General features: G+C 66.1%; 60 protein-coding genes, 1 tRNA gene and 1 pseudogene (2 of these 62 cut by a window edge). 23 read left to right on the forward strand and 39 right to left on the reverse strand.

From position 1 onward, the window contains the following. Both argC and M9945_RS19855 read left to right on the forward strand, forming a co-directional pair. Positions 1-234 carry the end of an N-acetyl-gamma-glutamyl-phosphate reductase gene (gene argC, locus M9945_RS19850; RefSeq protein ID WP_367945926.1) on the forward strand. The gene continues 705 nt to the left of window position 1, outside the view, so the window shows 234 of its 939 coding nt (coding positions 706-939); its start codon lies beyond the left edge, outside the window; it ends in the stop codon at positions 232-234. A gap of 5 nt (positions 235-239) precedes the next feature. Further along, positions 240-1079 carry an aminoglycoside phosphotransferase family protein gene (locus tag M9945_RS19855; RefSeq protein WP_367945927.1) on the forward strand — a complete coding sequence of 280 codons (840 nt, stop codon included), beginning with the start codon at positions 240-242 and terminating at the stop codon, positions 1077-1079. On the opposite strand, the gene M9945_RS19860 is transcribed toward M9945_RS19855, so the two are convergent. After that, positions 1069-2166, reverse strand: coding sequence for a COX15/CtaA family protein (locus tag M9945_RS19860; protein WP_367945928.1), 1098 nt, complete (start codon positions 2164-2166; stop codon positions 1069-1071). The genes M9945_RS19855 and M9945_RS19860 overlap by 11 nt on opposite strands. Before the next feature lie 201 nt (positions 2167-2367). Here M9945_RS19860 and M9945_RS19865 point away from each other — a divergent pair, with 201 nt between their 5' ends. Genes M9945_RS19865 through M9945_RS19875 form a run of 3 tightly spaced genes read left to right on the forward strand, consistent with a single transcriptional unit; the run spans position 2368 to position 3628 of the window. Then, positions 2368-2586: a DUF2842 domain-containing protein gene (locus M9945_RS19865; RefSeq protein WP_367929035.1), complete on the forward strand. Its 219-nt coding sequence runs from the start codon at positions 2368-2370 to the stop codon at positions 2584-2586. Between the two features lie 59 nt (positions 2587-2645). Next, on the forward strand, positions 2646-2870 hold the full coding sequence (locus tag M9945_RS19870; RefSeq protein ID WP_367929036.1) for a hypothetical protein: 225 nt from the start codon (positions 2646-2648) through the stop codon (positions 2868-2870). A 47-nt stretch (positions 2871-2917) separates the two neighbouring features. Then, positions 2918-3628: a glutathione S-transferase family protein gene (locus tag M9945_RS19875; protein WP_367929037.1), complete on the forward strand. Its 711-nt coding sequence runs from the start codon at positions 2918-2920 to the stop codon at positions 3626-3628. Between the two features lie 14 nt (positions 3629-3642). Here the strand turns inward: M9945_RS19875 and M9945_RS19880 are convergent, their stop codons facing one another. Next, positions 3643-4674 carry a polysaccharide deacetylase family protein gene (locus M9945_RS19880; protein ID WP_367945929.1) on the reverse strand — a complete coding sequence of 344 codons (1032 nt, stop codon included), beginning with the start codon at positions 4672-4674 and terminating at the stop codon, positions 3643-3645. Between the two features lie 97 nt (positions 4675-4771). On the opposite strand from M9945_RS19880, the gene M9945_RS19885 reads away from it, so the two are divergent. Continuing rightward, entirely contained in the window at positions 4772-5971 is a 1200-nt protein-coding gene (locus M9945_RS19885; protein ID WP_367945930.1) for a GNAT family N-acetyltransferase, read from the forward strand. 13 nt (positions 5972-5984) lie between these two features. Here the strand turns inward: M9945_RS19885 and M9945_RS19890 are convergent, their stop codons facing one another. Further along, positions 5985-8246, reverse strand: coding sequence for a GumC family protein (locus tag M9945_RS19890; RefSeq protein ID WP_367945931.1), 2262 nt, complete (start codon positions 8244-8246; stop codon positions 5985-5987). A gap of 217 nt (positions 8247-8463) precedes the next feature. Here M9945_RS19890 and M9945_RS19895 point away from each other — a divergent pair, with 217 nt between their 5' ends. From M9945_RS19895 to M9945_RS19910, 4 genes are all read left to right on the forward strand, one after another. Next, the gene (locus M9945_RS19895) at positions 8464-9027 is read left to right on the forward strand and encodes a polysaccharide biosynthesis/export family protein (protein WP_367929041.1); all 564 of its coding nucleotides are present in this window, start codon (positions 8464-8466) and stop codon (positions 9025-9027) included. 17 nt (positions 9028-9044) lie between these two features. Beyond that, complete coding sequence (locus tag M9945_RS19900) at positions 9045-10172, forward strand: glycosyltransferase family 4 protein (RefSeq protein ID WP_367945932.1); 1128 nt, start codon at positions 9045-9047, stop codon at positions 10170-10172. A gap of 77 nt (positions 10173-10249) precedes the next feature. After that, positions 10250-11791 carry an undecaprenyl-phosphate glucose phosphotransferase gene (locus M9945_RS19905; protein ID WP_367946026.1) on the forward strand — a complete coding sequence of 514 codons (1542 nt, stop codon included), beginning with the start codon at positions 10250-10252 and terminating at the stop codon, positions 11789-11791. Then, entirely contained in the window at positions 11788-13050 is a 1263-nt protein-coding gene (locus tag M9945_RS19910) for an O-antigen ligase family protein (protein ID WP_367945933.1), read from the forward strand. Before M9945_RS19905 ends, M9945_RS19910 begins: the two co-directional genes overlap by 4 nt. 7 nt (positions 13051-13057) lie before the next feature. Here M9945_RS19910 and M9945_RS19915 read toward each other — a convergent pair whose 3' ends face one another. Continuing rightward, positions 13058-13438, reverse strand: coding sequence for a hypothetical protein (locus tag M9945_RS19915; RefSeq protein ID WP_367929044.1), 381 nt, complete (start codon positions 13436-13438; stop codon positions 13058-13060). A gap of 185 nt (positions 13439-13623) precedes the next feature. Between M9945_RS19915 and M9945_RS19920 the strand changes: the two genes are divergently transcribed. Further along, positions 13624-13700, forward strand: a tRNA-Pro gene (locus M9945_RS19920). Positions 13701-13829: 129 nt separating this feature from the next. On the opposite strand, the gene M9945_RS19925 is transcribed toward M9945_RS19920, so the two are convergent. Continuing rightward, positions 13830-14000, reverse strand: a complete 171-nt coding sequence (locus M9945_RS19925) for a hypothetical protein (protein WP_367929045.1) — start codon at positions 13998-14000, stop codon at positions 13830-13832. Continuing rightward, a complete protein-coding gene (locus M9945_RS19930) occupies positions 13997-14263 on the reverse strand; it encodes a hypothetical protein (RefSeq protein ID WP_367929046.1) in 267 nt (88 codons plus the stop codon). The genes M9945_RS19925 and M9945_RS19930 overlap by 4 nt, the downstream gene beginning before the upstream one ends. 124 nt (positions 14264-14387) lie before the next feature. On the opposite strand from M9945_RS19930, the gene M9945_RS19935 reads away from it, so the two are divergent. Continuing rightward, positions 14388-14609, forward strand: a complete 222-nt coding sequence (locus M9945_RS19935) for a transcriptional regulator (protein ID WP_367929047.1) — start codon at positions 14388-14390, stop codon at positions 14607-14609. Here M9945_RS19935 and M9945_RS19940 read toward each other — a convergent pair. From M9945_RS19940 to M9945_RS20045, 22 genes are all read right to left on the reverse strand, one after another. After that, positions 14606-15148 (reverse strand): GTA-gp10 family protein, encoded by a 543-nt coding sequence (locus M9945_RS19940; protein WP_367929048.1) that lies wholly within the window; start codon positions 15146-15148, stop codon positions 14606-14608. The genes M9945_RS19935 and M9945_RS19940 overlap by 4 nt on opposite strands. A 3-nt stretch (positions 15149-15151) precedes the next feature. Continuing rightward, positions 15152-15847: a hypothetical protein gene (locus M9945_RS19945; RefSeq protein WP_367929049.1), complete on the reverse strand. Its 696-nt coding sequence runs from the start codon at positions 15845-15847 to the stop codon at positions 15152-15154. Then, positions 15844-17415: a hypothetical protein gene (locus tag M9945_RS19950; protein WP_367929050.1), complete on the reverse strand. Its 1572-nt coding sequence runs from the start codon at positions 17413-17415 to the stop codon at positions 15844-15846. The genes M9945_RS19945 and M9945_RS19950 overlap by 4 nt, the downstream gene beginning before the upstream one ends. 9 nt (positions 17416-17424) lie before the next feature. Next, positions 17425-19032, reverse strand: coding sequence for a terminase large subunit (locus tag M9945_RS19955; RefSeq protein WP_367929051.1), 1608 nt, complete (start codon positions 19030-19032; stop codon positions 17425-17427). Continuing rightward, positions 18989-19396: a phage terminase small subunit P27 family gene (locus M9945_RS19960; protein ID WP_367929052.1), complete on the reverse strand. Its 408-nt coding sequence runs from the start codon at positions 19394-19396 to the stop codon at positions 18989-18991. The genes M9945_RS19955 and M9945_RS19960 overlap by 44 nt, the downstream gene beginning before the upstream one ends. After that, positions 19383-19700: a phage head closure protein gene (locus M9945_RS19965; protein WP_367929053.1), complete on the reverse strand. Its 318-nt coding sequence runs from the start codon at positions 19698-19700 to the stop codon at positions 19383-19385. The genes M9945_RS19960 and M9945_RS19965 overlap by 14 nt, the downstream gene beginning before the upstream one ends. Next, positions 19697-20113: a DUF3168 domain-containing protein gene (locus tag M9945_RS19970; RefSeq protein WP_367929054.1), complete on the reverse strand. Its 417-nt coding sequence runs from the start codon at positions 20111-20113 to the stop codon at positions 19697-19699. Before M9945_RS19970 ends, M9945_RS19965 begins: the two co-directional genes overlap by 4 nt. Beyond that, positions 20106-20381 (reverse strand): hypothetical protein, encoded by a 276-nt coding sequence (locus M9945_RS19975; protein WP_367929055.1) that lies wholly within the window; start codon positions 20379-20381, stop codon positions 20106-20108. Before M9945_RS19975 ends, M9945_RS19970 begins: the two co-directional genes overlap by 8 nt. Next, positions 20378-20773, reverse strand: a complete 396-nt coding sequence (locus M9945_RS19980) for an HK97-gp10 family putative phage morphogenesis protein (RefSeq protein WP_367929056.1) — start codon at positions 20771-20773, stop codon at positions 20378-20380. Before M9945_RS19980 ends, M9945_RS19975 begins: the two co-directional genes overlap by 4 nt. Then, positions 20760-21086: a head-tail connector protein gene (locus M9945_RS19985; protein ID WP_367929057.1), complete on the reverse strand. Its 327-nt coding sequence runs from the start codon at positions 21084-21086 to the stop codon at positions 20760-20762. Before M9945_RS19985 ends, M9945_RS19980 begins: the two co-directional genes overlap by 14 nt. Positions 21087-21243: 157 nt before the next feature. After that, positions 21244-21597, reverse strand: a complete 354-nt coding sequence (locus tag M9945_RS19990; protein WP_367929058.1) for an HNH endonuclease — start codon at positions 21595-21597, stop codon at positions 21244-21246. Between the two features lie 36 nt (positions 21598-21633). Continuing rightward, positions 21634-23196 (reverse strand): phage major capsid protein, encoded by a 1563-nt coding sequence (locus tag M9945_RS19995; protein ID WP_367929059.1) that lies wholly within the window; start codon positions 23194-23196, stop codon positions 21634-21636. Beyond that, the gene (locus M9945_RS20000) at positions 23183-23557 is read right to left on the reverse strand and encodes a hypothetical protein (RefSeq protein ID WP_367929060.1); all 375 of its coding nucleotides are present in this window, start codon (positions 23555-23557) and stop codon (positions 23183-23185) included. The genes M9945_RS19995 and M9945_RS20000 overlap by 14 nt, the downstream gene beginning before the upstream one ends. Continuing rightward, positions 23535-24743 carry a phage portal protein gene (locus tag M9945_RS20005; RefSeq protein ID WP_367929061.1) on the reverse strand — a complete coding sequence of 403 codons (1209 nt, stop codon included), beginning with the start codon at positions 24741-24743 and terminating at the stop codon, positions 23535-23537. Before M9945_RS20005 ends, M9945_RS20000 begins: the two co-directional genes overlap by 23 nt. Further along, a complete protein-coding gene (locus M9945_RS20010; protein ID WP_367929062.1) occupies positions 24730-25146 on the reverse strand; it encodes a hypothetical protein in 417 nt (138 codons plus the stop codon). Before M9945_RS20010 ends, M9945_RS20005 begins: the two co-directional genes overlap by 14 nt. 453 nt (positions 25147-25599) lie before the next feature. Beyond that, entirely contained in the window at positions 25600-26343 is a 744-nt protein-coding gene (locus tag M9945_RS20015) for a hypothetical protein (RefSeq protein WP_367929063.1), read from the reverse strand. Beyond that, positions 26340-27782, reverse strand: a complete 1443-nt coding sequence (locus M9945_RS20020) for an AAA family ATPase (RefSeq protein ID WP_367929064.1) — start codon at positions 27780-27782, stop codon at positions 26340-26342. The genes M9945_RS20015 and M9945_RS20020 overlap by 4 nt, the downstream gene beginning before the upstream one ends. Next, a complete protein-coding gene (locus M9945_RS20025) occupies positions 27763-28020 on the reverse strand; it encodes a hypothetical protein (protein ID WP_367929065.1) in 258 nt (85 codons plus the stop codon). The genes M9945_RS20020 and M9945_RS20025 overlap by 20 nt, the downstream gene beginning before the upstream one ends. Positions 28021-28068: 48 nt before the next feature. Continuing rightward, positions 28069-28260 carry a hypothetical protein gene (locus M9945_RS20030; RefSeq protein ID WP_367929066.1) on the reverse strand — a complete coding sequence of 64 codons (192 nt, stop codon included), beginning with the start codon at positions 28258-28260 and terminating at the stop codon, positions 28069-28071. Then, positions 28257-28466 carry a helix-turn-helix transcriptional regulator gene (locus M9945_RS20035; RefSeq protein ID WP_367929067.1) on the reverse strand — a complete coding sequence of 70 codons (210 nt, stop codon included), beginning with the start codon at positions 28464-28466 and terminating at the stop codon, positions 28257-28259. The genes M9945_RS20030 and M9945_RS20035 overlap by 4 nt, the downstream gene beginning before the upstream one ends. A gap of 65 nt (positions 28467-28531) precedes the next feature. Further along, entirely contained in the window at positions 28532-28915 is a 384-nt protein-coding gene (locus M9945_RS20040; RefSeq protein ID WP_367929068.1) for a hypothetical protein, read from the reverse strand. A gap of 2 nt (positions 28916-28917) precedes the next feature. Further along, positions 28918-30144, reverse strand: coding sequence for a tyrosine-type recombinase/integrase (locus tag M9945_RS20045; RefSeq protein WP_367929069.1), 1227 nt, complete (start codon positions 30142-30144; stop codon positions 28918-28920). A 369-nt stretch (positions 30145-30513) separates the two neighbouring features. Between M9945_RS20045 and gstA the strand changes: the two genes are divergently transcribed. After that, positions 30514-31119 (forward strand): glutathione transferase GstA, encoded by a 606-nt coding sequence (gene gstA / locus M9945_RS20050; RefSeq protein WP_367945934.1) that lies wholly within the window; start codon positions 30514-30516, stop codon positions 31117-31119. A gap of 67 nt (positions 31120-31186) precedes the next feature. Here the strand turns inward: gstA and M9945_RS20055 are convergent, their stop codons facing one another. Beyond that, on the reverse strand, positions 31187-32599 hold the full coding sequence (locus M9945_RS20055) for a short-chain fatty acyl-CoA regulator family protein (RefSeq protein ID WP_367945935.1): 1413 nt from the start codon (positions 32597-32599) through the stop codon (positions 31187-31189). 182 nt (positions 32600-32781) lie between these two features. Between M9945_RS20055 and M9945_RS20060 the strand changes: the two genes are divergently transcribed. From M9945_RS20060 to M9945_RS20080, 5 genes are all read left to right on the forward strand, one after another. Beyond that, positions 32782-34314 (forward strand): acyl-CoA carboxylase subunit beta, encoded by a 1533-nt coding sequence (locus M9945_RS20060; RefSeq protein WP_367945936.1) that lies wholly within the window; start codon positions 32782-32784, stop codon positions 34312-34314. A gap of 39 nt (positions 34315-34353) precedes the next feature. Beyond that, the gene (locus M9945_RS20065) at positions 34354-34644 is read left to right on the forward strand and encodes a hypothetical protein (RefSeq protein ID WP_367945937.1); all 291 of its coding nucleotides are present in this window, start codon (positions 34354-34356) and stop codon (positions 34642-34644) included. Positions 34645-34669: 25 nt separating this feature from the next. After that, positions 34670-36685: an acetyl-CoA carboxylase biotin carboxylase subunit gene (locus M9945_RS20070; RefSeq protein WP_367945938.1), complete on the forward strand. Its 2016-nt coding sequence runs from the start codon at positions 34670-34672 to the stop codon at positions 36683-36685. A 13-nt stretch (positions 36686-36698) separates the two neighbouring features. Further along, positions 36699-38837, forward strand: coding sequence for a methylmalonyl-CoA mutase (gene scpA / locus M9945_RS20075; protein ID WP_367945939.1), 2139 nt, complete (start codon positions 36699-36701; stop codon positions 38835-38837). 227 nt (positions 38838-39064) lie between these two features. Further along, the gene (locus tag M9945_RS20080; RefSeq protein WP_367945940.1) at positions 39065-39832 is read left to right on the forward strand and encodes a DeoR/GlpR family DNA-binding transcription regulator; all 768 of its coding nucleotides are present in this window, start codon (positions 39065-39067) and stop codon (positions 39830-39832) included. Between the two features lie 15 nt (positions 39833-39847). Here the strand turns inward: M9945_RS20080 and M9945_RS20085 are convergent, their stop codons facing one another. Next, positions 39848-40480, reverse strand: a complete 633-nt coding sequence (locus tag M9945_RS20085) for a DNA-3-methyladenine glycosylase I (protein ID WP_367945941.1) — start codon at positions 40478-40480, stop codon at positions 39848-39850. A 159-nt stretch (positions 40481-40639) separates the two neighbouring features. Between M9945_RS20085 and M9945_RS20090 the strand changes: the two are divergent. Beyond that, positions 40640-41430 (forward strand): annotated as a pseudogene (locus M9945_RS20090) (L,D-transpeptidase). Positions 41431-41548: 118 nt separating this feature from the next. Here M9945_RS20090 and glcF read toward each other — a convergent pair. From glcF to M9945_RS20115, 5 genes are all read right to left on the reverse strand, one after another. After that, entirely contained in the window at positions 41549-42862 is a 1314-nt protein-coding gene (gene glcF, locus M9945_RS20095) for a glycolate oxidase subunit GlcF (RefSeq protein WP_367945942.1), read from the reverse strand. Between the two features lie 6 nt (positions 42863-42868). Next, positions 42869-43246 (reverse strand): DUF4870 family protein, encoded by a 378-nt coding sequence (locus M9945_RS20100; RefSeq protein WP_367945943.1) that lies wholly within the window; start codon positions 43244-43246, stop codon positions 42869-42871. A gap of 45 nt (positions 43247-43291) precedes the next feature. Next, positions 43292-44500, reverse strand: a complete 1209-nt coding sequence (locus M9945_RS20105; RefSeq protein ID WP_367945944.1) for an FAD-binding protein — start codon at positions 44498-44500, stop codon at positions 43292-43294. Between the two features lie 155 nt (positions 44501-44655). After that, a complete protein-coding gene (locus M9945_RS20110) occupies positions 44656-45078 on the reverse strand; it encodes an endonuclease domain-containing protein (RefSeq protein ID WP_367945945.1) in 423 nt (140 codons plus the stop codon). Further along, positions 45078-46574 carry an FAD-linked oxidase C-terminal domain-containing protein gene (locus M9945_RS20115; protein ID WP_367945946.1) on the reverse strand — a complete coding sequence of 499 codons (1497 nt, stop codon included), beginning with the start codon at positions 46572-46574 and terminating at the stop codon, positions 45078-45080. Before M9945_RS20115 ends, M9945_RS20110 begins: the two co-directional genes overlap by 1 nt. A gap of 205 nt (positions 46575-46779) precedes the next feature. Here M9945_RS20115 and M9945_RS20120 point away from each other — a divergent pair, with 205 nt between their 5' ends. Further along, positions 46780-47946, forward strand: a complete 1167-nt coding sequence (locus M9945_RS20120; RefSeq protein ID WP_367945947.1) for an L-lactate dehydrogenase — start codon at positions 46780-46782, stop codon at positions 47944-47946. A gap of 34 nt (positions 47947-47980) precedes the next feature. Here the strand turns inward: M9945_RS20120 and M9945_RS20125 are convergent, their stop codons facing one another. Beyond that, on the reverse strand, positions 47981-48118 hold the full coding sequence (locus tag M9945_RS20125) for a hypothetical protein (RefSeq protein ID WP_367928744.1): 138 nt from the start codon (positions 48116-48118) through the stop codon (positions 47981-47983). A 275-nt stretch (positions 48119-48393) separates the two neighbouring features. Between M9945_RS20125 and hisS the strand changes: the two genes are divergently transcribed. Genes hisS through hisG form a run of 3 tightly spaced genes read left to right on the forward strand, consistent with a single transcriptional unit; the run spans position 48394 to position 51655 of the window. Beyond that, positions 48394-49851, forward strand: coding sequence for a histidine--tRNA ligase (gene hisS / locus M9945_RS20130; protein ID WP_367945948.1), 1458 nt, complete (start codon positions 48394-48396; stop codon positions 49849-49851). After that, positions 49848-50963: an ATP phosphoribosyltransferase regulatory subunit gene (locus M9945_RS20135; RefSeq protein ID WP_367945949.1), complete on the forward strand. Its 1116-nt coding sequence runs from the start codon at positions 49848-49850 to the stop codon at positions 50961-50963. The genes hisS and M9945_RS20135 overlap by 4 nt, the downstream gene beginning before the upstream one ends. Further along, positions 50960-51655, forward strand: a complete 696-nt coding sequence (gene hisG / locus M9945_RS20140; RefSeq protein ID WP_367945950.1) for an ATP phosphoribosyltransferase — start codon at positions 50960-50962, stop codon at positions 51653-51655. Before M9945_RS20135 ends, hisG begins: the two co-directional genes overlap by 4 nt. Before the next feature lie 55 nt (positions 51656-51710). Here hisG and M9945_RS20145 read toward each other — a convergent pair whose 3' ends face one another. From M9945_RS20145 to M9945_RS20155, 3 genes are all read right to left on the reverse strand, one after another. Next, positions 51711-52085 (reverse strand): DoxX family protein, encoded by a 375-nt coding sequence (locus M9945_RS20145; RefSeq protein ID WP_367945951.1) that lies wholly within the window; start codon positions 52083-52085, stop codon positions 51711-51713. A gap of 123 nt (positions 52086-52208) precedes the next feature. Then, positions 52209-53600, reverse strand: a complete 1392-nt coding sequence (gene fumC, locus M9945_RS20150; RefSeq protein ID WP_367945952.1) for a class II fumarate hydratase — start codon at positions 53598-53600, stop codon at positions 52209-52211. Between the two features lie 79 nt (positions 53601-53679). After that, a protein-coding gene (locus M9945_RS20155) for a nucleoside deaminase (protein ID WP_367945953.1) crosses the window boundary here: on the reverse strand, positions 53680-53983 show its 3' portion. Its footprint extends 143 nt past the window's final position; only the last 304 of its 447 coding nucleotides appear in the window; its start codon lies off the right edge, out of view — the gene reads right to left on this strand; it ends in the stop codon at positions 53680-53682.

Consider the following 53983-nt stretch of genomic DNA (forward strand, 5'->3'; position numbering starts at 1 on the left):
GAAAGCCACTATGCCGGCCAGACCGTCATCGAGGTCGTTCCGCTCGCCGAATCGGCACAGCTCACCCGCATCGACCCGACCGAGCTCAACGACACCGACCGCATGAAGATCTACGTCTTCGGCACCGAGGGCAAGGGACAGGCGAACCTCGTCGCCGTGCTCGACAATCTCGGCAAGGGCGCGTCGGGCGCCGCGGTGCAGAACATGGACCTGATGCTGGGCAAGACGGCATAGGCCGGGTGGAGCCGCCGCCCTGCCCCGCGCATTGGCGCATCGCCGGGGCGGTGCTTGTCAGCGACGGCATCGGCGGCAAGGTCTGGCGCGCCGAGCGCGCGGATGGCGGCCCGGTCGCGCTCAAGCAGGCGAGCCCGGCGGCGCTCAGCGAGATCGACGGCGCGGCCGGTTTCCTGCGCTGGGCCAATGGCGACGGCGCGGTGCGCCTGCTCGAACGGGCGGACGACCTCCTGCTGCTCGAATGGGCGGGAGACTTTAGCCTCGCTGACCACCTCGAACGCCATGGCGACGACAGCGCCACCGGGATCGCGGCCGCGGTGCTGCAACGGCTGCACGCCGCGCGCGACGCGCCGCCGCCCGCCGCGCTGACGCCGCTTCACGACATTTTCGCCGGCCTTTTTCTCAAGGCGGAAGGCGACAGGCGCGCCGGGCGGCGCACGCAATTCGTCGAGGCCGCGGAATGCGCGCAGGCGCTGCTGTCGAGCCAGCGTGATATCCGTCCCCTCCATGGCGACGTCCACCACGCGAATATCCTGTACGCGCCGCGCGGCTGGCTGGCGATAGACCCGAAAGGGCTGATCGGCGAGCCGGCCTTCGATGCCGCCAACCTCTTCTGCAATCCGCTGGAGAAAGATCTGCGCTTCCGCGAGGAGCGCGCGCTCTCGATGGCCGCGATCCTGTCGCCCGCGCTCGGCTGCGCGGCCGAGCGCCTGCTCGACCACGCCTTCGCCTTTTCCACGCTCTCGGCCGCCTGGCATATCGAGGACGGCGATCCGGAAGAAGCGGAGCGCAGCCTCGCCGTCGGCCGCGCGGTGCGGGCCGCGCGGGCCCGGCTCATGTCCTGACGGCGATCTCCGTCTCCATCGGGTAGCTGCCGCGCGTCGCCCGCCAGTGGGCGGCGGCGAAGCCGAGCACGATGATGGCGAGCGCATGATGCGTCAGCGCCACATGCAGGTGAACGAAGGTCAGGAGCGCGAGGATGCCCATCGCCACCTGCGTCAGCATCAGCCCGAACAGCAGCACGGCGCGCCGCGCATGGGTCGAGCCCGGCTCGGCCCGCCACGTGGCGACGGCGTGCCAGAGCGAGACGACGAACAGGAGATAGGCGCCGAGCCGGTGGACGAACTGCACCGTCAGCGGGTTCTCGAAGAAATTGGTCCACGCCGGCTGCATGGCGAGCAATCCTTCCGGCCACACCTGCCCGTCCATCAGCGGCCAGGTGTTGTAGGTCAGCCCGGCATGAAGGCCTGCGACCAGCGCGCCGAGCCATATCTGGATGAGGACGAGAAGGACGATCCAGCCGGCCCATCGTTGCGTCGAGCGCCCGGCCGGACCGGCCGAATAGGATGCCAGCCCGCGCGCGACCAGCATCGTCGCGGTGAAGATGACGCAGGCGAGCAGGAGGTGGATCGCCAGCCGGTACTGGCTGACGAACAGCCGCTCGGTCAGGCCCGACGACACCATCCACCAGCCGATGAAGCCCTGGAAGCCACCGAGCAGGAACAGCCCGACGAGCTTCGGCTTCAGCTGCCGCTCCAGCCGCCCCGTGACCCAGAAGAAGGCGAGCGGCACCGCGACCAGCAGGCCGACGCCGCGCGCCAGCAGCCGGTGCGCCCATTCCCACCAGAAGATGACCTTGAACTCGTCGAGGCTCATGCCCTTGTTGAGTTCCTGATATTGCGGGATCTGGCGGTACTTCTCCAGTTCCTCCTGCCATTCGGCCTCGTTCACCGGCGGAATAACGCCGTGGATCGGCTTCCATTCGGTGATGGAGAGGCCCGAGCCGGTCAGCCGCGTCGCCCCGCCGACGACGAACAGCGCGAAAAGCACCAGGATCACCGCATAGAGCCACCAGCGCACCATGGCGCGGTTGCGCATCTCGCGGTTTCTGGCCGAAACGGGTTCCAGGGCTGTCAGTGCCTGGTCGGTCATGGCGTCCTCGCTGGGGCATCCTCGCTGGGTTTCCGGGGCGGAAGCCTTGCCAGCTTCGTCGCGCATCGCCGCCTGTAACACAAGCTGTAACATGGGGCGCGGCCGCGCGACATGCCGTCGCGTCCGCCGCGCGCTTTCGACCCAGCATTTGCACGATCGGCGCAATGCGACTATGTCGTGGCGCAAAGGGAAGCCGAACCCATGCCCGTGCGCGTGAAGAAACTGATAGGCACCGTGCTGCTGGTGCTGCTCGTCGCCATCTATGCGCTGATCGCGACCATCGTCGCGGTCGCCCAGCTGTCGCAGTCGGGCCCGCTGGTGCATCTGGCCTATTTCTTCTTCACCGGCTTCCTGTGGGTGCTGCCCGCCATGCTCATCGTCAACTGGATGGTGAAGCCGCCGCGGGGCAAGGCCGGCTGATCTCGGGAACCCCGGACGGGAATCGGACGTTTCTTCTGCACGAACGCAGGAGAACGACCATGAAAACCCGACTCTGGATCGCCGCGATGGTCTACCCGATGGTCAACGCCGTGTTCTTCGGCGTCTTCGCCATCGCCGTCCTGTCGATACCGGCCCTTAACGAGGCGGCATCGACGCTCTTTCCGATCATCGTCCCGGCGAGCTTCGTGCTTTCGCTGCCGGTGGCGTGGCTTCTCGCGCCGCGTCTGCGCCTTCGCTACTGGCGCGATGGACATGCGACGTGAGCGCGCTGGCGCATTGAGCCTGACGCGCCGACGTCTATCCTGGGCGGATGACCTATACGCTCGTCACCGCCAACCGGAACTATTCCAGCTGGAGCCTTCGTCCGTGGATCCTGATGAAGGCGCTGGAGATTCCGTTCGCGGACCGCCTGCACCCGTTCGGCGGTCTGGTCAATTATGACGCGTTTCGCGGCTTCTCGCCCACCGGGCAGGTGCCGGCGCTGATCGACGGCGAGCGTACCATATGGGATTCGCTCGGCATCGCGCTCTATCTCGCCGACCGCCATCCCGGCGTCTGGCCGGCCGTGGAGCGCACGGCGGCGCGCGCCTTCGCCCAGTGCGCGGTATCGGAGATGCACAGCGGCTTCACCGCCATGCGCAGCGACTGTCCGATGAATGTCGGTGTCCGGGTCAGGCCGAAGCCGATGTCGGACGCGCTCCTGCGCGACATCGCACGGCTGGAGGAAATCTTCACCGAAGGCCTGTCGCGCTTCGGCGGGCCGTGGCTTGCCGGCGACACGTTCTGCGCCCTCGACGCCTTCTTCGCCCCGGTGGCCTTGCGCATCCGCACCTACGGTCTCGATGTCGGGCCGGGTCAGGCATGGGTGGCGCGCATCCTCGACCATCCGGCGATGAAACAATGGGAGCGCGAGGCGCTGGCCGAAACGTGGCGGGAGGCGGGCCACGAGGCCGAGCTGGCCGCCGCCGGCACGGTGATCGAGGATTTCAGGGCTGCCCCTGAGGCAGCCGCCGACACCTAGACCGTCACCAGCCGCTAGACCGTCACCAGCCGCCTTCCCCTGCCGGCCAGCAGCGTCGTCAGCCCCGACATCAGCGTGCGCGTCGCCGCCACGGTTTGGAAATTGCCGTTGACCGAGATGCGTGGCAGCGCGTGGGGATGGCCGGCATGGCCGGGCAGAAGGACGCCATGGCGCGTGGTGACGGCGGTTTCGAACCCCGCCTCGGCGGCAAGCGCCGCCTCGCGCGCACCCGCCGCCGCCGGGCCGCCATAGGGATAGGCGAAGTGCCGCGGCCTGACGCCCGTCTCCGCCTCGATGATCGCGGCGGAGCCGCGCATTTCCCGCAGGACGTCGTCCGCGTCGAGCCGCTTCACGTTGGCATGATGCACCGTATGCGCGCCGAGCGTCGCCAGCGGGTGCGCCGTCAGCGCCCGCAATTCATCCCAGTCCATGAACCGGCGTCTCGGGCCCGCGATGCCGCCGAGGGCGCACAGCGCCGCCTGTTGGTCCTTTTCCGCCACCTCCTGCGACAGCCACGCCATCAGCCGGCGGGCCGCGCGGCGCTTCTCGTCCATGCCGCCGCAGGAAAGCGCTTCTCCGGTCTCCGGCAGGCGCACCTCGTCCCGCGCCGTCACCAGCTCCTCGATCACCTCCCACCACGGCAGGGTCTCCCCGGAGACGAGCGCGGGCGCGACATAGACGGTGAACAGCGCTTGATGGGCCTCGAAGACCGGCAGCGCCTCGGTTAAATTGTCGAGATAGGCGTCGTCTGCGGTGATCGCGACCACCTGATGCCCGCGCCCGGCACGCACTATCGCGGGAATCTCGTCCATCGCCACGATCGCCTGCCCGCGCCGGCGAATGTCGGCCAGCAGCCGGTCGAGGAAGTCCGGCGTGATCGTCAGGCCGCTATTGACCCCGAGCGGCGACCAGCTCTCCCGCGTCACCCGGTGCAGCATCAGGATCGCGCCGCACCCCGACAGGAAGGGCCTCGCCAGCGCCGCCGCGCCCGACAGGCGCAGCGCGCCGAGCATCAGTCCGATTGCCGCGTTCTTCCCATCGACCATTGATTCACTTTTTCGCCATACGCTTCAGGCCGCCCGTCGAGCGAAAGCCGGCCGAAGGGCCGCCCCGCCCGCAGCTTTAGACGAGAAGGATTTCGGTATGGTTGACATCGGCGCGGTTTCCCCGGCCCGGCGCGAGGCGGATGCAAGACCCATGGACGCCGCTGTCTCCACGATCGAGGTCGAGGCCGCCAATGCCTCGGCGCTCGCCGGCTACGAGGCCTTTTGCAGCGGCGGCCTCCTCGGCCCGGCGCAGCACCCGGTATGGGTGCGCGCGTGGATCGGAGCCATGAAGGTCGACGCGATCATCGTCACCGTCCGCCTCGAGGGGCGCCCGCTCGTCAAGCTCGCGCTCGAAGTGGTGGAAAAAGGTCCGTTCCGCATCGCCCGCTTCACCGGCGGCAGCCACGCCAACGGCAATTTCGCGGCGCTTGCCGCAGGCACGCAGGTTTCGCTGACGCGCGCGGAAAAGGCCGCGCTAACCGTGGCGCTGCGCAAGGCGCGGCCCGACATCGACCTCGTGCATCTTTCGCGCCAAAACCCGCATTTCGACGGCGTCGCCAACCCGCTCGCCGGCCTGGCGACGATGACGAGCCCCAACGTCTCGCTCGCCGCCCGGCTCGACGGCGGGTTCGAGGCGCTGCTCGACCGCGCCGGCCGCAAGCGCAAGGTCAAGCACTACAAGAAGCAGCTTTCCAAGTTCAAGCACGACGGCGGCTTCAGCCTGATCGAGCCACGAACGCCGCAGGAGGTCGAGCGCCTGCTCGACGCCTTCTTCACGCTGAAGGGCGAGCGCCTGCGCAAGATGGGCATCGCCGACATCTTCATGGACGAGGACCTGCGCGCCTTCTTCCGCACGCTCGCGCTCGCCTCGCTGGAGACGGAGCCGGCGCCCTTCATGCTGCACGGGCTCGAGGTCGGCGGCAGGGTCATCGCCGTCAACGGGCTGAGCGTCACCGGCCACAGCCTCGTCTACGAGTTCTCCGGCATCGATGACAGCGACCCGACCACCAGTCCCGGCTATTTCCTGAACTACAACAGCATCGACAAGGCGTGCAGCCTCGGCAAGAAGCTCTACGATTTCAGCGTCGGCGACGAGCGCTTCAAGCGCAGCTGGGCCGATGTCGAGACCTGGCAGTTCGAGACGCTGCTGCCGCTCAGCGGCAAGGGGCGGCTGCTCGCCCTCTACGAGCGCAGCCGCGCCACGGCCGTCCGTTCCATCAAGTCGAACGACCGGCTCTGGCAGATGGTGAAGAAGCTGCGCGCGCGCCTCGGCGGCGGGCAGCACCAGAGCGAATAGGAAAGGCCGGCTTCTACGCCGCCGCGCCCCTGCGCCGCCTGCCGCGCGAAGGCCGCCCGGCCGGCGTCACGGTCAGCGCCAGCCCGTAGCCGCATGCCTCGACATCGGCAACAGTCGCGGCAACGGCCGGGTCGAGCGGGTCGACGGCGCCGATCAAGACCTCGGCATAGTCGTCCGCCACCGCCTCGATGGTCTGCGCGTCGGTCGCGCCGCATTCGATGACGACGATGTCGTAGGTGCCGTCGAGCGCGTCGAGGATCATCGGCAGGCGGTCGGCCGCCCGCATCGCCTTGACCGGGTCCGCCGTCCCGGCCGGGGTGACGTGGCACGCGGAATAGAGATCGCCGTGGATGATGTCGGCGAACTGCGCCTGCCCGGCCAGAAGGTCGGTGATGCCAGGATGGCGGGCGCTGTCGAGCATTGCCGCCGAGGGCGCGCCCGACCAGGTCAGGTCGAGATAGAGCGTCTTCAGGCCGGCATCGGCCAGTTCGCGCGCGACCATCACCGAAACGGCGGTCGCCTCGTCGCCTTCCGGCGAGATGAACACGGCGCGGCCGGCATCCCCGTCGATCAGGTGATCGGCGATCCCGGCAACGGTGATTTCCTCGGGCCTCGTGCTTGCCATCGTCGTCTGGTCCTCTTCAATACGGTCTGCGTCCGCATCCGCGAACCGCGTCTCGTCATCCACGTCTTCGACAGCCGGCTCGTCCGGGAGGGAGGCGGCATGCGCCGGCTCCACGGGCGGCGTCCATTCCGCCGGTTCCGGCAGGGCGATTTCGGCCTCGTGCTCGCGCGCGGCCAGCGTGGGAACCGGCGCGGGAGCCGGCTCCATCGCCGGATCCTCCTCCACCCGCACCAGCGAGCCGGCGGCCGGGCGCATGGCGCGGCCGCTGAACAGCTCGCGCAGCAGCACGATCACGGCGATGACCAGCAGCGAGCCGGCGAAGGCGGCGGCGAGGATCGGCACCATCTTGGGGAAGTAGGCCTCGTGCGGCGGCTGGGCGGCATCAAGGATGCGCGCATCCGCGGGCAGGGAGGCGCTGTCGGCGCGCCCCGCCGCCTCGCGATAGCGCGCCAGATAGGTTTCGAGCAGCGCCCGCTGGGCGAGCGCCTCGCGCTCCAGCTCCCGCAGCTCGACCTCGTCGTCCCCGGCCTGCGCCGACGCGGCCTTGAGCCGGTTGACCTCGACGACGAGCCGCTGCTCGCGCGCCCGCGCCGCCTCGGCTCCGTTCTCGGCCGAGGCCAGCACCTTGCGCACCTCGGCGCGCAACTGCCGGCCGCTCTCGTCGAGCTGCGCCCGCAGCGCGCGCATGCGCGGGTGATTCTCGAGGAGCGAGGCCGACAGGTCGGCAAGCTCGGTCTCGATCTGCGCCTGACGCTCGCGCAGGCGCTGCACCATCGGCGAAGCCAGCACCTCGGGCATCGTCTCGGCGCTCTCGCCGCTGTTCAGGGCTTCCCGGATCGTCACCGCCTTCGCTTCGGCGGTCGAGCGCTCGGCGCGCGCGCGCGTCAGCTCGCTCGAGATTTCGGCGAGCTCCTGCGTCGGCAGCACCGAATTGTTCTGTCCGACCAGCAGGCCGGAACTGGCGCGATAGTCGGCGACCCGCGCCTCGGCCTCGCGCACACGCTGGCGCAGTTGCTCGATGTTCGGCTCCAGCCACTGGCTGGCGTCGGCGCTGGTCTGGCGCTTGGCCTGTTCCTGCGCGGCGACATAGGCCTCGGCGATGGCGTTCGGCACGGCCGCGGCAAGCTCGGGGCTCTGCGAGGAGAAGGAGACGACGATGACCCGCGAGCCCTCCACCCGGTAGATCCGGAGCTTTTCCTCCAGCGCCTTCAGCACCCGCTCCTCGACGGAGGCCTGCGTCGGGTCGCTCTTCAGGCCGGCGAGGATGAGAAGGTTGCCGAGCGCGGAGGTTTCGCCCGAGGCGCCGAATTCGGCATGCGATCCGAGATCGAGCTGGCGCGCGACGGTGCGCAGGATATCGGCCGAACCGATGACCTCGACCTGCGACGCGACCATCTCCTGGTCGAGACGCGCCCTGTCGACATCGACGACGCCGTTCGAGGCCGGGCCCGTATAGGGCGATTCCCGCGCCTCGATCATGAGGCGCGTCTCGGCCCTGTAGAGCGGCGTGGCAAGCCCGACGAGCACATAGGCCAGCCCCGTGACGACCAGCGCGGCGATGAGGATGCGCAGCCAGTTCCGGGCAAGGCTGCCGAAAAGCTGGCCGAGATCGACATCGACATCGCTGACAACGTGACGTGCATCAGGCATGGGGCTTAACTCCGGTACGCGACGCCCGACATGGTAAACGGGTATGGTAACCACGAGGTTAAGCATCGGTGCGCCGCGCGGGGTGCGGCCGGGCTTTTACCCCGCATTAACCTTAACGGGAGGATAAAGACCGTGCCGGAACCGGATCCGTGCGGCCGATGCGAGCCCGCATCCCGCGCATCCGGCCGCTGACCGTATCGAGGAACGTCATCCGCCCATGAAACGCCAGCTTGCAGCCGCCTTCATCGCTTCCGCAGCCCTGCTGGCGGCGGGTTGCTCGGGATACCGCCCCGCGCCGCCCGCCTTCCACGAAGCCATCAACAAGCCCTACGTGCTCGACGCCGGCGACAATGTGCGCATCACGGTCTTCGACCAGGAGATGCTGACGAACACCTATGCGGTCGACCAGTCGGGCTACATCGCCTTCCCGCTGGTCGGCGCGATCGCCGCGCGCGGCTACACCGCCCAGCAGCTCGAGGGCCAGATCGCCGAGCGCCTGCGCAACGGCTACCTGCGCAACCCGGACGTCTCGGTCGAGATCGACCGCTACCGGCCGGTCTTCATCATGGGCGAGGTCGGGGCCGCGGGCCAGTATTCCTACGTGCCGGGCATGACGGTGCAGAAGGCGGTGGCGGCGGCCGGCGGCTACACGCCCCGCGCCAACCAGAAGGATGTCGACATCACCCGCGCCATCAACAACGAGGTGATGACCGGCCGGGTGAAGACCTCGGAACCGCTTCTGCCGGGCGACACGATCTACGTGCGCGAACGCCTGTTCTGACGGCGGAGCGCGTTTCCGTGGCGACCAGCCTGCGCATCGTCCATTGCTTCCGCGCGCCGGTGGGCGGCGTGTTCCGCCATGTGCGCGACCTCGCGGTGGCGCAGGCGGCGGCGGGGCACCAGGTCGGCTTCATCTGCGATTCGACGACCGGCGGCGCGCTGGAGGACCGCTATTTCGACGCCATCGCCGGCTCGCTGGCGCTCGGCGTCACGCGCATGCCGATCGGCCGCGCGATCGGCCCCGGCGACATCGCCGCCGGATGGCGCACCTATCGACTTGTCAAGCAATTGCGGCCGGACGTGCTGCACGGGCACGGCGCCAAGGGCGGCGCGCTCGCGCGGATTTTCGGCTCAGCCCTGCGGGTATCCAGGTTTCGCGTAGCCCGCCTCTATTCGCCGCATGGCGGCGTCCTGCACTTCGACCCGGCCACAGTGAAGGGCAAGGCGCTGTTCGCGCTGGAGCGGCTCATGGACCGCATGAGCGACCGCTTCCTGTTCGTCTCCGAGTTCGAGCGCCGCACCTTCGCGCAGAAGATCGGCGGGCCGAAAGCGCCGTCGGAGGTGATCTACAACGGCCTCGGCCCGGCCGAGTTCGATCCCGTCCCGCCGGCGCCGGACGCCGCCGATTTCCTCTATATCGGCGAGATGCGGGCGCTGAAGGGCACCGACATCTTCATCGATGCGCTGGACAGGGCCTCGACTGCCACCGGCCGGCCGCTCACCGCCGTCATGGTCGGCTCCGGCGAGGTGGAGACCTATGCCGCCCGGATCGAACGCCTCGGCCTCGGGGAACGCATCCGCATGCTGCCGCCGATGCCGGCCCGCGAGGCCTTCGCGCTCGCGCGCCTCGTCGTCGTGCCGTCGCGCGCCGAGGCCATGCCCTATATCGTGCTGGAGGCGCTGGCCGCCGGCAAGCCGATGATCGCCGCCGCGGTCGGCGGCATCCCCGAGATCTTCGGCCCGACCTCCCCCGCTCTCGTCGCGCCGGACGTCGAGGCCGTCGCGGCGGCGATGGCGCGCGCGATACGCGACGAGGCCGCCCATGCGGCGCTGATGCCCGCCCGCGACGACCTGCGCGGCCGCTTCGGCGTCGAGACCATGGCGGCACGGGTCGAGGCGGCCTACCGGCTGGCGCTGGCACGCTGAACCGGCCATCGGCCGTCAAGGTTTCCTTAGCGGCTTTCGGATAAGGAAGGGCAGGCCCTTCCGGATACCGCATGCCCATGACCAGCAACGATCCAGCCAACCGCTACACCGCCGCCGCCATCCGCGCGTTCGCCGCGCAATCCGGCCCCGAAAGCGGCGGAACCGGCGAGCTGAACGCCATGGCGCGCCAGATCGCGGCGCAGTACCGCCACGACACGCTGTCGCCGGCGATGGTCAGCGGCATCATGCGTCTCGTCGAGTTCGCGGCCCTCATGGTCTCGGGCTACGCCATCGGCTTCGCCTATCTCGGGCTCCACGTCGTCACCGACTGGCACTATCCGATCCTGATCCTCATCGCCTCGTCGCTGGCGGTCATCCTGCTCGAACTGACCGACGCCTACCAGATCGCGCGGCTCTACAGCCCGCTCAGGACCGCCGCCATCGTCCTGCCGGTGTGGATCGGCGCGCTGGCGCTGACCGCGCTCGGCGGCTTCTTCCTCAAGGTCTCTGACGAGTTCTCCCGCTTCTGGGCCGGCGCGTGGTTCCTCGCCGGCTTCGCCCTCCTCGCCGTGCTTCGCCTCATCGTCGCGCACCTTTTGCGCCGTTGGGCGCGCGACGGCCGGATGGAGCGCCGCGCCGTCATCGTCGGCGGCGGCCAGGCGGCCGAGAAGCTCATCCGCTCGATCGAGAAGCAGCCCTACAACGACATCCGCATCTGCGGCATCTTCGACGACCGCGACAACCGCCGCTCGCCGCCCATCGTCGCCGGCTATCCCAAGCTCGGCACCGTCAGCGAGCTGATCGAGTTCGCGCGCATCACCCGCATCGACATGCTGATCGTATCGCTGCCGCTCTCGGCGGAAGCGCGGGTGCTGTCGCTCCTGAAGAAGCTGTGGGTGCTGCCGGTGGACATTCGCCTGTCGGCCCATTCCACCCGCTTCCAGTTCCGCCCGCGCACCTATTCCTATCTCGGCTCGGTGCCGATGCTCGACATCTTCGACCGGCCGATCCACGACTGGGACTCGGTCGCCAAGCGCGCCTTCGACATCGTCTTCAGCCTCCTCGGCATCGTCGTCTTCTCGCCGGTGATGCTGGCGACCGCGCTCGCCGTGAAGCTCGACAGCAAGGGGCCGGCCCTCTTCAAGCAGAAGCGGCTCGGCTTCAACAACGAGACGATCGAGGTCTACAAGTTCCGCTCGATGTATGTCGACCAGAGCGACCAGGCCGCAGCGAAGCTCGTCACCAAGGGCGACCCCCGCGTCACCCGCGTCGGCCGCTTCATCCGCAAGGCCTCGCTCGACGAGCTGCCGCAGTTCTTCAACGTCTTGAAGGGCGATCTCTCGCTCGTCGGCCCGCGGCCGCACGCGGCCGCCGCCAAGGCGCAGGACCGCCTCTACCACGAGGTGGTCGACGGCTACTTCGCCCGCCACCGCGTCAAGCCGGGCGTCACCGGCTGGGCGCAGATCAACGGCTGGCGCGGCGAGACCGACAGCGACACCAAGATCCTGATGCGCACAGAATTCGACCTCGCCTATATCGAGAACTGGTCGCTGTGGCTCGACCTCAAGATTCTGTTCCTGACACCGCTGCGCCTGCTGAAAACGGAAAACGCCTATTGAGCGCGGTCACCGCCAACGGGCTGCCGCGCGCGGCGGTCGAGGCCAAGGCGGTCTCGCTCCTCGCCTCGGCGGGCATAGCGGTCGGCGTCTTCCTGCAGGGCTTCGTCATCAACGAGCCCGCGCCCTACGAGCTGTTCATGGTCGGGCTGATCGCGGTGTGGGCGCTGTTCGGCATGCGCCTTTCGCGCCATGCCGCCATCCTGCTGACGCTGCTGGTCGCCTATAATATCGGCGGCGTCCTGTCGATGAGCACCATGAGCGACCTTCACGACACGCCGCTCTATATCGGCGTCACCCTGTTCCTGTCGCTGTCGGCCGTGTTCTTCGTCGCGATCCTCGAGGCCGATCATGCGCGCTACACGCTGATCTTCCGCGCATGGCTCGCCTCGGCGCTGATCGTCGCCACGCTCGGCATCGCCGGCTATTTCGGCCTGTTCCCCGGCGCGGAGGCCTTCACGCGCTACGGCCGCGCCAGCGGCACCTTCGCCGATCCCAACGTCTTCGGCCCGTTCCTCGCCCTGCCCGGCGTCTACATGCTCTATCGCCTGCTCACGGCCCCGGCGCGGCGCATGCCGCTCTACGGCGCGCTGCTGACGGTGATCACCGGCGGCATCTTCCTGTCGTTCTCGCGCGGCGCGTGGGGCCTTTATCTCGTCGCCTTCGTGCTGCTCGTCGGCGCGCTGTTCCTGCAATCGACCAGCGGGCTGTTCCGTCTGCGCGTCGCGCTGATGAGCGCGCTCGCCGTCGCCTTCATCCTCGGCGGCATCGTCGTCGCGCTGCAGATTCCCGGCACGGCCGAGTTCCTCGCCGAGCGCGCCCGCCTCGTCCAGTCCTATGACGGCGGCGAGAGCGGCCGCTTCGCCCGCTTCGGCGACGGCTTCCTGATGGCGATGGAGAACCCGCTCGGCATCGGGCCGCTGAATTTCGGCCGGCTGCTGGGCGAGGACACCCACAACATCTGGCTGAAGGCGCTGATGGACTATGGCTGGCTCGGCTTCGCCGCCTTCGTCGCGCTGGTGGCGTGGACGCTGGCGGGGGGGTTCCGCATCCTGTTCCGCGACCGGCCCTGGCAGCCCTATCTCCTGTGCGCCTATGTCGTCTTCATCGGCCACCTCCTCCTCGGCACGGTGATCGACATGGACCACTGGCGGCACTTCTACGTGCTGGTCGGCCTGATCTGGGGCGCGATGGCGCTGGAAGCGCGCCACCAGAACGCGGCGCGCGCGGCAGCGGGCCGCCGAGCCGCCCCCGCGCGTTGACGGACTTCTACTGCCGGCAGGCCATGGCGAGGTTGCCGTTCGCGGTCGACGTGCGGTAGCCCATGTTGCCCGGTCCGTAATAGGTCAGCGCCAGGAAGAACGCGCCGCTGTAGCCCTGGCGCTGCTCCTGCCCCTTGGCGAGGAGCCCGCCCTGGACGGCCTCCCAGCTTCCCTGCGCCCGGAACGGCATGTTGAAGCCGTTGGTCTGCGCGTAATACTGCCCCTGCGCGTCGAACGAGCCGTTGCCGTAGAGCGACAGCGAGAAGCTGTACATCCAGTTCTCGAACGCGTTGTTGGAGACGGTCTGGTTCGCCATCTCGCAGCGCCACTGGCCGGCATAGTTCTGCGCCGACGCGGTCGCGACTGTGGCGAGGGATGCAACCAGCACCCCCAAAGCCCTTGCGACGCCCGAAGCCCTTGCAATGAAAGACATGGCCCTACCCCGATTGCCCTTGCGTAACGCCAAGAGGCGCACGCCGCGCGAAACCTGTCAAGATCGCATGCGCGGGCCGCGCTCGCGGCCGATTTAGCCCTTGCGTAGCAACACGCCAGCCTATAAGGCTTCCCGCGGTCCGGAGTGTAGCGCAGCCCGGTAGCGCACTTGACTGGGGGTCAAGGGGTCGTGGGTTCGAATCCCGCCACTCCGACCATTAAAATCAAAGGCTTACCGGCTCTTTGATTTCTGGCTATAAAATTTATAGCCACATTGTAGCCAAATCTGTCAGCAGATACCCGCCGCCATTGCTGACGACGGGCCTGCTGGTGTTGATTGGTAGGTTTCAGTCGGCGTCGTGCCGCGAACGTTTTCCGGCGTCGGTCATGACAAATACGAAATCACGCTCATAGCGTGTTCCGTCTGGGCGCTCGTACTCGTAGGTGACGTGATCGCCATCATTGACGCGGGCTGGGCCTTTGTAACCTACTATGCGGTCTCGGGCGGGAGCGGTCATGCTGCGTCCTCCCCATACTCCGCCCATTCGCGCTTCAGCGTCTCGACCAGCGCCTTCACGCGGTATGCCTGTTCGACCGCCAGATCGTCGAAGGTCTCGCAGAAACCGAAGGGCGTATCTTTCTTCACTGCTCCAACGTTCTTCTCGACTTCCTCGGTCAGCCAGCACAGGATGCGGGCCGCCTTTTCCAGCGTCGTGATCGCGCCGTCTATTTCGATCCAGGAAGGCTTGCGGGTGGTGGGCGGTGGTGTATGCGCGTTCATGGCATAGGCTCCTCTTGCGCGAAATGCGTGAAATCACTACAAGGTAGTTATATCAGCACGATTCACCACGTCAAGCTGATTTCACGCCACCAACGTGAAAACACCACATGAGAGGAGATGACATATGCACCCGGTGCAAAGCCGCATGGCGCGGGCAGCCTTGAAACTCGGCGTTCGAGATATCGCCACAATGGCAAAGGTCTCCACGCAGACTATTTCCCGGATCGAAGCAGGCGAAGATGCGAGGGAGCGCACCCTTGATGACATCCAGCGCGCCTATGAAGGGGCCGGGGCAAAATTCATAACGGACGACGATTGGGTCGGCGTTCTCGTGAAGGCGGGCTAACCCGCCTTCAACCAATCCCATATCTCGTCCTTCTCGGTCTCCGACATGCGCCCTGGCGTGTTCGACATGAACGCCTCGACCGCTGTCATGAACTCCCACAGGGTGAGTGCGTCGACATCCTGCGGGCGCAAACCCATGGCGAGCCCCGTGCGATAGCATGTCGTACGGTTGAGCGGGTCGCCACCGCTCCCGGTGCCACCGCCCTCAGCGCTGCTGCCCGCCGTGCCACCGGCTTTCCGCTCCGGGGCGGTCAGGGCTGCCGCGAGAATCTCAACGGCCGGGCCGACATACCGTAGCAGCGGGACACGGCCCATGCGCGCCCGTTCGATAAAGTCGAGCGCCGCATCTTCACCGCTGCCGAAGCGGACGGCATGGAAAAGCACCGACTCCACATGCTCGATGCGAAAGCCGCCGCCGATTAGGTCGCGCAGCGCTTCCCATGCTGGGTTGCCCGTTTCCTCCTCGATGGCGAAGAGTCCGGCCAGCGGGAGGCGCATAGCCAGGCGCCTCCCGTGGATCGTGTTCAATACCGGCCGCATTTTCTACGCCGCCTCCAGCCATCCCGGCTCCCGGCCCTTGCGCGCCGGATCGATCGGCTCGCCGATGACGTCGGGCCAGGTCCGCAGCCGCTCAGTGGTGCAGCCCGAAGCCCGCACCGTGGTGAGGTCGACGTGGCCGCCGACGCCGTAAATCCAAGGCTGCTTGGGATGCGCCAAATGCTGCATCCGGGTAGCGCGGAGAGCCTCAAATAGATCGGCCGCAGATTCGCCGAGCGTGCTGGTGGCCATGCGATCCGGGAAACCGTAGTCGGCCAGCGTCGACGGATGCGGATGCGGCCCACCCGCCCATTCCGGCCCGACGTCGTACAGCACGAGCGGATCGTAGCCTTCGAATAGATCGCTGGTCGTAAACCAATGCAACTGCGGCACGCCGTCGCCGGAGATGCTGCCGATCACGCCGTCAATGGGAATCTCGCGCAGGCGCTCGTTACGTAACAGCGCGCGCGAGAATGCGTCGAGAACTGCGTCGACCGAGCCAAGCCCGGCGAGTGCTGACAACATGATCCCGATGCCGTCGACCATGATGGTATTGCCACGGCCCGCCCAGGCAAGCGGGAGGGTATCGCTGTGCCAAGCTTTGTATCGAAGGTCGATGACCGTGCCGTCGTCATCGTACATCGCGCCGTCCGTGGCGATCTCGACTCGATCTGGATAGGCTACCGCATAATATGCGCTCATTCTGCGCTCCTGTAATTCATCGTGAAAAGACCGCCCATGTGGCCACCACCTCCGCCAAGGCCGAACAGCGCATCCAGCCCGGAGTTGAGCAGGCGATTGGCGACGTTTTGCAGGGCACTGGCGAGCGCATCCGCAGCGGATTTTCCCTGCACCATGTCGTTGATGAAGCCGCCCAACACGTCGCGACCGACATCGCGCAATTCCTGCGCAGCCTCGGTCGCCTTGCGGGTGGCTTCCTCCTCGGCGTGGATGGCCGCAACCAGCGAAATGATCTTCGCTTCCTGTTCGGCCGTGGCCGCTGCGCCAGCCTGGCGCAGTGCGTTGGCCGTCTCTCGCTGAAGGTCGGTAGCGCCGACAAGCCGCAACTCGTGCTCAAGCTCGCCGATCAACCTGCGCACTGCTTCAGCCTCACGTTCGGCTTGCGCCGCGGCTTTGTCGCGCCCACCACCACCTGTGCTGGGCGGTGTGTACGGGGTCGGCGTGAATCCGGTTCCGGTTGCGGCAGGCGTGTCGACGGCGCGGCGGGCCTCGAGCACCTTCAGGATGGCGCCTTCTTCGGCTGCAATAGCTTCCATGCGACGCTCATGCGCCTGCATCGCCTCGCCGATCGTGGACTCGCCAAGCGACGTTCCCCAGATGCCGTCACCGGCGCCCTGACCGCTGCGTTGGCGTTCCCGAAGAGCGCCGATCTCTTTCTCGATCTGAAGCCGTTCCTTGCCCAGAAGGGCAAGCTGTTCATCGAGCTTGACGGATCGCTGCGCCTCAAAACCGTTGAAGGCGTTGATGAAGTCCTGCAACGCGGTATAGGCGGACACGATAGCGCCGCGCAGGTTCTGCCCGACCGTGTGCGTGATCTGGTTAAACTTCTTGTCGACCTCTTCGGCGGCTTTGATGATGTTATCGTCTAGCACGTTGCCGAGCGTGTGCGCCTCCTTGATGGTGGCGCGGATTTCGTCCGTCGACTGACCAAGCAGCGAAACCAGCCGCTCCGCGCCCGTGCCGCCGAATAGCTCATCGAAGATGCGCGTTGCCGCCGCCGTATCCTTAAGCTGCCGCGTCCGGTCGATCAGCAGAAGCATGAGCTCGGCGGGGTCTTTCAGGCGCTCCTTCACCTCGGCAGGTGTCAGGCCCAGGCGGGCGAAGGCTTCTGCAGCACTGCCCTTCGCGGTCTGGGCGAACTCGTCGCCGCGGATGTTCAATTCCTTGAAGGCATCGGTGAGCGCATCCATCGGGATGCGGGCCTTGACGGCAACGGCTTGCCATTCTTGAAAAACGCGGGTGGTTACGCCGGCGCGGGCGGCCTCATTACTGATGTCGGCGACACTGGATGCTACCTGCCGCAAGGCAGCAACCGCACCACCAACGCCGACGCCCGCAATACCTGCTGTAAAGCCCGCGAAGGCGGCCTTGCCGATGCCGGCCATCCGGGTCTGGAATTGCTTGCCGCGCTTCTCCATGTCGCCGAAGTTTTTATTGGTGACGCCCTTGGCTTTCGCCATTTGTTTTTCGAGGGTGGAAATGCGGGCGACCACATCCACCATGAGTTTTCTGGATTCGGGGTTGGCCACGTGTGGCTCCTATACAAAGCTGAGAAAGTTGTCGTCGGCGTCGTCGTAGGACGAACGGCCCGATGCGCCTTGTGCGGCGCGCGACACGGCCATGATGCTGGCGACGGCTGGATCGATGCGATCCGCGGACTTCTTCTTGTGAGGCCGGCGGTTGTCGTTCTGGTCGGTCATCATGACTGTGTTGCCGACAGCCCATCGCAACAGCGGCGAGTCATGAACAAGGCGACGGTTCAAAAACAGGTCTTCGAACGTGTCGACGGGCTTGGCAAAGTTCATGAGCGTCTGCGGGAATGCCGCAACCGGGATTCCGTCGCGCTCCAGCGACTCCATCATCTCGCGGGCCATCGCCACGTCGAAGACGACTTCCTGCACCTCGAACATGTCGCACAACATGCGGATGTGGCCCTCAACCGTGGCGTAATCGACGATGTCGCCCTCGGTCGCGGTGAGCCACCCATCGTCCCGCCACTGCGCATACGGCGCGGAGTCTTCATCTGCGCGGCGCCTTAGCTGTGTTTCCGGCGAGAAGCCCATACAGTGCAGGGCAAATTTCTCGTCATCCAGTTCGATGGCGCAGGCCACCGCCGAAAGGTCGATACGCTTCGACAGGTCGACGCCAATCCACGCCTTGCGGCCGCGCAGCGCTTCTAGGTCGACGACGCCGTGGCCTTCGTCCCAGATAGCCAAATCCCACTCCGGATTGGCAGCGCCGTCGAGCCAGCACGACAGATGCAGCCGCTTGAACGACTCGCGCTCCGATGGACTGTGCTCGCACTTCTCGATATAGCGGCGCAGCTTCTTGAGGTTCGGATAGCCATGCGCCAGGCCGGGATTGGTCGCAAACAGCCATTCCTCGTCGCGGAAATCGACGTCTGCCGGCGCTTCGAACAGGATCGGAAGAAAGGTTTCGTCGGTAATCCGCCCGTCGACGATCTTCCGCGCATGGTCATACTTGGCATAGAACGGGCCAAGCTGCCCTATGCCAGCCGTGGAAGCCGACAGAAGCAGCGTGTTCGGCGACTTGTTGAGGCCGGTTTCGGCAGCCTCTAGCAGGTCGAACTTGGTTTCGGCGTGGCCTTCATCCCAGAACACCACAACATCGGTGCGGCCGTGCGCGCCCTTGGCGTCTGACGACAACGCCTCATAGGATACGTTGTGCTTGCGGTAGGTGATCCGCTTTTCGGTATCCTGGATATGGACCGCCTCCAGAATGCGAGGCGTTGCACGGCAGATTCCAGCCATTTCCTTGAAGGTGAGCGCGGATTGCTCGCGACTGTTTGCTATCGACGCGATCGTCGACATGGGCAGGCGTTCCGGGCCGCAAAGATGCAGCATCAGGCACGCCGCCATTAGCGAGGTCTTACGGTTCCCGCGCCCCACCATCAGGAACAGTTCGTTTATCTTGCGCGATCCGTCCTCGTTGACGTCGCCGTAGATGCGTCGGACGATGCGCTCCTGCCACTCGTCCAGCGCGAAAGCATTTTTCGGAAGATTTGATTTTGGGTGTCGCAACGCTCGGATGAACTTGATTGCCGCTTCGCCCTTGCCTTGCGGGTCGGGGATTTCGCTGCCATCAAATATCCACCCCAAACTCGGAAGTTTCGCCGGTTCCTGCATGTCCGCCCTTGTTCTTTCCTCGGCTGGCCGGCGTGCCGCCAAGCTCGATAAGCAGGCGCCGCGCGGCTTCCTGATGCTCTTTCAAGATGGCCGTTGCGGGATGCCGCTTGGGCTGTCCGTCCGGGCCGATATAGGTGATGCCCTCGCGCTGGATGATCGTCTCCGCTTCCCGGATGCGCGCCACCGACAGGCAGTAGGACTCCACCGACTGCACCTCGTGAGCGGCAAGCTTCCGATCAGCGACCAGTTGCGGAACAATCCGCGCCCATTCCGCCTTGGCGTGCTTCGGCATCCATGAAGGGCAGCGCGGCGCTACAGACAAAGCGCCGTCGAGCGCCCGTATCTCCGCCTTACGGCCCCGCATGGCTGCACCTCAATTCAAGCCCGCGACGCCGGCCTATTTCTTTAATCTGCTTGAGGTTGAAAGATCGCCCGTCATGGACGACGGTCATGTCGAGCGTCACGCCGTCGAGCCAGCGCGTCCGAAAAATCCGCAGACGCTCGGTCGACACGCCGTAATTGCGCACGAACTCGTCGGTGCTTTCCTCGATTATCTGCGCGCGCAGGTCCGCGAAGTCCGTCTCGACGGGAACCTGGCCGCCGTAACCGTCATCTTCGTAGGTGACGCTGCGGAGCGTAATTGTCTGGTCCAGGCGTCCGGCTCTCATATCACACCCACTGTGTCTTCTACCTGCACCACGAACGTCAGGATTCCATGGCTATGCTCGCCGCTGGGATCGCGAATGAAGTTCGCGGACTCGAAGCTGAAGTCACAGGCAAACCCGTCGCGTGTGTCTGAAAGATCGCGCAGGACGCGACGCACGGCACCTGCGATCGTCTTGCACTCGGAGAAGGTGTTTTCCTGCGTCCAGATGTGCATCGTCAGGTACACCTCGGAGAGGTCGGCGCAATCGATGTCGTCGCCCACGGTCTGCGCCTCGCCGATCAAGATGCAAGGAAACACCTCCGGGCGCGCATGGCGGTCGAAGATATTCTCGTGCGGCACCAGGCTATCGATTCCGGTGTTCTGCCGCAGCGCCTGCACGGCAAGCTGCTGGGCTGCTAGGCTGGCTTCAGACATTGCGATACGCCTCCAGAACCTTCGCGCACACCCATTCCCGTTCCGGGCAGTGGCGCATGTTGATGCCCGCGGAATCGGCGTTGCTGCCGGAGCCTCTACCGGGCGTCTGGGCGAACAGTTCACCGTCCGCGTGCCGCCGCCTTATCTGGCCATTGCGCAGGCGGAAGGGACCGACGATGGCGTCGAACACCGCCACCAGATCGCTGCCCACACCGGCGACGTTCGCCTTCTTGATCCGCACAATTTCAACGTGATCGATCGTAATCATGGCTTGCTCCATGCATCCTTGACGGCCTTGGAAATCGCCCTGTCGACGCGCCGCCGTACCTTTTTCTTGAGCGTGTTGTAGGACGGCCAGAAGTAGGGCTGGGCCTGCCGCGTGGTGGATCCGTATTCCTGGAAGAGCGCGTTATCTTCGCCCTCGGCGTTCTCGTCGATCGCCTGCACGCGCACCGCAAGCGGCACGTTCGACCGCACCTTCTTGATGTTCGACTTGAGGTCCGCGCCGCTGGTCGCCGGATCGTCGGGCGCCAGGTACTTCATACGGGCGACAAGCTCGTCCGCGCCCTTGTCTATGGCGGGGTCGATGGCCTTGCGGACCTGTTTCGGGATGGCCTCCAGCGCCCGTATCAGGCCGTCGAGGTCTCTATTCCGAGCCATTCGGGAAACCCCAATAGCGGCGGTGATTGCGGATCGTGTCCGCAACGGCGGCAGGCGTCTCCGTGATCGACAGTCCGACGACGGTTGCCTCCCTGTTTTCGTACATATGGGCGGTCATCTGGCGCACCGCTTCGACAAGATCAGCGGGATAGTAGACCGGCGAGTCGCCGCCGTACTCGTCTTCGATGCTGTAGCCAAGCTGGCTTTCAAGCCATGCCTGGGCGGCATTAATCTTGCCGCTGATAAGGGAATCGTCGGCGTCGTCGAGGATTCCCAGGTGCGATTTGACGTCTTCAAGGTCGACGATAGCCATTGTTCACCTATTGTTGACGTACCGTGCGGTACGGTTCAAATCTGATTTACAGTGAATTGCGAAAGTGGAGGCGCGGGTGGTCAGGGAGCCGCGCAAGAAAGTTGCGCGCCCACCCCCGGTTGTGCCGTAACGGGCCGGTTGTGGTGGCTTGGGCCGCTTACTGCGTCCTACCGCCACCCCAACCCGGCGACTGATCTCTAGCCGTCCGCCTCGAGTGGCACGGGCCGCACATGCTTCTTAAATTAGATGGCTCTAATCGAAGGTCCGGCCGCTCGCGTACACTCTTGATGTGGTCGACGTGGGTGGCCTTCGCACCGCACATGCAGCAGTGTGGATTGTGGTGCAGGAAGCGGAAGCGCAGCTTGCTCCACTCGGCATCATAGCCTCGGCTAGCAGCACTACCACGCTCCGCATCGTTGGCCCGTTGGCGTGCCGTCGCGCGCGCCTGTTCGTGGATGCACTTGGTGCCTTTGGGCACGCTGCAGCCGCAGGGCGTTATACGATTGGCCATCTGGAAAGCGGGGAGCCCGAAGGCTCCCCAACTCCACTAGGCCGTCTTGATGGCGACCAGCGCCTCGGGCTGCACCACAGCCGAACCGACACGCTTGCGGGCATGGAAACGGACGATCCCGTTGGCAGCGCCGGTGAAGTCGTCGCGCAGGATGTCCAGCCCCACGCGATCCACAATGCGGAAGGCGCTGGAGATGTCGCCGAAGATGACGGACGCACCAGCGGCTCCAGATGCGGTCGCGCCGTGCGTGTCAAGACCAGGAGCCTCGTAAACCGGCGCACCGAGAAGGCGGGCGGGCGTGCCTACAGCAAGGCTGTCGGACCAAATTCCATTGCGATTATCGGACAGGTCCGCAGCCTTACGGATAGCCGCGATCGTCGGGCGGTTCATGAGCCACGAGCCACGCGCCGCATACTGCGACGGCAAGGCATAAAAAGCGTCGATGATATCGTCGAGGATGTCAGCGGAGTCGTTCTCGCCGGCAATGTTGGCCAGCGCATCGAGAATACCCGAAGGCTCACCCGTGCCACTGCCCGTAAGGAACGCGGTGCTTTCCGCCTTCGCGAAACCAACCGCGATACGCTCGGCGAGGAGGCCCGCCATGTCGACCACGGAGTCCTCAAGAAGCTGGCGGCTGATGGGTACGATCAAGCCATGCTCGAAGATGTCGATTGCAACCTGAGAGAAGGTCGGCTCATCGGTCGTGCGCGATGCAACCTCGGAAACCCACGAGCCTTCGGCATCGCTGGCCAGAACCGGCCACAGAACTTTGTTCGTTCCCGTGCTCGTCACGCTCGCAAGCTGACGAATGGGATTGAGTTCCGTGATCTGCTTGATGATCTCGGCGCGGAAGTCGTCGGTGACGGTGTAGCCACCAGCCGAGGGCGTGCCGACGACAAGCGTCTTAACGTCCATGTCGTTCAGGCGGCCCGACTTCGCCCACTCGCTGATGGCCTTCGTGTCGAGCTTGGTGTCGTCGTCGCCATTGTCGTTGTCGGCGGCAAGGCGATTGCCCTTGGCCTCGATCGCGTCGAGGCGCTTCTGAATGGCGTCCAGCGCCTTGGTGTCAACCGCAGGAGCGGCGGCAGCCGGAGCGGCGGGGGTTTCGGTATTTTCGGTGTTGAGAGCTGCGTTGGCAGTCATAGACATGTCCTTAACGTTGGAAATGCGTGCACGGTCATGAGCCGGCACGGAAACAAGCGACACCTCGACGAGGTCCAAGTCGCTGATGGTGCGGCCACCGCCTTTTCGGGGCGCCGCCTTCTTGGTCATGAAGCCTACTGATAGGCCCGTGACCGCTTTGGCCTGAAGAAGCGCGCGCACCTCTTTGGCTCGTGAAACGTCATCGACAAGCAACTTGCCGCTGACGCTAAGGCCGTCCTGTTCGACGGCGATCTGGTCCCACACGCCGACGGCCTGCGCCTGGTCATGGGCGAAAAGCATGGGAAGCGACTTGCCGACAGCGCCGGCAAAAGCGGCAGGCTCGATCACGTCGCCGACGCGGTCAGGCGAGGTGAAGTCCCACGCCTTTCCGGTCACGCGGCCCGTGTCATCGGCAAGGAAACTCGCCTTGCATTCTACGAAATCAAGCTGCGTCATCCGCCACCTTTCCAAAAACAGTTTCCGTCAACACGTCCGCAGCCAGCGGCGCGTAATTGCCGTGGCCTTCCGCTTCGAGCGTCGCGATCACGTCGGGATGCGCGCGGTATCGCGCGCCATAGACAGGCGCGAATCTCATCTTGATGGCCTGCTGCGCGCTGGAAATGGCGTGCTTGTCGAAGCCCGTAGGCCCATGCAGCGCGAACGAAACGACAATTGCCACGTCGTGGAACGTCCATCTGCCCTCGGTGAAATCCGTCAAGACGCTGTAAAGGCCACGGCCCAAGCTGTGCTCCAAAAATGGAACGTGGGCACGGTCGATGTGGAAGGTGTGCTCGCTATTGTTGAACTGCGCTTTCATTGGCGCTGGTCCTTTCTTCTGTTGATGTTGATGGCTCGATGGCCGGGTTGGAAAACTCGTCGCCGCCTTCTCGTGCAGGCAGGCCGAGCCAATCGCGCGCCTCGTTCGGGTTGATCGTCCGCGCGGTAATCAACGTGCTGATCGCCGTGGCCCGCTCGCCCAAATCGCCCTGGCTGAAATCGTCGAGGTCGAAGGCAAAGCGATATTCACCGCGTTCTGCGTCAGTGAGCAGCGTGCGGTTGAGCGCGGCTTCGACGGCGCGCATCCACGGCAGGACGGTGCTGGTGAGGTATTCGCGGGCAGCCTGGCTGTAGTTGCCCCATGTGGCCCGATCGAGGACACCTAGCATATGTTGGGGGATGCCAAAGGCGCGGGCGATCTCGCTAAGCTGAAATTTCCGAAGCTCCAGAAGCTGAGCGTCGACCGACGTCATGGTCATGGGCGACCATTTCGCGCCGTCCCACAATACCGCCGTCCGGCCCGCGTTTTCGGATCCGCTGAAGGCCGCTTTCCAGCCTTGGAGCATTTTCTGTGCGCCGGTATCACCGAGACCTTTGTCCATGGTGATAACGCCGCCCGGACGTGCCGACTGCGCCCAGAAGGCGACCACGTAGCGCTCCATCGTCTTCGCGGCGGCGATGGCGTCACGCGCCAAGCTAAGCGGGCAGCGGCTGAAGCCAGACCGGACATGGATAATGTCCGCGCTGCGAATCTTCTTGCCGCCTATGCGGTAGGTCGGTTCGCCGGTGCCCTTGTTCGAATACTCGACGGTAATCGCGCCGTCGTCATAGCGGATGATTTCCGCAGGCCGGCCTTGCACCCGGTTAACCCACGCCAAGCCGCCTGCGTCCTGCGAAAGAGCTTGCGCGGTGAGGTCCCGGATAAGCTCATAGCCCGACGTCCAGCCGTTAGCCTCGCCGGCGAGCAGGGCCAGCGCAGGATGGCCAGGCACATCGACTTCCTGATCGCCTACATGCCGCTTGACGGTAAGGGCGGCCGTTGCGACGCTTTCCGAAATGACTTTCACCGCATTGGCAACGGCAGGAACCGTGAGTGCCACGCTGCGGGAAACCTGCGGCGAGCCAGCTACGCCAGCGCCGAATAGTTCGAGCAACCAGTCATTCGGGCTTGCGGTGCCGGACTTCGCCTCAACGGGCGGCGCGGCGGGTTTGCTAAAGGGCCACATGGGCGCCTCCATTAATACTGGCGCATATGGCGCCTATGGGAATGAGAATGAGTGGCCGATCCACTTGGAGCCGGCTGACGTCCCTGTCCGCGATGATGCGCGTCGGCCCGCAGCCCTTGCCGGGCACAGGCGCTACTAGAATGGCATCTATTGGCGGCGGGTCTTCCAGATGCTCGAACGCAATGCCGATAGCCTGCAGCCACGAGCGGCCAGCGCGTTCGATCTGGTGGGCGACGGCGATGACGGCGATGTCGGCTGGTGCGAATAGACGGTTCCGTCCGACCTTCTCCGATACGAGGTCGATCATCGGCCCGGAGCGGTGAAGGATTACGTCGAGGTGGTTGCGCGACACACCGCACAGACGCGCGGCGTCATCGGCCGAATAGGTGCGGCGATGCCACATGGTGTTTCACCTGTAAGATTCGAGGTCAAAAAATAGCCGCGCGTCCACCGGGAAGGAGGAGCAAAACCCGGTAGACGGGCGTGGGCGCAGCGATGAACGCGCACCGTTACAACCCGGAATAAGGACGGGCTGATTGGAATTTGGGAATGTGGGTGGGGCAGAAAAAAAGTTTTGGCCGATGTCACTTTTCAGGGTGATTTCGGGTCAGTTCTCGGACCCCCTGCCGATTGAAAATCGGCTCCATTGATTTCATTGAGTTTTTCGGCTGTGGCGGAGGATATTTATTTCCTCCCCCTCCTACTATTACTCCCCGCGAGATGCCGGAATGCGCACTAACGAGCAGCGCCCCCTACCTAAATAGGGTCGCAGATATGAGGAACTTATACCATACGCCGCTCTGTTGAGAAAATACCTTCCCCGTTATAGGGGAGTTGGATGCGCGTTAGTTGCAACTCAGGCCGATTTCCTGTGTTCAATCAAATAGTTATCGTTTGCTTGCTTGGTTTTCCTGCCTGCGCCGCTCCGAGCGCCGCCGCGGGCCTTCTTGACCATGGCCAGCAGGTCCGCCGACGCTGCGGTGGCGAGCGCGTAAACCTTCCCCTCCGATCTGGCCATGGCGGCATCGACGGCACACCGGAGCACGATCCTGCCGGCCTCCGCCAGCCGCTTCACCGCAATATCGAGGTGCCCCGGTGCAAGTTCCTTCATCTCCGCGCCCGCCCGCGCTTGTTGCAGGACGCCGTTCAGGCGTGCAGCGATCGCCGGCGGCGTCGACGAGCGAACCGCCACGCCCTTGCTGATGGCTTCCGCCTGCTCATCGGTGATGCGCCCCGCCTTGGCCTCCTCCATGTATGGCAGGCGCTGGGTTGCATTGGCGTTCGCAACCGGGCCAAGCCCCTCGACGGGGCGCGGCTTCATCGGCACGGGCCGCCACGGCGTCACCTTCTGGTGGCGGAGCGGGCCGCCATTCAGGCTATTGTCAATGTCCTTCCGGCCCCGAATGCGACGGCCGAGAAATGGCTTCTCGTCGTCCGTGAAGTTCCATAGCGGCGTGCGACTGGTCAGGCGGTCTACGGGGTTCTTCGGTTTCCCGTTCATGCGCAGAAGCCGCAGGTCATACCACGGCTCGTCCGGCTTCTTGACGGTGACCGGCTCGTCCAGCGGCGGGCCGCCGTTGTGGCCGATGGAGGCGGTCACGCCGCGTCCTTCTGTATACCCACATTAGACTGATTAGAGTGATTAGACTCCTTTGAAGTCTTACCGGTCTTACCGGTCTTACCGGGGTGCGCATAAAGGCCGTAGGCAACTTTTACGACTTCGCCGTCTTTCACCATTTTAGTCAAAAGTACATTCAGGTTGCCCTTGGGTTTGCCGATGACTTTGGCAATCTCGGCCGGCGTCATGGGACCGACGGCATCATCAAGCGCGGCAAGCACGGCACGCCTTTCCGCGCTCCGCTTCACCTCATCAACGTCGCCAAGAACAGACCAGCGCCCATTGTCGAACCGGAGCGCCTTTTCCAGTTCCTCGATATCGCGACCGCGGCCATACAGCTTCGGGCCGTCCGCATCACGGTTGAGCACCAGGATGCTATCCGCCGCGCCGGTCAGACCGTTGGTGCCGGAAATCATTTCGAGCGGGTCGGACGCTTCCATTTTGCGGACGTGCGTCACAACGACGACGGCAAGCCCATGCTCGCCGGACCACCGCTGGAGCGGCGACAACGCCGCATAATCGGCTTCGTAGCTATCCTGTGTCCGCTTCTTTGCAGGGCGCACCATTGCCAGTGTGTCGATAACCACGAGCCTGGGATTCTTTGCAGCGAGGCGCCAAGCATCAAGCCGTTGGATTAAGCCGCCATCGACCGTCGGAGCTTCCGTGTCCAGTTCAAGCTGCGACAGGTCGGGACGGAGCGACTTCATGGGCGGCAGCAGTGTGGTTAGTCGCCCCTGTAGCCGGCGCTTGTTGTCTTCAAGGGCGAGGTATAGCACGTCGCCCCGTTCGCATTCCGCGCCTAGATAGGCGCCGCCAGTGGCAACTGCGATGCATACGCCAAGGGCGAGCCACGACTTGCCGAGCTTCGGGCGGCCGCCAAGGATGGTCAGACCCTCCGTGATGACGCCGGGCACGACGTACACGACGGGCGGGAAATCCATCGACAGCAGCGACTGCGCATTGACGGCGGTGGCAGGGCGATTGTCGTTCGCGGCCTTGGGGAGCGGCACGGTCTCTCGTAGGGTCTTGCGGGCCGGTGCGTTCCGTTGCTCTGCCTTCAGGTCGCGTGCGACCATGCGGATTGCTACGTCATGGTCATGCGCAGGCCCGGAAAGCGCGGCTATGATGGCGCTGCCAGTTTCGCGCTCCAAATAGACAAGGGCGGCCGTGCCGGCCTCGCATTCGGGAATATCGTCGACCACCACGCACCACCGCATGGCCTCGTCTATGTCCGCCGGGTCAGTTTCGGCCGGCTCGAGTTTGTCGGCGGATAGGGTGTAGTCTTCCCATCCGATATCAGCCGGTCGGACCTTTACGACGCCCTTGGCCTTCGCTGCGGATGTATAGAACCAGTCGCCCAGGCTGGCAGTGTCGGCGGCATTGATAGCGTCTAGAAGCGGGCTAGGCTGCGTGCTTGGCATTTATCAACTCCACGGCCCGGTCGATGATGACGGAGCGAATTTCAGGACGAATTAATGTAGTGGGTCGGCGGTTTGCACCGGCGGGCGGATAGGCCAGATGGTTGCCGTCCGGGGTTTCAACCAGTTGCCAATCTTGAATGGTTATGCCGGGAGCTACCTCCACGGCGAAACGCGCCACGGTGCGAAAACCGCGCGCGGAAACGTCCCCGTCATGATGACGGAACTGCAAAATTTGCATATTGTCCTCTGGAGTTGCCCCAGCCGCATGACGGCCGGGGCGTGATGATTAGTATGTGAGATGAACGTCAATTTCGGTGACGTTTGACTCCGCATCGCAAGCGTACTCAATGCGGTCGACCGACAAGGTCGTCGTGCCGCCACGGTAATTAAAACTGACAAACTCACCGACGCGCGGAACCGCCGGCCAGTCGACCTTGCGGCCATCTTTGAAATCCTCGCTATACAATGTCAGTTTCATGCTGCTGCCCTCCGTTCCTTGACATTATCATTCGCCGGCTCGATGCGGCGGGCGGCCACCCATGCATCGAGATCGTCGGTATTGTAGATGACGCTCGTGCCAAGCTTGGCATACGCCGGCCCGCCGCCATAACAGCGGAGTTTATCGAGAAGAGATTTCGAGACGCCGATGTATTCGGCGGCCTGCGGGACTCTCAAATATGCCATATCACCTCCTTTGCCGTGGTTGGTGAGGCGTAGATAGCGCAACAAGCGAAGGCGGTTTAGGCAAACTAATCGTAATATTCTGCGGTCGCCGCGTCATGCGCTGATCTCGCATCATTGTAGAACGTGATCGCCTTGCGAAGGGTAGCGTCTGAAAATCCATAGCGGCGTTCTAGTTCCCGCATCGCTTCTTCGTATTTCATCCCGCGACTACGGAAATCGTCGAAGTCTGTCCCGATATCAAACCAGTGCTGCGGCAGCGACTTAGGTCGCCCCTTGCCTTTCTTCGGCGGGCGGATCATTTCGGCGGCAAGGCGCTGAACTACATTGTCCGCTTTTCCCGAAAGCAGGATTTCACAGATCAGGCGCTCGGCATCACCCTTGCGCCCTTCAGCTAACGCTTCCTCGATAGGGAATGCCTGCAAGGAAAGGTTCGGCGGCAGCTTGGCCATATTCACTTCCCCTCCAGCGCCGCGGCGATCTGGCCGGCGATGGCGTTTGCCGCGGCTCGCGTCGGATCGACATGCAGATGCGCATAGCGTTGCGTGGTGGTCGCATCGGCGTGGCCCAGCAGTTTGCCGATCGTCAGCAGCGACATGCCTCCTCCGGCTCCAACGCTGGCGAACGTGTGTCGCAGATCGTGCAGATGAACATCATCGATCCCGGCATGTCCCGCGATTGCCGCCCAAGGCTTTTTCAGGTCAGTGCGGGGCTTCTCGTCGGGCATGCCCGCGCTGCGGCTGGCGATCACGAAGGCTCCAAGGCGCGGAAGGCTGTCAATCTCAGCCTGTGCCGCTTCTGACAGCACGACGGTCTTCTTCCCGGTCTTCGAGTCCGGCAGCAGCAACAGCCCGCGTTTTTCATCATACTCCGACCAGCGCAGATTAAGGATTTCGCGCAAGCGGCAGCCGGTCAGCATCAGCAACCGAATCGCGCCAGTGACGTGGGGGCCGTAAATGGTGCGGTTTTTCTCTTTCGGCGCGTGCTTCGATTCAGATTGCTTGTGCGGAATCCCGATCGTTTCGGCCTCGCGTAGTGCCTCGCCAAGGCGGGTCATCTCGTCGGGCGAAAGATAGCGATCCCGCGCGACTTCCTTGTTGCGGTCGATCGACGCTGCCGGGTTTATGCCCTCGGGCACGATGCCACGCTTGCTGCCCCACACATAGGCGGCAGACAGGAGCGCCACTGCCCGGTTGGCAGAATAGCGGGCAGTCCGTGATATTTTCATGTGCGCCCGCTGCACATCGACGCGACTGACGGCAACCGCCTTCTGGCTACCCAGATGGGGCGCGATGTGCTTCTTGAGCGTCGACGTGTAGAAATCGCGCGACGACTGCTTCATGTCCTTCCCCGCGATGTATTCCTCGACAAGCTCTTTCACTGTTCCTCCCGCCCGTTCATCGGCACGATCCTGGGCAAGGTCTTTTCCAAGGCCAGCATGCGCAATCGCCTTCCTCGCCGCCTCGCGTGCCTCACTGGCTTTGAGCGTACCCACCCGGCCAAGCTTCAGGCGTTTTTTCGATCCGCCTGCGACGGGCCGGAACTCAACGAAGAATGTTCCCGTGCCGGTCGTGGTCCGGTAGAATCCGAAGCCCGACAGGTCGTCGTCGAAATAGAATTTCGTCTTGTTGGGAAGCGCGGATTTCATCGCCTCCGATACAGTGTCTGCCGTGATCTTCATCACCGCCCAATCCAAAATTATAGCCACATTGTAGCCAGCAATTTAGAAGCGAGGCGAAATTAGTCAAGCGGTCTCAGGTTCATAACGTTGGATTTCTACGGGTTTGCGCCATGTCATCCAACGCCATGAAAGGCTATAAAACCCACTTTTTCAATCTGGGGGTCAAGGGGTCGTGGGTTCGAATCCCGCCACTCCGACCATTCGAAAATCCCCGCTTTTCATCGATACGGCGGCCGCGCCCGACCGAAGCGCGCGGCCTTGAACAACCTCCCGCCACCGCCCATCTGGACGCAGTGTTCACTGCCGGGGAAATTGCTGCCCGCGAAAGGGTATGGCAGGGAATGTCATCCGCATCATGGAGCCTCTGAAATGAAATTATACTACATGCCCGGCGCGTGCTCGCTCGCTCCCCATATCGTCGCCAACGAAGCCGGGATCGCGCTCGATCTCGTCAAGGTGGACGGCAAGACCAAGAAGACCGAGCACGATCAGGACTTTCTCGCCACCAATCCCAACGGCTACGTGCCGACGCTCGTGCTGGACGATGGCCAGACGCTCACGGAGGCGCAGCTCGTCGTTCAGTATCTCGCCGACCAGAAGCCCGGCTCGGGCCTGATGCCGCCGGCCGGCGAGATGGCGCGCTATCGCGCCCAGCAGTGGCTGGCCTTCGTCTCTTCGGAACTGCACAAGAGCTTCGGCCCGTTCTTCAAGCCCGGCACGCCCGAAGAGACCAAGACCGCCAATCGCGAGCATCTCGGCAAGCGCCTGCGCTATGTCGACGAGCAGCTTGCAGGCAGGTCCTACCTCACCGGCGAGACGTTCACCGCGGCGGATGCCTATCTGTGGACCATTCTCAACTGGTCGAAATTCGCCAATATCGACCTTGCCGCCTACCCGAACATCCAGAAGTTCATGGGCACCGTCGCGGCGCGCCCCGCCGTCCTCAAGAGCCTTCAGGAAGAAGGCCTCGCCTGAACGAGACCAAGCCGGCCCGCAGGCCGGAGGTAAGAACCGGCGCACGGCGGATCGCCGCCGTGCGCTTTCAGTCCAGCCGGTACGGCACCGCGCCCCGCCGGTTGCGGTCGACCACCAGCCGCCGCTTCAGCGGCGGCACCGCGCGCTGGGCGCAGTTCGGCCGCTCGCAGATGCGGCAGGAGATGCCGATGGGGTCGAAGGCCGCCCGGTTGGCGAGGTCGAGATCGTCGGCATAGACGAAGTCGCCGGCATGGGCGACCTCGCAGCCGACGGCGATGGCGTAGCGGCGTTGTGGCGCACGAAACCCTCCTCCCCCTTTCGCTATTTCGGTGGCGAGGCACAGATAGCGCACCCCGTCCGGCGTTTCGGCGAGCTGGCGGATGATGCGGCCGGGCGTCTCGAACGCCTGATGCACGTTCCACAGCGGGCAGGCCGCGCCGAAGCGGGCGAATTGCAGCTTGGCGGCGCTGTGGCGCTTGGTGATGTTGCCGGCGCGGTCGATGCGGGCGAAGAAGATCGGCACGCCCTTCGCGCCCGGCCGTTGCAGCGTCGACAGCCGGTGCGCCACCTGCTCGACGCTGGCGCCGAAGCGCAAGGCGATCAGCTCAAGGTCGTGGCGCAGCGCATGCGCCGTATCCTGCAGCGCCGCATAGGGCATCATCAGCGCGCCGGCGAAATAGTTGGCGAGGCCGATGCGGCAGATCTCCCGCGCCTCCACCGAACGGAAGCCGGCATTGTCGACGATCGCCTCGATGGCGGCGGCCATCTCCATCTCGCCGATCTGGAACGCCGCCTGGAAGCTGCGCGTCGAGGCGGGCGAGAACGGGTTGAGGTAGAGGATGCGGCGCTCGGCGTCGAAGCGGCGCAGCAGGCTCTCGCCCGGCATGTCGTGCGTGGTGCGCACGCCGTGGCGGCGCTCCAGATGCTCGGCGAGCGCGCTTGCCGGATCGCGCTCGGGAATGTCGAGCGCGGCCGCGAGCGCCTCCGCCGCCATGTCGAGCTCGTGGATGTAGTTGTCGACGAAATGGAAGAAGTCGCGCACCTCCTCGTAAGGGCTCGGCTCAGCCAGCGCCGCCGACCGGCCGAGCGTGTCGTCGAAGCTCGCCAGTTGCTCGGAATTGCGCCTGTAGGCCTGATGCGCTGCGATCAGCGCATGGGCGAAGCCGGGCGCGTTCTGGGCGACGAGCTTCAGCTCCTGAAGGCTCGGCCGGAACGTCTCGAACAGCGGATCGCTGAGCGCCTCGGACAGGGCCGAGAGCAGCCTGTCGCCCTCGCCGGCGGAGAAATCGGCGATATCGATGCGGAACGTCTCGGCGAGCGCCAGCAGTACCGCGGCCGAGACCGGGCGCTGGTTGTTCTCGACCTGGTTGAGATAGCTGGTCGAGATGCCGATGCGCTCGGCGAAGGCCGCCTGCGTCAGCCGGTTCGCCTCGCGCAGGTCCCGCACCTTTCGGCCGATGAACAGCTTGGTGTTTCGCATTTTGCAATTTCGCTTTTTGCAATATTGTGAAACCTACTTTACGCACCTCCGCCCGTTCAAGTCTTTTCGCCGGCATCGGAAGCGATTATGCGAAATTCGCAAACAGGCTGCCGCCTTGCGGCCGGCCTGCAAAGGCATTGAAACGGAAGAGCCCACTGGACCGCAAAGCGGGGGAGCATCTGATGCGCGAGATACTGGAGCAACTGGCCGAGCGGCGCGCGCAGGCATGGGCCGGCGGCGGCGAGAAGCGCATCAAGGCCCAGCACGCCAAGGGCAAGCTGACCGCGCGCGAGCGCATCGAGGTGCTGCTCGACGAGGGCTCGTTCGAGGAGTTCGACCTCTACGTCGCCCACCGTGCCGTCGATTTCGGCATGGCTTCGCAGAAATATCCGGGCGACGGCGTGGTCACCGGCTACGGCACCATCAACGGCCGCCTGGTGTTCGTCTTCAGCCAGGACTTCACGGTGTTCGGCGGCGCGCTGTCGGAAGCGCACGCCGAGAAGATCTGCAAGGTGATGGACCACGCCATGAAGGCCGGCGCGCCGGTGATCGGCCTGAACGACTCCGGCGGCGCGCGCATCCAGGAGGGCGTCGCCTCGCTCGGCGGCTACGCCGACGTGTTCCAGCGCAACGTGCTGGCCTCCGGCGTGGTGCCGCAGATTTCGATGATCATGGGCCCCTGCGCCGGCGGCGCGGTGTACTCGCCGGCCATGACCGACTTCATCTTCATGGTGAAGGATTCCTCCTACATGTTCGTCACCGGCCCCGAAGTGGTGAAGACCGTCACCCACGAGGAGGTCACCGCCGAGGAGCTGGGCGGCGCGCGCACCCACACGCAGAAATCCTCCGTCGCCGACGGCGCGTTCGACGACGATGTCGAGGCGCTGGAGCAGGTGCGCCGGCTGTTCGACTTCCTGCCGTTGAACAACCGCGAGAAGCCACCCGTCAGGCCGTTCCACGACGACCCCGAGCGCACCGACATGCGGCTCGACACGCTGATCCCGGATTCGGCCGCCAAGCCCTACGACATGAAGGAACTGATCTTGGCACTCGCCGACGAGGGCGACTTCTTCGAGATCCAGGAAGCCTATGCCCGCAACATCGTCACCGGCTTCATCCGCATGGAAGGCCAGACGGTCGGCGTCGTCGCCAACCAGCCGATGGTGCTGGCCGGCTGCCTCGACATCGATTCCTCGCGCAAGGCCGCGCGCTTCGTGCGCTTCTGCGACGCCTTCTCGATCCCGCTCCTGACGCTGGTCGACGTTCCCGGCTTCCTGCCCGGCACGGCGCAGGAATATGGCGGCGTCATCAAGCACGGCGCCAAGCTGCTCTTCGCCTATTCGCAGGCCACCGTGCCGATGGTGACTCTGATCACGCGCAAGGCCTATGGCGGCGCCTATGACGTCATGGCGTCCAAGCATATCGGCGCTGACGTCAACTATGCCTGGCCGACGGCCGAGATCGCGGTGATGGGCGCCAAGGGCGCGACCGAGATCCTCTATCGCTCGGAGCTCGGCGACGCCGAGAAGATCGCGGCGCGGACCAAGGAATACGAGGTCAACTTCGCCAACCCGTTCAAGGCGGCCGAGCGCGGCTTCATCGACGAGGTGATCATGCCGCATTCGTCGCGCCGGCGCATCGCCCGCGCCTTCGCGGCGCTCCGGACGAAGAAGCTGGACCAGCCGTGGAAGAAGCACGACACGATTCCGCTTTGATGGGCCCGTTTTGGTGGGCCCGTTTTGATAGGAAAGCCGATGGCACGGATGGACAAGCCGGAAATGACGCCGGAGGAGGCCCGCAAGGACCACTGGCAGATGCTGCGCTTCATGGCGGTGAACGCGGCCGCCGGCGTGCTCCTCGGCATTCTCACCGCCGCCGCCATCATCTGGCTCGACCTCGGCGGGATCGGCACGCGCATCGGGCAGGCGGCCAACCCGGTCATTCCGGTGCTGCTGCTCGTCGTGCCGTTCGCCACCGTCTTCGGCGGCGTGGTGACGGCCTCGGCGCTTCTGACCATGCCGTATGAAAAGAAATTCAGGGATTGACCTCATGGGGACTGGAGACCGGGTGTTGTTCAAGAAAATCCTCATCGCCAATCGCGGCGAGATCGCCTGCCGGGTCATCCGCACGGCCAGGAAGCTCGGCATCGCCACCGTCGCCGTCTATTCCGACGCCGACCGCGACGCGCTGCATGTCAGGCAGGCCGACGAGGCCGTGCATATCGGCCCGGCGCCCTCCTCGCAGTCCTACATCGTCATCGACAGGATCATAGACGCGATCCGCCAGACCGGCGCCGACGCGGTGCATCCCGGCTACGGCTTCCTGTCGGAGAACGCCGCCTTCGCCGAGGCGCTGGAGAAGGAAGGCGTCGCCTTCATCGGCCCGCCGGTCAACGCCATCCAGGCGATGGGCGACAAGATCACCTCCAAGAAGCTCGCCGCCGAGGCGAAGGTCAACACCGTGCCCGGCCATATGGGGTTGATCGAGGATGCGGACGAAGCCGTCCGCATAGCGGGCTCGATCGGCTATCCGGTGATGATCAAGGCCTCGGCCGGCGGCGGCGGCAAGGGCATGCGCATCGCCTGGAACGACGCCGAGGCGCGCGAGGGCTTCCAGTCGTCGAAGAACGAGGCGAAGTCCTCCTTCGGCGACGACCGCATCTTCATCGAGAAGTTCGTCACCCAGCCGCGCCACATCGAGATCCAGGTGCTGGGCGACAAGCACGGCAACGTCATCTATCTCGGCGAGCGCGAATGCTCGATCCAGCGCCGCAACCAGAAGGTGGTCGAGGAAGCGCCCTCGCCCTTCCTCGACGAGGCCACCCGCAAGGCCATGGGCGAGCAGGCCGTGGCGCTGTCCAAGGCCGTCGGCTACCACTCGGCCGGTACGGTCGAGTTCATCGTCGACGGCGACCGCAACTTCTACTTCCTCGAGATGAACACCCGCCTCCAGGTCGAGCATCCGGTGACGGAGCTGATCACCGGCATCGACCTCGTGGAGGAGATGATCCGCGTCGCCGCCGGCGAGACGCTGAAGACCGCGCAGGACGACGTCAGGCTGAACGGCTGGGCCATCGAAAGCCGCCTCTATGCCGAGGACCCCTACCGCAACTTCCTGCCCTCGATCGGCCGGCTGACGCGCTACCGCCCGCCGGCGGAAGGCGAGCAGAGCGACGGCACCGTGATCCGCAATGACACCGGCGTGTTCGAGGGCGGCGAGATCTCGATGTATTACGACCCGATGATCGCCAAGCTGTGCGCCTGGGCGCCGACGCGCGATCAGGCCATCGCCGCCATGTCCGGCGCGCTCGACGATTTCGAGGTGGAAGGCATCGGCCACAATTTGCCGTTCCTCTCGGCGGTGATGGAGCATCCGCGCTTCCGGGAAGGCCGGCTGACCACGGCCTTCATCGCCGAGGAATGGCCGGAAGGCTTCGCCGGCGTCGCGCCGGACGAAGAGGAGGCGCGCACGCTGGCGGCGGTCGCCGCCTACATCAATCTGCGCGCCCAGAAGCGCGGGGCGCTGATCTCCGGTACGCTCGCCAACCATCCCCGCACCATCGGCCGCGACTGGGTGGTGACGCTCGCCGGCCACGCCTTCCCGGTCGTCGCCTATGACGAGGGCTCGACCACCGTCGTCGCCTTCGAGGACGGGCAGGAGCTGACGGTGGCGTCCGGCTGGCTGCCCGGCCGCACCCACGCCCATTTCACGGTCGGCGGCCCCGATTCCGCCGTCAGGGCCGGCATCAAGGTCGATCAGGTCAATTCGGGCTGGAGGCTGCGCTGGCGCGGCATCGACGCGAAGGCGCATGTGCGCAGCCCGCGCGTCGCCGAGCTCGCCCGGCTGATGCCGGAGAAGCTGCCGCCCGACACCTCGCGGATGCTGCTGTGCCCGATGCCGGGCGTCGTCACCTCCATCGCCGTCAAGGCCGGCGACGAGGTGCAGGAAGGCCAGGCGCTCGCCACCGTCGAGGCGATGAAGATGGAGAACGTGCTGCGCGCCGAAAAGCGCGGTACGGTGAAGCGCATCGCCGTCGAGCCGGGGGCGAGCCTCGCCGTCGACGAACTGATCCTCGAATTCGAGTAGGCAGGACAAAGAGATGACCGACCCGAAGCTCGAAAAGTGGCGGGCGCTCGCCGAGAAGGAAGTCAAGGCGGCCCCCGAGACGCTGGTGTGGCAGACGCCGGAGGGCATTCCGGTGAAGCCGCTTTACACGCCCGCCGACCTCGAAGGGGTGGAGCATCTCGACAGCCTGCCGGGCTTCGCGCCGTTCGTGCGCGGGCCGCGCGCCACCATGTATGCCGGACGGCCGTGGACGATCCGCCAGTATGCCGGCTTCTCGACGGCGGAGGCCTCGAACGCCTTCTACCGCAAGGCGCTCGCCGCCGGCCAGCAGGGCGTCTCCGTCGCCTTCGACCTCGCCACCCATCGCGGCTACGACTCGGACCATCCGCGCGTCGAGGGCGATGTCGGCAAGGCGGGCGTCGCCATCGACTCGGTCGAGGATATGAAGGTGCTGTTCGACGGCATCCCGCTCGATAAGATCTCGGTGTCGATGACCATGAACGGCGCGGTGATCCCGATCCTCGCCAACTTCATCGTCGCCGGCGAGGAGCAGGGCGTGCCCCGCGCGCAGCTTTCCGGGACCATCCAGAACGACATCCTCAAAGAGTTCATGGTCCGCAACACCTACATCTACCCGCCCGAGCCCTCGATGCGGATCATCGCCGACATCATCGAGTACACGGCGAGGCACATGCCGAAGTTCAACTCGATCTCCATCTCCGGCTACCACATGCAGGAGGCCGGCGCGACGCTGGTGCAGGAGCTGGCCTTCACGCTGGCCGACGGCCGCGAATATGTCCGCGCCGCGCTGAACAAGGGCATGGACGTGGATGCCTTCGCCGGGCGGCTGTCCTTCTTCTTCGCCATCGGCATGAACTTCTACCTCGAGGTGGCCAAGCTGCGCGCCGCGCGCCTGCTGTGGTGGCGCATCATGAAGAAGTTCGGCCCGAAGAGCGCCAAGTCGATGATGCTGCGCACCCACTGCCAGACCTCCGGCTGGTCGCTCACCGAGCAGGACCCCTACAACAACGTCGTGCGCACCGCCATCGAGGCGATGGCGGCGGTGTTCGGCGGCACGCAGTCGCTGCACACCAACTCGCTGGATGAAGCCATCGCCCTGCCGACCGACTTCTCGGCACGCATCGCCCGCAACACCCAGCTGATCATCCAGGAAGAGACGCACATCACCAATGTGGTCGACCCGTGGGCCGGCTCCTACATGATGGAGAAGCTGACGCAGGACATGGCCGACACCGCCTGGGCCATCATCGAGGAAGTCGAGGCCATGGGCGGCATGACCAAGGCCGTCATCGAGGGCCTGCCCAAGCGGCTGATCGAGGAAGCCGCCACCCGCAAGCAGGCGGCGATCGACCGCGGCGACGAGGTCATCGTCGGCGTCAACAAGTATAGGCTGGAAAGCGAGGACGATCTCGACATCCTCGACATCGACAACCGCGCCGTGCGCGAGGCGCAGATCGCCCGCATCGACAAGACCCGCCGCCAGCGTGACCCGAAGCGGTGGGAAGAGACCATCGCCGCGCTGCGCGCGGTCGCGCGCTCGGGCAAGGGCAACATCCTAGAGGCCGCCGTCGAGGCCGCGCGCGCGCGCGCCACGCTCGGCGAGATCTCCGACGCCATGCGCGAGGCCTTCGGCGACCACTCAGCCGTGCCGAAGGTGGTGCGCAAGGTCTATGGTGAAGCCTATCAGGGCGAGCCGGAATACGAGAATCTCGTCGAGCGGCTGGAGGAATTCTCGAAGAACCTCGGCGAGACGCCGAAGCTGCTCGTCGCCAAGCTCGGCCAGGACGGCCACGACCGCGGCGCCAAGATCATCGCCTCGGCCTTCGGCGACATCGGCTTCGACGTCATCGCCGGCCCGCTGTTCCAGACGCCGGACGAGGCGGCCGATCTCGCGGTGAAGTCGAAGGTCCATGTCGTCGGCATGTCCTCGCTCGCCGCCGGCCACAAGACGCTGGCGCCGCAGCTCGTCGAGGCGCTCAAGGCGAAGGGCGCGGAGAACATCATCGTCGTCGTCGGCGGCGTGGTGCCGCGCCAGGACTACCAGTTCCTGCTCGACAGCGGCGTCGCCGCCGTCTTCGGCCCCGGCACCAACGTCCTCGACGCCGCACGCGCCGTCCTCGACCTCCTCGAAGGCAAGCGCAGGAACGTCTAGCGACCTTCCGGCAACCGCCGCGCCGCCCCTCACCGGCCCTTCGGGCCACCTCTCCCCAGAGGGGAGAGGAAAGGAGCGGAAACGCTGCGGCCTTTTTCCTCTCCCCTCTGGGGAGAGGTGCCGAGCGCAGCAAGGCGGTGAGGGGTCAGCGCCGACGGCGCAGAAGACTATCCACCGCTTTCGCTTTTCGCTAGATTGGCGAAAAGCGAAAGCGAAAGGGAGCTTGGATGTACCTGCCGCCCCGTCAGGCCGAGATCGTGCAACTGGCAAAGGACAATGGCCGCGTGCTGGTCGAGGAACTGGCCGCGCGTTTCGACGTCACCCCGCAGACGATCCGCAAGGATCTGAACGACCTGTGCGACATGCGGCTTTTGTCGCGCATCCATGGCGGGGCGCTGTTCCCTTCCGGCGTAGAGAACGTCGAATACGAGGCGAGGCGCAAGATCGCGGCGAACGAGAAGGAAGCGATCGGCCGCGCCGCCGCGCGCATGATCCCCGACGGCGCCTCGCTCTTCGTCAACATCGGCACCACGACCGAGGCGGTGGCCAACGCGCTGCTCGACCGCAAGGGGCTGATGGTCATCACCAACAACATCAACGTCGCCAACCGCATGCGCGTCTTCCCGCAGACGGAGGTGGTGATCGCCGGCGGCGTGGTGCGCGGCTCGGACGGCGGCGTGGTCGGCGAGGCCGCGGTCGATTTCATCCGCCAGTTCAAGGTCGACTACGCGGTGATCGGCGCCTCGGCCATCGACCATGACGGCGCGCTGCTCGATTTCGACTATCGCGAGGTCAAGGTGGCGCAGGCGATCATCGCCAACGCCCGCCACGTCATCCTCGTCGCCGATTCCACCAAGTTCGAGCGCACCGCTCCGGTGCGCATCGGCCACCTGTCGCAGGTCCACACCTTCATCACCGACGAATGCCGGGTGGACGGCATCCGCGCGATCTGCCGCGAGGCCGAGGTGCAGCTGGTCGAGGCCGCCCAAGGTTGAAAAGGGGGTGGTTCCTCAGGCCGGGCGCGCGAACGCCGCCCGCGCCGCCTCGATCCGCGGCCGGCACACGCAGCCCTCGACATGGTCGTTGACCATGCCCATCGCCTGCATGAAGGCATAGACCGTCGTCGGCCCGACGAAGGACCAGCCGCGCTTCTTCAATTCCTTCGAGATGCGGATCGAGGTCGGCGTCTTGCCGAGCGCCGAGAGGCTCGCCCAGTCGAGCCGTTCCGGCCGCTCTTCCGGCCCCGGCTCGAACGCCCAGAAGAAGCGGGCAAGCGAGCCGGCCTCGTCGGCAAGCGCCACCGCCCGCCGCGCATTGTTGTAGACCGAGGCGATCTTGCCGCGATGGCGCACGATGCCGGCGTCGGCGAGATGGCGCGGCATCGCCCGCGCCTCGTCCTCGCCGGCCAGACGGCGGAAATCGAAGCCGTGGAAGGCGGCGCGGAAATTGTCGCGCTTGCGCAGGATGGTCAGCCACGACAGGCCGGACTGGAAGCCCTCGAGGCACAGCTTCTCGAACAGGCGGGTATCGTCGCCTACGGGCAAGCCCCATTCCTCGTCGTGATAGATGAGGTAATCGGGCAGGCCGCCGTGCCATTTGCAGCGTGTCAGCCCGTCCTCGCCGGTCAGAAGTCCGTCCGCCATCTTCCTTCAGCCTTTCTTTACCAAACCGATCAACCCGGCGCTAACCACAAGAAAAGGTTTACGCGAAAGACCGTCTTTTATGAAATCCGATTCACGATTTCCTTGGGTGCCGCGCGGACAATCGGCCGGACAACGGTGCAAAGGTAACGAGTACGCCCGATGAGAATCTCTCTTTCCCTGCTGGCTGCGGCGGCTCTGGCCGCGTTTTCCGCGCAAGGCGCGTCGGCGCAGGCGCGCTACGGCGAGCGCCCGCCGCTCGTCGTCAGCCCCGACCTCTCCGCCCCGTGGGTGCTGCAGCTCCAGCGCACGCCGCAGGCGCAGCCGCGCAACACCCGCCAGGCGCCGCGCAACGGCCTGCCGGCCGGTTACAGCGTGCGCGTCGCGCCGCCGCTGGCCGCGCCCGAGCGGCAGCGGAAGATCGTGCGCGAGCGCGCGCCCGACCGGGTGCAGACCGCCGCACTGCCGAGCGCGCCGCGCAACGTCGAGCCGCGGATCGACCCGAAATTCCTGCCGCAGGTGGTCGATTACGACGGGCCGCACAAGCCCGGCACCGTGGTCATCGACACGCGGGAGAACATGCTCTACCTCGTCGAGGACGGCGGCAAGGCGCGGCGCTACGGCGTCGGCACCGGCAAGCCGGGCTTCGAATGGGCCGGCAGCCACAAGGTGACCCGCAAGGCCGAATGGCCGAGCTGGACGCCGCCGGCGGAAATGATCGCCCGCGAGAAGAAAAGGGCCGCATCCTGCCTGCCCACATGAAGGGCGGCCCGGAGAACCCGATGGGCGCACGCGCGCTGTATCTCGGCTCGACGCTCTACCGCATCCACGGCACCAACCAGCCGTGGACCATCGGCCGGGCCGTGTCCTCGGGCTGCATCCGCATGCGCAACGAGGACGTCGACGATCTTTACGAGCGCGTGCCTGTCGGCGCGACGGTCGTGGTGATGTAGAATAGCGAATCGCAGCCGGGGGACGGCGCGGCCGGTGCGCTCATGAAGCGCATCGGCACCGAAGAGGCGGAATGGCCGAGGGGGCCGTTCCGCCTTTTTCGCGTTTGAGGACCTATGCTCAGCGCGCGGCGACCGGCAGGCCCTCGGGCCGCGCCCCGCCATAGGCCCAGTCGATCAGCCGCACGGTGTGGACGACCGGAAGGCCGATGCCGGAGGCGATCTGGGTGATGCAGCCGATATTGCCGGCCGCGACGACATCCGCGCCCAGCGCCTCGATGTTGGCGACCTTGCGCGCGCGCAGGGTCGTGGCGATCTCGCTCTGGAGGATGTTGTAGGTGCCGGCCGAGCCGCAGCACAGATGCGCCTCCAGCGGCTCCTTCACCGTGAAGCCGGCGCGCGCCAGCAATTCCTTCGGCTGGCGCGTCACTTTCTGGCCGTGCTGGAGCGAGCAGGCCGAGTGATAGGCGACGGTCAGCCCCGGCCGCAGCACCGGCTCCGGCAGGTCGAGGCCGGCGAGATATTCCGTCACGTCCCTGGCCAGCGCCGACACCCGCGCCGCCTTCGCCGCATAGGCCGGGTCGAGCCGCAGCATGAAGCCGTAATCCTTGATCGTCGTGCCGCAGCCGGAGGCGGTGACGATGATGGCGTCGAGCCCGCCTTCATCCACCGCCCGCGTCCATGCATCGACGTTCCGCCGCGCGGCAGCCAGCGCGTCGGCCTCGCGCCCCATATGGTGGACGAGCGCGCCGCAGCAGCCCTCCCCCTCCGGCACCACGACCTCGACGCCGAGCCGCGTCAGCAGCGACACCGTCGCCTCGTTGAGGCCGGGCTCCAGCACCGATTGCGCGCAACCGGTCAGGATGGCGACGCGGCCGCGCCGGGCCCCTTGCGCCGCATGGGTGGCGGGTCGGCTGACGGGAGAGGCCGGCGGCACGGCTCGCGGCGCCAGCCTCAGCATCGCGGCCAGCGGCGCGAGTGCAGGCGCGGCGTCGAACATTTTCGCGAACGGCCGCCCGAGCCGGGCGAGCCGGAGCGCCGCCCGGAAGCGCCCGGGATACGGCAGCACCGCCGCTAGCAGCCGGCGCGTGAGGCGCTGGGCCAGCGGCCTCCTGTAGGTCTTCTCGATATGGACGCGGGCGTGGTCGACGAGGTGCATGTAGTGGACGCCCGAGGGGCATGTCGTCATGCAGGACAGGCAGGACAGGCAGCGGTCGACATGGGTGACGATCTCGTCGTCGGCCGGGCGGCCGTTCTCCAGCATGTCCTTGATCAGGTAGATGCGGCCGCGCGGGCTGTCGAGCTCGTTGCCGAGCGTGACATAGGTCGGGCAGGTGGCGGTGCAGAAGCCGCAATGCACGCATTTGCGCAGGATGCTCTCCGCCTCCGCCACGTGCGGATCGGCAAGCTGGGCGAGCGAGAAGCTGGTCTGCATCGTGCGTTAGATCAGCCAGCTTTCCGGGTCGCGGATCGGCTCGCCGCGGCCGACCGCCTGGAACCCCACGACCACGCGCACGATGACCCAGACCGCGACGGCCAGCATCAGCAGGAGCCCGATGAGGACGAAGGAGAGCACGAGAGACATCAGCCCGTAGAGGATCCCGATCCAGAAGGTGCGGATGGCCCAGGTATAATGAGTCTCGACCCAGCCGCCGGCCTTGCCGCGGTTCATGTAGGCGAGGACGATGCCGATCAGCGGCGTGATGCCGACCACGAAGCCGAGCAGGTAGCTGGCATAGATGACCTGCACGTTGGTCGGGCCGGGCTCCAGCCAGCGGTCTGTCTGGCGCGGCGCGGGCGGGGTGTTCGGGTCGGTCATCGCGGTCTCCCTTGTCCGAAACCCTTGAAAGCTATCACAGGCGGCTCAGCGATACATCCTGCCGGGATTGAGGATGTTCAGCGGGTCGAACTGCGCCTTGACCCGTGCCGAGAGGGCGGCCAGCGCCTCCGGCTGCGGCTCGAACACCGGCACCGAGGCGCGGATGTGGGCCGGCGCGCGGACCAGCGTCGCATGGCCTCCGCCATGGGCAGCGACATGCCGGCGTAACGCGGCGGCCTCGGCGTCACCCTCCATGCGCAGCCAGATCAGGCCGCCCTGCCAGTCGTAGAAGGCGTCGACCGCGGCCTCCATGCGCAGGGCCATAACCATGTGGTGTCCCTCAGACGGCGCCATCGAGACCCGCCAGACCGGCCTTTCAGTGCCGTCGGCGAAGGGGATGCAGTCGCGGATCTCGCGCCACAGCAGGCGCGAGTCTTCCGCCTCCAGCCGCTCGGGCGCTGCGGTCGGCGCGAGCAGCGCCGCCAGCCGCTCGAAGCGGTAGGCAACCGAGGGCGAAAAGCCTTCGAGGCGCAGCAGCGTCGCCCCGCGCCAGCCCGGCAGCCGGCCGTCGAGCACCTTGCCGACCACGGTTTCCGGCAGGTGCGCGGCGGCGGACACCTCGCCAGTCGACGTCATCGCCACGGCCATGGCGTGGGCGGCGTCGGCTTCGGAGAGGCCGCGCAGCACCAGCGTCGCCTCGGTTTCGGCCCTGGGCAGCACCTTGAAGGTGACGTCCGTTACCGCCGCCAGCGTGCCCCACGAGCCGGCGACCAGCTTGGCGAGGTCGTAGCCGGTGACGTTCTTGACCACGCGCCCGCCCGACTTGAACGCCTCGCCGCGCCCGGAGACGGCGTGGACGCCGAGCACATGGTCACGTGCCGCCCCCGCCTTGATTCGCCGCGGGCCGCTCGCATTCGCCGCCAGCACCCCGCCGATCGTGCCCTTCCCCGGCTCGCCGCCGAGCAGCGGGCCGTGGTCCATCGGCTCGAAGGCAAGCTCCTGCCCCGATGCGGAGAGCAGCGCCTCGATCTCGGCGAGCCGCGTGCCGGCGCGCGCCGACAGCACCAGCTCCTCCGGCTCGTAGAGCGTGACCCCGGCAAGGCCGGAAAGGTCGAGGACGTGCGCTGCCTCTACCGGCCGGCCGACGCCGCGCCGCGACCCGCCGCCGACGATCTCCAGCGCCGCCCCCTCGCCCGCCGCCCAGCGGACGGCGTCCAGCACCGCGTCGGCATCGGTGGGCGCGAAGACGGTCATTGCCGATCGCCTTCCGCCGCGGACCCCTCACCGGCCCTTCGGGCCACTCTCCCCAAAGGGGAGAGGAAAGAGGGCAGCGTTTCTCAAGCCTAGACTTTTCCTCTCCCCTTTGGGGAGAGGTGGCGAGCGCAGCGAGCCGGTGAGGGGTCCGCGGCCTATCCATCGTCACCCCGCAGATAACGAAGATCATGCGTCGACACATCCTCCGGGAGTCTTCCGTCGAGTGCGGCGAGGATCGTCGCGCAGACCTCGTCGCGCTGCCTGAATACCGCCTCGTTCCAGAAGCGGAGGACGGAGTAGCCTTGCGCACGCATGAAGGCGTTGCGGTTCTCGTCATAGAGGCTGCCGGCATGCTGGCTCCCATCAATCTCGATCACGAGCTTTCGCTCGCGGCAAAGGAAGTCCGCGAAGTAAGGACCGATAGGAAACTGGCGCACGAACTTGTAGCCGCCGAGCTTCCTGCCCTTGAGTTCGTTCCACAACAACGCTTCGGCCGGGTTGTCACCCTTTCGCAACGAGCGGGCGCGCCTGCTGGTCTCCTCGTCCCTCCGGCGGGTGCTATGGGCCGTCTCCGTCATCAGAACCTCGGAATGTCCGGGAACGGCAGCTGCCCGGCGCGGACATGCATGCGGCCGAGCTCGGCGCAGCGGTGGAGCTGCGGGAACATCTTGCCGGGGTTGAGCAGGTGCTCGGGGTCGAAGGCGCATTTGACCCGGATCTGCTGGTTCATATCCTCCTGCGAGAACATCTCCGGCATCAGGTCGCGCTTCTCGACGCCGACGCCGTGCTCGCCGGTCAGCACTCCGCCGACCTTGACGCACAGCCGCAATATGTCCGCCCCGAAGGCCTCCGCCCGCTCCAGCTCGCCCGGACGGTTGGCGTCGTAGAGGATGAGCGGATGGAGGTTGCCGTCACCGGCGTGGAAGACGTTGGCGACCCTTAAGCCGTACTTCTCCGAAAGCGCCCGCATGCCGGCCAGCACGCGCGGCAGCTCCTTGCGCGGGATCGTGCCGTCCATGCAGAAATAATCCGGCGAGATGCGGCCGACCGCCGGAAAGGCCGCCTTCCTGCCTGCCCAGAAGGTCATGCGCTCCTCCTCGCTCGCCGAGACGCGGCAGGTGGTGGAGCCGTTGCGCGCGGCGATGGCCTCGACCGCGGCGATCAGGTGATCGACCTCCGCCCCCGGACCGTCGAGCTCGACGATCAGCAGCGCCTCGACGTCGAGCGGGTAGCCGGCATGGACGAAATCCTCGGCCGCGCGGATCGCCGGCCGGTCCATCATCTCCATGCCGCCGGGAATGATGCCGGCGCCGATGATGTCGGCGACGCACTGGCCGGCCTGCTCGCTCGACGGGAAGCCGAGCAGGACCGCGCGCGCCGTCTCCGGGCTCTTGAGGATGCGCACGGTGACCTCGGTGACGACGCCGAGTAGCCCTTCCGAGCCGGTGACGACGCCCATCAGGTCGTAGCCCTCGGCGTCGAGGTGCTTGCCGCCGAGGCGCACCACCTCGCCGTTCATCAGCACCATCTCGACGCCCAGCACATTGTTGGCCGTCAGCCCGTATTTCAGGCAATGCACGCCGCCGGAGTTTTCCGCGATGTTGCCGCCGATCGAGCAGGCGATCTGCGAGGAGGGATCGGGCGCGTAGTAGAAGCCCTCATGGCGCACGGCGTTGGTGATGCCGAGATTGGTCACGCCGGGCTGGGCGGTCACCGTGCGGTTGGCGTAGTCGATGTCGAGGATGCGGTTGAAGCGGCTCATCACCAGGAGCACCGCATCTGCAAGCGGCAGCGCCCCGCCGGAGAGCGAGGTGCCGGCCCCGCGCGGCACGACGCGGATATTGCGGTCGCTGCAATATTTGAGGATGCGTTGCACCTGCTTCACCGTCTGCGGCAGGACGACGACGAGCGGCAGCTGGCGGTAGGCGGTGAGCCCGTCGCTCTCGAAGGCGCGCATCGCCGTCTCGGCCGCCACCACCCCCTCGCCCGGCACGATGACGCGCATGTCCTCGACGATCTCGTCGCGGCGGGCAAGCGTCTTTGCGTCTGGCGCGGGCATCGCGATGCCGGACATTAGCGGTGCGTCCTCCTAGAGCAATTCCAGCAAAAGCGCGAAGCGATTTTGCGCCCGGAATTGCGTGACAACAAGGGATAGACCGTTTCACCGTTCCCGTGAAACGGTCTTGCGTGGCGAACCATCTTTCGCCGCCCCTTCGCTCCTCTTATAACGGACGCGGTGCAAGCCGACAGGGCAAAACCGGGGAAACGGGAGAAAGACGATGAGCGCGCTGCTGACCATCGAGGACTTAAGACGGCGCGCGCGCCGCCGCGTGCCGAAGATGTTCTTCGACTATGCCGATTCCGGCTCGTGGACGGAGAGCACCTACCGCGCCAACGAGGAGGATTTCCACAAGGTCAAGCTGCGCCAGCGCGTGCTGGTCGACATGACCGACCGCTCGCTCGAATCGACGATGATCGGCGAGACCGTGTCGATGCCGGTGGCGCTCGCCCCGACGGGCCTGACCGGCATGCAGCATGCCGACGGCGAAATCCTCGCCGCGCAGGCGGCCGAGGCGTTCGGCGTGCCCTTCGCCCTGTCGACCATGAGCATCTGCTCGATCGAGGACGTGGCCGAAGCGACGACGAAGCCGTTCTGGTTCCAGCTCTACGTGATGCGCGACCGCGGCTTCATCAACGACCTGATCGACCGGGCCAAGGCCGCCGGCTGCTCGGCGCTGGTGCTGACCGCGGATTTGCAGATCCTCGGCCAGCGCCACAAGGATCTGCGCAACGGGCTGTCCGCCCCGCCGAAATTCACGCCGAAGCACATCTGGCAGATGGCGACGCGGCCGCAATGGTGCCTCGGCATGCTCGGCACCAAAAGGCGCACCTTCCGCAACATCGCCGGCCACGTGAAGGGCGTCACCGACCTCTCCTCGCTCAGCACCTGGACGGCCGAGCAGTTCGACCCGCGCCTGTCATGGGCCGATGTCGAATGGATCAAGGAACGCTGGGGCGGCAAGCTGATCATCAAGGGCATCCTCGACGTGGAGGACGCGAAGATGGCGGCGGCGACCGGGGCCGACGCCATCATCGTCTCCAACCATGGCGGCCGCCAGCTCGACGGCGCGCCGTCCTCGGTCTCGGTGCTGCCGGAGATCGTCGAGGCGGTCGGCGAGCGCATCGAGGTGCATCTCGACGGCGGCATCCGCTCGGGGCAGGATGTCTTGAAGGCGCTGTGCCTCGGCGCGAAGGGCGTCCATATCGGCCGCCCCTTCCTCTACGGCCTCGGCGCGGGCGGCCGCGAGGGCGTCAGGCTGGCGCTCGAGATCATCCGCAGGGAGCTGGACGTGACGCTGGCGCTGTGCGGCAAGCGCGACATCGCGCAGGCCGGGCCGGAGCTGCTCTATGCGCCAAACGACCCGTTCGGGACCGGCCGGCGCTAATCGTCAAGCGAAGGAAAAAGGGTATGCGCGCGGCTCAGCGCGCCTCGGCGACGCCGTAGCCGTCGACCGGGCCGTGACCGCCGGCCGCGTCGGCCGAATACATGGCCGCGCCCCACATGGCGATGCCGGTGAGCATGAACAGCGAAACGAGCGTGGCTTTCACGGGGGTCATCTCTGTTTGGTTTCCGTTCATCTTGCAACGCGGATGGTTACCATCCGGTTTCGTCTGCCCTTCGGTTTGGTGCTGATAATGCTGCGGCGGCGAAAACGCCAGATGCCCGACGCCGGGTTTGCGTGGATTTCATGCTGCGTTGCGCAATTGCAACGCAGGGGGCCTCGCGGCCCGGCCATCGCCCCCGCACTCACCTTGCCGCACCCGCCCATATCGGCTAGGAAACCGGCGCGCCCGAAGGGGGCGCCGACACCATTCACAAGGCGGGCGGAACCATGGCTGACAAGGCGGACAGGATGAAGGCGCGGCTCCCGCGGGGCTTCGTCGACCGCCATGCGGCCGACATCCGCGCCGTCGACGCGATGACGGCGAAGATTCGCGCGGTCTACGAGCTCTATGGCTTCGACCCCGTCGAGCAGCCGATGGTCGAGTACACCGACGCGCTGGGCAAGTTCCTGCCCGACCAGGACCGGCCGAACGAGGGCGTGTTCTCGTTCCAGGACGACGACGAGCAGTGGCTTTCCCTGCGCTACGACCTGACCGCGCCGTTGGCCCGCTTCGTCGCGGAGAATTTCGAGACGCTGGCCAGGCCCTACCGCTCCTACCGCTCGGGCTGGGTTTTCCGCAACGAGAAGCCGGGACCGGGCCGCTTTCGCCAGTTCATGCAGTTCGACGCCGACATCGTCGGTACGCCGGGGGTGGCCGCCGACGCCGAGATGGCGATGATGATGGCCGACACGCTGGAGGCGGTAGGCATCAAGCGCGGCGACTACGTCATCCGCGTCAACAACCGCAAGGTGCTCGACGGCGTGCTGGAGGCGATCGGCCTCGGCGGCGAGGGCAATGCCGGACGGCGCCTCACCGTGCTGCGCGCCATCGACAAGCTCGACAAGTTCGGCCCCGAGGGCGTGCGCCTGCTGCTCGGCAAGGGCCGGCTAGACGAGAGCGGCGACTTCACCAAGGGCGCGGGGCTGGACGAGGCCGGCATCGGGACGGTGCTCAGCTATATCGAGACGGGCGAGGTCGCCGACAATGAGGGCGTCGCGGAGCTGGCGCAGATCCGCGCGTTGGTCGCTGCCGCCGGCTATGACGACGGCCGGGTGAAGATCGACCCCTCCGTGGTGCGCGGCCTCGAATATTACACCGGCCCGGTCTACGAGGCCGAGCTGCTGTTCGAGGTGCCGAACGAGAAGGGCGAGATCGTCCGTTTCGGCTCGGTCGCGGGCGGCGGGCGCTATGACGGGCTCGTCTCGCGCTTCCGCGGCGAGCCGGTGCCGGCGACGGGCTTCTCCATCGGCGTGTCGCGGCTGACCGCGGCGCTGAAGAACCTCGGCAAGCTGGAGGACACGGCAGTCGTCGCGCCGGTCGTCGTCCTCGTCATGGACAAGGACACCGAATCGCTCGGCCGCTACCAGCGCATGGTCTCCGAGTTGCGCGCAGCCGGCATCCGGGCGGAGATGTATCTCGGCGGTGCCGGCATGAAGGCGCAGATGAAATATGCCGACCGCCGCGGCGCGCCTTGCGTCGTCATCCAAGGCGGCGACGAGCGCGAAAAGGGCGAGGTGCAGATCAAGGACCTCGCCCTCGGCGCGAAGCTGTCGGCCGAGATCGAGGACAACGCCACATGGCGCGAGAGCCGGCCGGCGCAGTTCACCGCGCCGGAAAGCGGACTGGTCGAGGCCGTCCGCCGCGTGCTCGACGCGCAGAAGGCGGAAAGAAGCGCCGAGGCATGACCGCCCGCCTGCCCGCCTTCGCAGCCGACATCCTTGCTCTCTTCGAGGAGCGCGGCGCCGGCCTTGCCGAGGTCGCCGTGCTGCAGCCGGCGGAGCCCTTTCTCGACATGGCGGGCGAGGACCTCAGGCGGCGCATCTTCCTGACGGAGAGCGAGACCGGCAGGAGTCTGTGCCTCCGGCCCGAATTCACCATCCCGGTCTGCCTTCGCCATATCGAGACGGCGACCGGCACGCCCAAGCGCTATGCCTATCTCGGCGAGGTGTTCCGCCAGCGCCGCGAGGGCTCGAACGAGTTCTACCAGGCCGGCATCGAGGATCTCGGCGAGCCTGACGTCGCGAAGGCCGATGCGCGCGCGGTGGCCGACGCGCATGCGCTGCTGTCGCGCGTCCTGCCCGGCGTGCCGCTCGCCATCACCCTCGGCGACCAGGCGGTCTTCGAGGCTGTCGTGGCGGCCTGCGGCCTGCCGGGCGGGTGGCAGAAGCGGCTGGCGCGCGCCTTCGGCTCGGCCGGGCAGCTCGCCGCCGCGCTCGACGACCTCGCCAACCCCGCGCAGCGCGCCGCGCCCGACGCGACAATCGCCGCCCTGATCGCGGCGGGCGAGCGCGACCGGCTCGCCGCCCATATCGACGCGATGATGGAGGAAGCCGCGCTTCCCGCCTCGGCCGGGCGCAGCCCGCAGGACATCGCCCAGCGGCTGATCGAGAAGGCCGACCTGCGCAGCGTGCGCCTCTCGGCCGACGCGCTGGCGGCGCTGAAGCGGTTCCTCGCCATTCGCGCGCCGCTGGAGGACGCCGCCGCGGCGCTCGCGGCCTTCGCGAAGGAAACCGGCGTCTCGCTCGGCGATGCGCTCGACATCTTCACCGCCCGCGCAACGGCCATCGCCGGCCACGGCCTGCCGCAAGGCGCGATCGTCTACGACGCCGGCTTCGGCCGGCCGCTCGACTACTATACCGGCCTCGTCTTCGAGATCCGCTCGGGCGGCTCGCTGCCGCTGGTCGGCGGCGGCCGCTACGACCGGCTCCTGACCATGCTGGGCGCGAAGGCGCCGATCCCCGGCGTCGGCTTCTCGGTCTGGCTCGACCGCATCGCGGCATTGAGAGGGCAGGCATGACCGTCACGCTGGCGCTTCCCTCCAAGGGCAGGCTCAAGGAAGAGGCCATCGCCGTGCTGGCGAAGGCCGGCTTCGACGTCGTCATCCCGCAGGACGAGCGCCGCTACCGCGCCCATATAAAGGGCCGCGACGACATCGAGGTCGCGTTCCTCTCGGCCTCGGAAATCTCGCGCGAGCTCGGGCAGGGCACGGTCGACCTCGGCGTCACCGGCGAGGACCTGATCCGCGAGACCATCCCCGACTGGGAGGCGCGGGTGAAGATCGGCGCGCGGCTCGGCTTCGGCCATGCCGACGTCATCGTCGCGGTGCCGGAAGCCTGGCTCGACGTCGACACCATGGCCGACCTCGACGACGTCGCCGCCGATTTCCGCCAGCGCCACGGCCGCAGGCTCAGGATCGCCACCAAATACTGGCGGCTGACGCAGCAGTTCTTCTCCGCCCAGCACGGCATCCAGGTCTATCGCATCGTCGAGAGCCTCGGCGCCACCGAGGGCGCGCCGGCCGCCGGCTCGGCCGACGTCATCGTCGACATCACCTCGACCGGCTCGACGCTGCGCGCCAACCATTTGAAGATCCTCGACGACGGCGTCATCCTGCGATCCGAGGCCTGCCTCGGCGTATCGCTGAAGGCGCGCGAGGCCGCGGACGAGGCGGCGATCGACGAAATCCTCAAGGCCGTAAACGGCGGCTGAAACGAGAAAAGGCCCGGATCGCTCCGGGCCTTCGTCATTTCGGCGGCGGTGTTTTTCAGCCGCGCTTGGCGTCGACCGACAGGCCGCCCGGGCCGGAAACCGACAGCGCGAGGAAGCCGCCGACGAGGGCGATGTTCTTCCAGAACACGCTCGCCTCCTCCGGCGCGGAATGGCCGATGAAGGCGGTGGCGAGGCAGAAGGCGGCGAAGGCGTAGGCCGCCCAGCGGGTCTGGAAGCCGACGACGAGCGCGATGCCGCCGAGAACCTTGAGCGCGATGACCGCCCAGGTGACGAGCATCGGCGCGGGCATGCCGATGGAGCCCATGAAGCCGGCGAACCCGCCCGGGGCCATCAGCATCGGAATGCCGGAAATCAGGAACATCAGCGCCAGCAGGACGCGGGCGACGAGAAGGGTAAGGTCGTTTGCCATGGGGCCTCTCCGTTATGGTCTACCCCAGATAGCCTAAACGAACGGCGCGGCAAGTGCCGCGCCGCGAACTCAGCGTTTCTATTTTGTGAACGACTACAGAAAAGCGTTCACAAAAACTTGAAGTCAGCCCGGCTTCGTCATCAGCTCGGGGCGGACGATGGCGTCGTATTCGGCCTCCGTCACCAGCCCGGTGGCGAGGGCTTCCTCGCGCAGCGTGGTGCCGTTCTTGTGCGCGGTCTTGGCGATCTTGGCCGCGTTGTCGTAGCCGATCTTCGGCGCCAGCGCCGTCACCAGCATCAGCGAGCGCTCGACGCCGGCGCGGATGTTGTCCTCGCGCGGCTCGATGCCGACGACGCAATTGTCGGCGAAGGAATGGGCGGCGTCGGCGATCAGCCGCACCGATTGCAGGAAGTTGTAGGCCATCACCGGATTGAACACGTTGAGCTCGAAATGGCCCTGGCTGCCGGCGAAGGTCAGCGCCGCGTGGTTGCCGAACACCTGCACGCACACCTGCGTCAGCGCCTCGCACTGGGTCGGGTTGACCTTGCCCGGCATGATCGACGAGCCCGGCTCGTTCTCCGGCAGGGAAAGCTCGCCGAGGCCGGCGCGCGGGCCGGAGCCGAGGAAGCGGATGTCGTTGGCGATCTTGAACAGCGAGGCCGCGAGCGTGTTGATCGCGCCGTGGCTGAACACCATCGCGTCATGCGCGGCCAGCGCCTCGAACTTGTTCGGCGCGGTGGTGAAGGCGAGCCCGGTGATGGCAGCAATCTTCTGCGCCACCTTCTCGGCGAAGCCGATGGGGGCGTTGAGGCCCGTGCCGACGGCGGTGCCGCCCTGCGCCAGCTGCATCAGCGCCGGCAGCGTCATCTCGATGCGCTCGATGCCGTTCTTCACTTGGCAAGCGTAGCCGGAGAACTCCTGCCCGAGCGTCAACGGCGTCGCGTCCTGCGTGTGGGTGCGGCCGATCTTGATGATGTGGTCCCAGGCCTTGGCCTTCGCGTCGAGCGCGGCGTAGAGCTTCTTCAGCGCCGGCAGCAGGCGGTTGACGATCTCCTCCGCGCCGGCGACGTGCATCGCGGTCGGGTAGGTGTCGTTGGACGACTGGCTCATATTGACGTGGTCGTTGGGGTGAACCGGCTTCTTCGAGCCCATCTCGCCGCCCAGCATCTCGATGGCGCGGTTGGAGATCACCTCGTTGGCATTCATGTTTGATTGGGTGCCGGAGCCGGTCTGCCAGACGACGAGCGGGAAATGCGTGTCGAGCTTGCCGTCGATCACCTCCTGCGCCGCCTTGATGATGGTCTCGCCGATCTTGGGGTCGAGCCGGCCGAGCTCCATGTTGGCCTCGGCGGCGGCGCGCTTGACGATGCCGAGCGCGCGCACGATGGGCAGAGGCTGCTTTTCCCAGCCGATCCTGAAATTGCCCTTGCTGCGCTCCGCCTGCGCGCCCCAGTAGCGGTCGGCCGCCACCTCAATGGGGCCGAACGTGTCTGTCTCGGTGCGGGTCTTCGTCATCTCGGTCTCCCTGTCATCGCTTCGCGGCTGGCGCGGTCGCGCCTGAATAGGCCCGCCGCGCGCGGCGCACAAGGCGTCTTCAGCGCCTGTCGCGGAAGAACGATTTCAGCAGGGCCGCCGCCCGTCGTTCGGAGAGGCCCGCATAGGTTTCGGGCGCGTGATGGCAGGTCGGCTGGGCATAGAGGCGCACGCCCGAGACCACCGCGCCGCCCTTCTCGTCGACCGCGCCGAAATAGAGCCGGCGGATGCGCGCGAACGAGATCGCCGCCGCGCACATCGGGCAAGGCTCGAGCGTGACGTAAAGGTCGGCGTCCGGGAGCCGTTCGCTCCCCGTCAGCCGGCAGGCCTCGCGGATGGCCAGAACCTCGGCATGGGCGGTGGGA

Origin of the sequence: Aquamicrobium sp. (assembly GCF_023954335.1) — a bacterium.
In the GTDB taxonomy this organism is placed as follows: Bacteria; Pseudomonadota; Alphaproteobacteria; order Rhizobiales; family Rhizobiaceae; genus Aerobium.

Excerpts from the sequence above, each read along its gene's own strand:
- M9945_RS19860 (WP_367945928.1), bottom strand. The coding sequence starts at position 2,166 with ATGACCGACCAGGCACTGACAGCCCTGGAACCCGTTTCGGCCAGAAAC.
- M9945_RS19865 (WP_367929035.1), top strand. The coding sequence starts at position 2,368 with ATGCCCGTGCGCGTGAAGAAACTGATAGGCACCGTGCTGCTGGTGCTG.
- M9945_RS19870 (WP_367929036.1), top strand. The coding sequence starts at position 2,646 with ATGAAAACCCGACTCTGGATCGCCGCGATGGTCTACCCGATGGTCAAC.
- M9945_RS19875 (WP_367929037.1), top strand. The coding sequence starts at position 2,918 with ATGACCTATACGCTCGTCACCGCCAACCGGAACTATTCCAGCTGGAGC.
- M9945_RS19880 (WP_367945929.1), bottom strand. The coding sequence starts at position 4,674 with ATGGTCGATGGGAAGAACGCGGCAATCGGACTGATGCTCGGCGCGCTG.
- M9945_RS19885 (WP_367945930.1), top strand. The coding sequence starts at position 4,772 with ATGGTTGACATCGGCGCGGTTTCCCCGGCCCGGCGCGAGGCGGATGCA.
- M9945_RS19890 (WP_367945931.1), bottom strand. The coding sequence starts at position 8,246 with ATGCCTGATGCACGTCACGTTGTCAGCGATGTCGATGTCGATCTCGGC.
- M9945_RS19895 (WP_367929041.1), top strand. The coding sequence starts at position 8,464 with ATGAAACGCCAGCTTGCAGCCGCCTTCATCGCTTCCGCAGCCCTGCTG.
- M9945_RS19905 (WP_367946026.1), top strand. The coding sequence starts at position 10,250 with ATGACCAGCAACGATCCAGCCAACCGCTACACCGCCGCCGCCATCCGC.
- M9945_RS19925 (WP_367929045.1), bottom strand. The coding sequence starts at position 14,000 with ATGACCGCTCCCGCCCGAGACCGCATAGTAGGTTACAAAGGCCCAGCC.
- M9945_RS19930 (WP_367929046.1), bottom strand. The coding sequence starts at position 14,263 with ATGAACGCGCATACACCACCGCCCACCACCCGCAAGCCTTCCTGGATC.
- M9945_RS19935 (WP_367929047.1), top strand. The coding sequence starts at position 14,388 with ATGCACCCGGTGCAAAGCCGCATGGCGCGGGCAGCCTTGAAACTCGGC.
- M9945_RS19940 (WP_367929048.1), bottom strand. The coding sequence starts at position 15,148 with ATGCGGCCGGTATTGAACACGATCCACGGGAGGCGCCTGGCTATGCGC.
- M9945_RS19945 (WP_367929049.1), bottom strand. The coding sequence starts at position 15,847 with ATGAGCGCATATTATGCGGTAGCCTATCCAGATCGAGTCGAGATCGCC.
- M9945_RS19955 (WP_367929051.1), bottom strand. The coding sequence starts at position 19,032 with ATGCAGGAACCGGCGAAACTTCCGAGTTTGGGGTGGATATTTGATGGC.
- M9945_RS19960 (WP_367929052.1), bottom strand. The coding sequence starts at position 19,396 with ATGCGGGGCCGTAAGGCGGAGATACGGGCGCTCGACGGCGCTTTGTCT.
- M9945_RS19965 (WP_367929053.1), bottom strand. The coding sequence starts at position 19,700 with ATGAGAGCCGGACGCCTGGACCAGACAATTACGCTCCGCAGCGTCACC.
- M9945_RS19970 (WP_367929054.1), bottom strand. The coding sequence starts at position 20,113 with ATGTCTGAAGCCAGCCTAGCAGCCCAGCAGCTTGCCGTGCAGGCGCTG.
- M9945_RS19975 (WP_367929055.1), bottom strand. The coding sequence starts at position 20,381 with ATGATTACGATCGATCACGTTGAAATTGTGCGGATCAAGAAGGCGAAC.
- M9945_RS19980 (WP_367929056.1), bottom strand. The coding sequence starts at position 20,773 with ATGGCTCGGAATAGAGACCTCGACGGCCTGATACGGGCGCTGGAGGCC.
- M9945_RS19985 (WP_367929057.1), bottom strand. The coding sequence starts at position 21,086 with ATGGCTATCGTCGACCTTGAAGACGTCAAATCGCACCTGGGAATCCTC.
- M9945_RS19990 (WP_367929058.1), bottom strand. The coding sequence starts at position 21,597 with ATGGCCAATCGTATAACGCCCTGCGGCTGCAGCGTGCCCAAAGGCACC.
- M9945_RS19995 (WP_367929059.1), bottom strand. The coding sequence starts at position 23,196 with ATGACGCAGCTTGATTTCGTAGAATGCAAGGCGAGTTTCCTTGCCGAT.
- M9945_RS20000 (WP_367929060.1), bottom strand. The coding sequence starts at position 23,557 with ATGAAAGCGCAGTTCAACAATAGCGAGCACACCTTCCACATCGACCGT.
- M9945_RS20005 (WP_367929061.1), bottom strand. The coding sequence starts at position 24,743 with ATGTGGCCCTTTAGCAAACCCGCCGCGCCGCCCGTTGAGGCGAAGTCC.
- M9945_RS20010 (WP_367929062.1), bottom strand. The coding sequence starts at position 25,146 with ATGTGGCATCGCCGCACCTATTCGGCCGATGACGCCGCGCGTCTGTGC.
- M9945_RS20020 (WP_367929064.1), bottom strand. The coding sequence starts at position 27,782 with ATGCCAAGCACGCAGCCTAGCCCGCTTCTAGACGCTATCAATGCCGCC.
- M9945_RS20025 (WP_367929065.1), bottom strand. The coding sequence starts at position 28,020 with ATGCAAATTTTGCAGTTCCGTCATCATGACGGGGACGTTTCCGCGCGC.
- M9945_RS20030 (WP_367929066.1), bottom strand. The coding sequence starts at position 28,260 with ATGAAACTGACATTGTATAGCGAGGATTTCAAAGATGGCCGCAAGGTC.
- M9945_RS20035 (WP_367929067.1), bottom strand. The coding sequence starts at position 28,466 with ATGGCATATTTGAGAGTCCCGCAGGCCGCCGAATACATCGGCGTCTCG.
- M9945_RS20040 (WP_367929068.1), bottom strand. The coding sequence starts at position 28,915 with ATGGCCAAGCTGCCGCCGAACCTTTCCTTGCAGGCATTCCCTATCGAG.
- M9945_RS20045 (WP_367929069.1), bottom strand. The coding sequence starts at position 30,144 with ATGAAGATCACGGCAGACACTGTATCGGAGGCGATGAAATCCGCGCTT.
- gstA (WP_367945934.1), top strand. The coding sequence starts at position 30,514 with ATGAAATTATACTACATGCCCGGCGCGTGCTCGCTCGCTCCCCATATC.
- M9945_RS20055 (WP_367945935.1), bottom strand. The coding sequence starts at position 32,599 with ATGCGAAACACCAAGCTGTTCATCGGCCGAAAGGTGCGGGACCTGCGC.
- M9945_RS20060 (WP_367945936.1), top strand. The coding sequence starts at position 32,782 with ATGCGCGAGATACTGGAGCAACTGGCCGAGCGGCGCGCGCAGGCATGG.
- M9945_RS20065 (WP_367945937.1), top strand. The coding sequence starts at position 34,354 with ATGGCACGGATGGACAAGCCGGAAATGACGCCGGAGGAGGCCCGCAAG.
- scpA (WP_367945939.1), top strand. The coding sequence starts at position 36,699 with ATGACCGACCCGAAGCTCGAAAAGTGGCGGGCGCTCGCCGAGAAGGAA.
- M9945_RS20080 (WP_367945940.1), top strand. The coding sequence starts at position 39,065 with ATGTACCTGCCGCCCCGTCAGGCCGAGATCGTGCAACTGGCAAAGGAC.
- M9945_RS20085 (WP_367945941.1), bottom strand. The coding sequence starts at position 40,480 with ATGGCGGACGGACTTCTGACCGGCGAGGACGGGCTGACACGCTGCAAA.
- glcF (WP_367945942.1), bottom strand. The coding sequence starts at position 42,862 with ATGCAGACCAGCTTCTCGCTCGCCCAGCTTGCCGATCCGCACGTGGCG.
- M9945_RS20100 (WP_367945943.1), bottom strand. The coding sequence starts at position 43,246 with ATGACCGACCCGAACACCCCGCCCGCGCCGCGCCAGACAGACCGCTGG.
- M9945_RS20105 (WP_367945944.1), bottom strand. The coding sequence starts at position 44,500 with ATGACCGTCTTCGCGCCCACCGATGCCGACGCGGTGCTGGACGCCGTC.
- M9945_RS20110 (WP_367945945.1), bottom strand. The coding sequence starts at position 45,078 with ATGACGGAGACGGCCCATAGCACCCGCCGGAGGGACGAGGAGACCAGC.
- M9945_RS20115 (WP_367945946.1), bottom strand. The coding sequence starts at position 46,574 with ATGTCCGGCATCGCGATGCCCGCGCCAGACGCAAAGACGCTTGCCCGC.
- M9945_RS20120 (WP_367945947.1), top strand. The coding sequence starts at position 46,780 with ATGAGCGCGCTGCTGACCATCGAGGACTTAAGACGGCGCGCGCGCCGC.
- M9945_RS20125 (WP_367928744.1), bottom strand. The coding sequence starts at position 48,118 with ATGACCCCCGTGAAAGCCACGCTCGTTTCGCTGTTCATGCTCACCGGC.
- hisS (WP_367945948.1), top strand. The coding sequence starts at position 48,394 with ATGGCTGACAAGGCGGACAGGATGAAGGCGCGGCTCCCGCGGGGCTTC.
- M9945_RS20135 (WP_367945949.1), top strand. The coding sequence starts at position 49,848 with ATGACCGCCCGCCTGCCCGCCTTCGCAGCCGACATCCTTGCTCTCTTC.
- hisG (WP_367945950.1), top strand. The coding sequence starts at position 50,960 with ATGACCGTCACGCTGGCGCTTCCCTCCAAGGGCAGGCTCAAGGAAGAG.
- M9945_RS20145 (WP_367945951.1), bottom strand. The coding sequence starts at position 52,085 with ATGGCAAACGACCTTACCCTTCTCGTCGCCCGCGTCCTGCTGGCGCTG.
- fumC (WP_367945952.1), bottom strand. The coding sequence starts at position 53,600 with ATGACGAAGACCCGCACCGAGACAGACACGTTCGGCCCCATTGAGGTG.